Origin of the sequence: Streptomyces sp. PA03-5A, from assembly GCF_033792725.1 — a bacterium.
Lineage (GTDB): Bacteria > Actinomycetota > Actinomycetes > Streptomycetales > Streptomycetaceae > Actinacidiphila.
This window is the reverse complement of record NZ_JARAVL010000018.1, coordinates 113589-170172: the sequence shown is the minus strand read 5'-3', so window position 1 is coordinate 170172 and position 56584 is coordinate 113589. Positions and strand designations below refer to the sequence as shown.

Genomic DNA, 56584 nt, shown 5'->3' with positions numbered 1-56584 from the left:
TTCGCCTGGCCCGCCGAGCCGAGCAGCCCCACCACGGAGGAGATCAGCACGATGCGGCCCTTGCGGGCGCGCAGCATCTTCCTCGACGCGGCCTTGACCACGCGGAAGGTGCCGGTGAGGTTGGTGTCCACGACGGACGTGAAGTCGTCGTCGGACATCCGCAGCAGCAGCTGGTCGCGGGTGACGCCGGCGTTCGCCACCAGCACCTCCACCGCGCCCTGCTGGGCCTCGATCTCCTTGAACGCCTGCTCGACCTGCTCACCGTCGGTGATGTCGCACTTGACGGCGAAGAGCCCCTCCGGGGGCTCGCCCGAGCGGTAGGTGACGGCGACCTTGTCGCCCGCGTCGGCGAACGCCCTGGCGATGGCGAGGCCGATGCCCCGGTTTCCTCCGGTGACGAGAACCGAGCGGCTCAACGGATCACCCTTTCCCTAGAGGTCTGGTACTCCAGAAAACTATCTGCCTACCTCGCGGTACGGGGAATCGACCCCCGACAGGGGCGTGTGCGAGTCGCTGTCGAGTCTCTACAGAAAACCGCAGGCGGGCGGATTGTCGGAGCGGCATGATTCACTGCGGAGACCTTGACGATTGGACAGAATGGGAGGCCGTCGTGCCCCACGAGGTCGATCAGTCATTCCTGGCGCTGCCGCTGCGGGCGCTCGCGGACGCGGCGCTGGCACGCGCCCGCGCCCTGGGTGCCGAGCACGCGGACTTCCGCCTCGAGCGGGTGCGCAGCGCCTCGTGGCGGTTGCGCGACGGCAGGGCGTCCGGGTCGTCGGACACCACGGACGTCGGCTATGCGGTGCGCGTGGTGCACGGCGGGGCGTGGGGCTTCGCCTCCGGGGTCGACCTGACGATGGACGCCGCGGCGCGCGTGGCCGGGCAGGCGGTCGCGATGGCGAAGCTGTCGGCCAAGGTGATCGCCGCGGCGGGCTCCGACGAGCGGGTGGAGCTGGCGGCCGAGCCGGTCCACTCCGACAGGGTGTGGGTCTCCTCGTACGAGGTCGACCCCTTCGAGGTGCCCGATGCCGACAAGACGGGTCTGCTGTCCGAGTGGAGCGGGCGGCTGCTGGCCGCCGACGGCGTGTCGCACGTCGACGCCTCCCTGATGACCGTCCACGAGAACAAGTTCTACGCGGACACCGCGGGGACGACCACGACCCAGCAGCGGGTGCGGGTGCACCCGGAGCTGACCGCCGTCGCGGTGGACCCGGGTTCCGGGGAGTTCGACTCGATGCGCACCCTGGCGCCGCCGGCCGGCCGCGGCTGGGAGTACCTGACCGGCACCGGCTGGGACTGGGACGCGGAGCTCGCGCAGATCCCCGGGCTGCTCGCCGAGAAGATGGCGGCGCCCTCGGTGGAGGCGGGCTCGTACGACCTCGTGGTCGACCCCTCGAACCTGTGGCTGACCATCCACGAGTCGATCGGCCACGCCACCGAGCTGGACCGTGCGCTGGGCTACGAGGCCGCCTACGCGGGCACCTCCTTCGCGACCTTCGACCAGCTGGGCACGCTGCAGTACGGTTCCCCGCACATGAACGTCACCGGTGACCGCACCGCCGAGCACGGCCTGGCGACCATCGGCTACGACGACGAGGGCGTGGCCGGGCAGTCCTGGGACCTGGTCAAGGACGGAGTCCTGGTCGGCTACCAGCTCGACCGCAGGATCGCCCGGCTCACCGGCTTCGAGCGCTCCAACGGCTGCGCCTACGCGGACTCCCCCGGCCACGTCCCGGTGCAGCGGATGGCGAACGTGTCGCTGCAGCCCGCGCCGGACGGGCCGTCGACGCAGGAACTGATCGGCGGCGTCGAGCGCGGCATCTACGTCGTGGGCGACCGCTCCTGGTCGATCGACATGCAGCGCTACAACTTCCAGTTCACGGGCCAGCGCTTCTTCAGGATCGAGAACGGCCGGCTGGCCGGGCAGCTGCGCGACGTCGCCTACCAGGCCACCACCACGGACTTCTGGGGCTCCATGGAGGCCGTCGGCGGGCCGCAGACCTACGTCCTGGGCGGCGCCTTCAACTGCGGCAAGGCCCAGCCGGGTCAGGTCGCCGCCGTCTCGCACGGCTGCCCCTCCGCGCTCTTCCGCGGCGTCAACATCCTCAACACCACGCAGGAGGCCGGTCGATGAGCTCCGTTTCGAAGCCCCACGAGATCGTCGAGCGCGCCCTGGAACTGTCCCGGGCGGACGGCTGCGTCGTCATCGCCGACGAGGAGTCCTCGGCCAACCTGCGCTGGGCGGGCAACGCGCTGACCACCAACGGCGTGACGCGGGGCCGCACCCTCACGGTGATCGCGACGGTGAACGGCTCCCAGGGCACCGCCTCGGGCGTGGTGTCCCGCGCCGCGGTCACCGCGGACGAACTGGAGCCGCTGGTGCGGGCGGCCGAGGCGGCCGCGCGCGCCGCCGGCCCCGCTGAGGACGCCCAGCCGCTGGTCGAGGGGGTGCCGGCGAGCGCCTCCTTCACCGAGCCGCCGGCCGAGACCTCCTCCGAGGTGTTCGCCGCCTTCGCGCCCGCCCTCGGCGAGTCCTTCGCCGCGGCCCGGGCCGGCGGCCGGCGGCTGTACGGGTTCGCCTACCACTACGTCACCTCCACCTACCTGGGCACGTCCTCGGGGCTGCGGCTCCGGCACGACCAGCCCAGCGGGACCCTGGAGCTCAACGCCAAGTCGCAGGACATGTCGCGCTCGGCGTGGGCCGGGGCCGGCACCCGCGACTTCACCGACGTCGACCCGGCAGCCCTCGACGCCGACCTGGCGCAGCGCCTGGCCTGGGCCGAGCGCCGGATCGACCTGCCCGCCGGGCGGTACGAGACGCTGCTGCCGCCCTCCGCCGTGGCGGACCTGGTGATCTACCAGCAGTGGAGCGCGGCGGCCCGGGACGCCGCGGAGGGCCGTACGGTCTTCAGCCGGCCGGGCGGGGGCACCCGGGTCGGCGAGAAGCTCTCGGAACTGCCGCTGACGCTGCGCAGCGACCCGGCCGAACCGGGCCTGGAGTCGGCGCCGTTCGTCATCGCGCACGCCTCGGGTGACGCCGCGTCGGTCTTCGACAACGGGCTGCCCGTCGAGGCGACCGACTGGGTGCGCGAGGGCGTGCTCAACCGCCTGTCCACCACGCGGCACAGCGCCGGTCTGACCGGGCTGCCGTTCACGCCGTCCGGGGGCAACCTGATCCTGGACGGCGGCGGCAAGCGGTCGCTGGAGGAGATGGTGGCGGACACCGAGCGCGGCCTGCTGCTGACCTGCCTGTGGTACATCCGCGAGGTGGATCCGGCCACCTTGCTGCTGACCGGGCTGACCCGGGACGGGGTCTACCTGGTGGAGGGCGGCGAGGTGACCGGAGTGGTCAACAACTTCCGGTTCAACGAGTCGCCGGTGGACCTGCTGGGCCGGGCCACCGAGGTGGGCCGCACCGAGCGGACGCTGCCGCGCGAGTGGAGCGACTGGTTCACCCGGGCCGCGTTCCCGGCCATGCGGGTCCCGGACTTCAACATGAGCTCGGTCAGCCAGGGGGTCTGACCAGGACGATGGGTGGGGCGATGGACGAGAAGCAGACGGTCAAGGTCTCGAAGTTCCTGGCGCGGGTGCTACGGCACGACCCGGCCTCGATCGGGATCACCCTGGACGAGTCCGGCTGGGTGGACGTGGACGAGTTGATCGCCGCGTCCGGCCGGGCGGGCCGGCGCTTCTCGCGCACCGACCTCGACCACGTCGTGGCCACCAACAACAAGAAGCGGTACGCGTTCTCGGAGGACGGGCGGCGGATCCGGGCCAGTCAGGGGCACTCGGTGGAGGTCGACCTCGGGCTGTCGCCGGCGGAGCCGCCGGCCGTCCTCTTCCACGGCACGGCCAGCACCACCCTGCCGACCGTGCTGCGCGAGGGGCTCAAGCCGATGTCCCGGCAGGACGTCCACCTGTCCGCGGACGTGGAGACGGCCGTGCGCGTCGGTGCGCGGCACGGCCGTCCGGTGGTGCTGGCGGTGGACGCGGCCGGACTGGCGGCCGCGGGCCACGAGTTCCGGGTGAGCGCCAACGGCGTGTGGCTCACCGACCTGGTGCCCCCGACGCATCTGCGGCCGCACGTCCCGTGAGCCCTGAGCGGGGCGCCCCCGTCAGGTGGCCGTCCGCCGCCGCCTGCCGCGGATCGAGGCCCACAGCGGGGTGATCACGGCGACGACGAGGATCGCGCCGAGGATCTGGAGCACGTGACGGATCCAGTCGATGCCACCGGTGTGCCGGACGCCGATCCATCCGGCGACCGCGTTGCCCAGGAAGGCGCCGAGGATGCCGCAGATGATGGTGAGCCACCAGGGGATGTCCTGCCTCCCCGGCAGGAGCAGCTTCGCCAGGAACCCGAGCACGATGCCGACGATGATCGCCCAGAACCAGTTCATGCGGCCAGTCTCGGCGTGGCCCGGGTACGCCGCATGCCGAAGGCGGCCATACGCCGTACGGCGGGCGCTGTCACACGCAGACGGCCTCCCCGGTCTCCTCTGCGGCAAACCCACGGCGTACCGTGGACAGTGCCGGAACCGGGTGGCTTCCGGCGTTTCGAGCAGGTGGTGGAACGTGATGCGGAAGCGGAGCGGTACCGAGGTCTTCCGGATCACCGGGACCGCGGCAGGGCTCACCGACGACGTCCGCGGAAGGCAGCGGCGCTACATCATCTCGATGTCGGTCCGCACCCTGTCCTTCATCCTGGCGGTCGTCCTGTGGCACGTCTCGACGCCGCTGGCCTGGATCGCGCTGGTCCTCGGCCTGGTGCTGCCGTACATCGCGGTCGTCATCGCCAACGCGGGCCGGGAGAACGCCCCCGGACTGCCGTCGGCCCGGATCGCGCCGCCCGTACGGCCGGCGCTCGGCCCCGGCGAACCGCTGCTGCCGGCGGAGCGGACCCCGGAAGAGGACGGACGCTCCCCCTCCGGTCAGGTCTGAACCTTTCCACCGCTCCGGGCCTGCTCAGGGGCCGCTCCGAAGCTCAAGAAAACCTCAGATCAATCATGGGGATCCACTGCACTGCGGGCCTTTCCGCGTGACATACTGCGTACGCGCTCCGCATCCCCCGTCGGAGCGACGGACCGACGCCGGGCGGCTCCCCCCGTGGCTGCCCGGCGTCGCCATGTTTGGATGGGGTTCGTGAACGACGAATCCCCGATCTGCTCCGCCAAGGGTTGCCGCGCCCCCGCCGTGTGGGTGCTCGCCTGGAACAACCCGAAGATCCACACGCCCGAGCGCCGCAAGACCTGGCTGGCGTGCGAGGAGCACCGCGAGCACCTCTCGTCGTTCCTGGGCGTCCGCGGCTTCCTGAAGGACGTCGTGCCCTTCGAGGAGTGGGAGTCGAACTCAGCCGCCGATGGCTGACATGGGCCGCTCGGGCTGCAGGAACGTGGGGTCGTCCAGGCCGGAGCCGGCCTTCTTGCCCCACATCGCGGTCCGCCAGAGTTCGGCGACCTCCTCGTCGGAGCCACCGGAGCGGAGCGCCGCGCGCAGGTCGGTCTCCTCGCGCGCGAAGAGGCAGTTGCGCACCTGACCGTCGGCCGTGAGCCGGGTGCGGTCGCAGGCCCTGCAGAAGGGCCGGGTGACGGAGGCGATCACACCGACCCGGGCGGGCCCGCCGTCCACCAGCCAGCGCTCGGCGGGGGCGTGACCGCGGGCCGCGTCGGGCTCGGCGGTCAGCGTGAACCGGGTCCGCAGGCTCTCCAGGATCTCCTGGGCGGTGACCATGTCGCTGCGCTGCCAGCCGTGCTGGGCGTCGAGCGGCATCTGCTCGATGAAGCGCAGCTCGTAGTCGCGCTCCAGGGCCCAGGCCAGCAGCTCGGGGGCCTCGTCGTCGTTGATGCCGCGCATCAGCACGGTGTTGACCTTGACCGGGGTCAGTCCCGCGGCGTGGGCGGCCTCCAGGCCGCGGACGACGTCATCGTGCCGCTTGCGGCGGGTGAGGGTCTGGAAGACGTCGGGACGCAGGGTGTCCAGGGAGACGTTCACCCGGTCCAGACCGGCCCCCCTCAGCGCCTGCGCGGTACGGGCGAGGCCTATGCCGTTGGTGGTCAGGGAGAGCTTGGGGCGGGGCTCCAGCTCCGCGCAGCGCTCGACGATCCCGACCAGACCGGGGCGGAGCAGGGGCTCGCCGCCGGTGAAGCGGACGTCCTTGACGCCGAGCGTGGTGACGGCGATCCGCACCAGCCGGACGATCTCGTCGTCGGTGAGCAGTTCGGGCTTGCCGAGCCACTGCAGGCCCTCCTCGGGCATGCAGTAGGTGCACCGCAGATTGCACCGGTCGGTCAGCGAGACCCTCAGGTCGGTCGCGATCCGGCCGTAGGTGTCGATCAGCACGGCGCGCCTCCCTTTAAGGGTCCGGTCGGTGGGACGGCAGTGCCGTCCCGTTACTTCGCAGCCTACGGGACGGCACCGACGTTCAACAGTCTGTTTAATGCGCTCCGGCTCCGGTGAGGGAGCGGACCTCCAGCTCCGCGTACTTGCGGTCGGCGTCCTCTTCCGGCTTGGACAGGAGCGTGCCCACCACACCGAGCAGGAAACCGACGGGGATGGAGACGATCCCGGGGTTCTCCAGCGGGAACCAGTGGAAGTCCACGCCGGGGAACATCGCGGTCTCCTTGCCCGAGACCACGGGCGAGAAGACCACCAGGACCACGGAGGTGATCAGACCGCCGTAGATGCTCCACAGCGCCCCCGTGGTGTTGAAGCGCTTCCAGAACAGGCTGTACAGGAGCGTCGGCAGGTTCGCGGACGCCGCGACGGCGAAGGCCAGGGCGACCAGGAAGGCGATGTTGAGCTTGCCCGCGAAGATGCCGAGCAGGATCGCCACGGCCCCGATGGCGACCGCCGCGATCTTCGCCGCCGCGACCTCCTCCTTCTCGCTCGCCGTGCCCTTGCGGATGACGTTGGCGTACAGGTCGTGCGCGAAGGACGACGAGGAGGCGAGGGTGAGGCCCGCGACCACGGCCAGGATCGTGGCGAAGGCGACCGCGGAGATCACGGCGAGCAGGATCGCGCCGCCCGTGGAGTCCGCGCCGCCGCCGATCTCCTGGGCGAGCAGCGGGGCCGCGGTGTTGCCGGCCGCGTTGGAGGTGGTGATCGTCTCCGGGGTGAGCAGGGCGGCGGCCCCGAAGCCCAGCGCGATCGTCATCAGGTAGAAGCAGCCGATGATGCCGATCGCCCAGTTCACCGAGGTACGGGCGGCCCGGGCGGTGGGCACGGTGTAGAAGCGGATCAGGATGTGCGGCAGGCCCGCGGTGCCGAGCACGAGGGCCAGGCCCAGCGAGATGAAGTCGATCTTCGAGGTGGCCGTGACGCCGTACTTCAGGCCCGGCTCCAGGAAGGCCGCGCCCTTGCCGCTCTTCTCCGCGGCGGCGCCGAGCAGCGACGACAGGTTCCAGTGGAACTTGGCGAAGACCAGGAACGTGATCAGCAGGGTCCCGCCGATCAGCAGCACCGCCTTGACCATCTGCACCCAGGTGGTGCCCTTCATGCCGCCGATGGTCACGTACAGCACCATGACGACGCCGACGAGGATGACGATCAGGCGGCGCGGCCCCTCACCGGTGATGCCGAGCAGCAGGGCCACCAGGGCGCCCGCGCCGACCATCTGGGCCAGCAGGTAGAAGATGCTGACAACGATGGTCGAGATGCCCGCGGCCGTGCGCACCGGACGTTGCCGCAGCCGGAAGGCGAGGGCGTCGGCCATGGTGAACCGGCCGGAGTTGCGCAGGGGTTCGGCGACCAGCAGCAGCGCCACCAGCCAGGCGACGAGGAAGCCGATCGAGTAGAGGAAGCCGTCGTAGCCGACGAGGGCGATCGAACCCGCGATGCCCAGGAAGGACGCGGCCGACATGTAGTCGCCGGAGATCGCCAGGCCGTTCTGGAAGCCGCTGAAAGAACGGCCGCCGGCGTAGAAGTCGGTGGCGTCCTTGGTCTGGCGGCCGGCCCAGACGGTGATGCCGAGCGTCGCGACGACGAACACCGAGAACAGGGTGATGATGAGCGGTCGGTGTTCGCTCGCGCCGACCGCGACCACCTGGACTCCCGTGGTGTGCAGCGCGGTCATGCGGTGGCCTCCGTGCTCTCGGTGTCGTCGGTGCCCTGGGGGCCAGGGCCTTCCAGGCTCGCCTTGATGGCGTCCGCGCGGGCGTCGAGCTTGGCGTTCGCGTGCCGGGAGTACCACACGGCGATCCCGAAGGTGGTGGCGAACTGCGCGAGCCCGAAGACGAGGGCCACGTTGATGTGGCCCACGACCTTGGTGTCCATGAAGCCGCCGGCGTAGTTCGACAGCAGGACGTAGAGCAGGTACCAGGTGATGAAAGCGACCGTGAGCGGGAACGCGAACGAGCGGTATGAGCGGCGCAGTTGGGCGAACTCCGCGCTCGCCTGCACCTCGGCGTACGAGTCGGCAGACGGCGGACCGGAGCTTGCCGACGGTCGTGCGGGGTCCACGATGCCTCCTGTGGGGCGGAGCTTGAGAGGGCACGAACAGGCGACGCGACCCGCGTGGGCGCACGGGGGCGCCGACGTGAGCTACGTCACGTAAAGATCGGACCCGCGCATGGTAGATGCGCGACCACGGCCGCCGACAGGGGGCGGTAGTTGAAAACTGGTTGTTCCTCGGCAACCGGAACTTGAGCTTTCTTTACCAATCCATTGATAGCGCGCCGACGGCGGCGATAGCTTCCAGCGTCATGTACCCGTCCAAGGGCAACACGGCCGCCAGGACGGGCGTTTGGACGATTGGAGATCCCATGGCTCCACTGCCAAGACGGCGCCGCGCCTTCGCGATACCGATCGGTGTCGCGGTGGCGAGTGCTCTCGCCTTCCTGCCGAACGCCGCCTCGGCCGCCACCGCCGGATCCGCCTCGGGCGGCGGCAGTGCCGCGTACGACGGCCCGACGCTGTCGTACGTGGTCAACACCAAGACCGACCGGGGAACCATCAAGTCCGTGGAGCGGGCCGTGTCCCGCAGCGGTGGTGACGTCGTCACCACCTACGACCGGATCGGCGTGATCGTCGTCCACTCGGCGAACCCCGCGTTCGCCTCCGAGATGCGCAAGGTCCGCGGTGTGCAGACCGCCGGGGCGACCCGGACGGCCGCGCTGTCCACGGCGTCGACGACGGAGCTGGGCGCGGTGCAGGAGATCACGGCCGCCGACGCCGCCCGGGCGAAGTCCGCGGCCACCGCCGCGCAGGAGCCGATGGAGCCGGACCAGTGGGACCTGCCGGCCATCAGGGCCGACAAGGCCGCCCGGATCAACCCGGGCAGCCGCAAGGTCACCGTCGCCGTCATCGACACCGGCGTCGACGACACGCACCCGGACCTCACCGCCAACTTCTCCGCCTCGCAGTCCGCCAACTGCGTGGGCGGCAAGGCCGACACCAGCCCCGGCGCCTGGCGCCCGTACACCCCGGACGCCTACCACGGCACGCACGTCGCGGGTGAGATCGCCGCGGCGCGCAACGGGATCGGCGTGGCCGGAGTGGCCCCGGGCGTGAAGGTCGCCTCCATCAAGGTGGCCGACCCCGTCACGCAGCTGTTCTTCCCGGAGAGCGTGGTCTGCGCCTTCGTCTTCGCCGCCGACCACGGCGTCGAGATCACCAACAACAGCTACTACATCGACCCGTGGCTCTACAACTGCTTCGGCGACCCCGACCAGCGGGCCATCGTCGACGCCGTCAACCGGGCCGCGCAGTACTCCCACAAGAAGGGCGTGCTGAACGTCGCCTCCGCGGGCAACTCCAACCACGACCTCGACTCGGACGCGATCGTCGACGCGACGAGCCCCGACGACACCACCCCGGTCACCCGGACCATCGACCCGCACGTCTGCTGGGACATCCCGACCCAGCTGCCGGGCGTCGTCACCGTCTCCGCGACCGGTGTGCAGAAGCTGAAGTCGTACTACTCCAGCTACGGTCTCGGCGTCGTCGACGTCGCGGGCCCCGGCGGCGACCGCTACCAGATCCCCGCCACCCCCTCGGCCAACGGGCGGATCCTGTCCACCCTGCCCGGCAACACCTATGGCTACCTGCAGGGCACGTCGATGGCCAGCCCGCACGTGGCCGCCGTCGCCGCGCTCATCAAGAGCCGCCACCCGCACGCCTCCCCGGAGCAGCTGCAGTGGATGCTCAAGGCCCAGGCCGACGACCCGGGTTGCCCGACGGGTCTGTACGACCCGGACGGCAATGGCGTGCAGGACGCCACCTGCACCGCCGGCCGGCACGTGACCAGCTTCTACGGCCACGGCGTCGTCGACGCCCTGGACGCCGTCACGAAGTGACGCGCCCCGCGTGAGACGAGGAACGCCCGGCGGGATCCCCGCCGGGCGTTCCGCTGTCCGGGCGTTCCGCCGCCCGGGCAGCGGTCAGGCCTTGACGAGGACCTTCAGCGCGGTGCGCCCGTCCATCGCCTTGTAGCCGCCGGGGACGCCGTCCAGGCCGACGGTGAGGTCGAAGACCGGGGACGGGTCGATGGTGCCGTCGAGGACGTCCGGGAGCAGTTCGGGGATGTAGGTGCGGACCGGGGCGACGCCGCCGCGCAGGGAGACGTTGCGGTCGAACATGTCGCTCAGGTCGAGGCCGGTGCCGCTGCCGTGCGGGACGCCGACGTAGCCGACGGCGCCGCCGTCGCGGGTGATGGCGACGGCGGTGCGCATCGACTGCTCGGTGCCGACGGCCTCGATGACCGCGTGGGCGCCGTGGCCGCCGGTCAGTTCGCGGACCGCCGCGACGGCGGCCTCGCCGCGCTCGGCGACGACGTCGGTGGCGCCGAAGGTGCGGGCGATCGCGGTACGGGCCTCGTGCCGGCCGAGCGCGATGATCCGCTCCGCGCCGAGCCGCCGGGCGGCCAGCACACCGCACAGGCCGACCGCGCCGTCCCCGACGACCGCGACCGTGGCCCCGGGCCGCACACCGGCGCCGACGGCGGCGTGGTGGCCGGTGCCCAGCACGTCGGAGAGGGTGAGCAGACCGGCCAGCAGGCGGTCGTCGGAGAGCGCCTCGGCGGGCAGCCGTACGAGGGTGGCGTCCGCGAACGGCACGCGCACGGCCTCGCCCTGGCCGCCGTCGGAGCCGACCTGGCCCCAGAAGCCGCCGGCCGGGCAGGAGGTCGTCAGACCCTCCGCGCAGTAGGCGCACGTGCCGTCGGACCACACGAAGGGCGAGACGACCAGGTCGCCCGGCGTGAGCCCGGACACCTCGGAGCCGGTCTCCTCCACGACGCCGAGGAACTCGTGCCCGATGCGCTGTCCCGGCTGCCGGGCCGACTCGCCGCGGTACGCCCACAGGTCGCTGCCGCAGATGCAGGCCAGCACCACGCGCACCACCGCGTCGGTGGGCTGCCGGACCGCCGGGTCCGGCACCTCCTCCACCCGTATGTCGTGGGGGGCGTGGATCACGGTGGCGCGCATACGGTGGTCGTCCTCGCTGGTCGTACGAATGGGGTCGTACCACCGTACCGGCCGGTGGCGAGCAGGGACTGCGCCCCGAGATAGGTGAGCATGATCCAGAAGTCGGCCGCCGGGAGCTGCGCGAGGTCGGCGAGCCTGGTCGCGAGCAGGGTGTCGGAGAGCAGGAACAGCGCCCCGCCCACCGCCGTCGCCCGCGGGCCGAGCGCGGCCGCACCGGCCGCCATCGCCGTCAGCAGCAGGCCGTACGCGGCGACCGGGATCCGCAGCCCGGAGGGCAGGCCCGGCCACACCACGACGAGCGCGGCGACCACACGACCGTGTAGCCGGCCGCCGTCGCGGCGGCGCGCCGGCGGTCGGAGAACGCTCCGCGGGCGGCGAAAAGTGTGAGGTAACAGACGTGCCCGGCCGCGAAGGCGCCCATCCCGGCGAGGAAGGACGTGTCCCCGTCGAGCTGCAGCAGCACGTCCCCGGCCCAGCCGCACAGCAGCGCGGCGACCAGCAGCCGGGGGCCGCCCCGCAGTGCCGCGCAGACCGCGAGCAGCGGCACCAGGACGGGCTTGGTGAGGTGGTCGGCCGTCACCGACCCCGCGAGCTGGGCGGCCAGGTGGACCGCGGCCACCACCGCGAAGACGGCCAGTGCCGCGCGGGCGGCGCGCTCCCGGGTCACGCCGCCGGCTCCTCGCCCCGCGGCCGCCAGCCGGGACCGCGCAGGACGTGGCCCGCTCGGTCCCGCCAGGTGCGGGCGGCGGCCACGTCCCGGGCGATCGCGGCGTACTCGTGGGTGGCCACGCGCAACGGGTTGAACGTGGTGATGTTCTTGGTGAGTCCGAAGACCGGGCGCTGCACCTCCGCCGCGAAGGAACCGAACAGCCGGTCCCAGACGATCAGGATGCCGCCGAAGTTGCGGTCCAGGTAGCCGCCCTGCGAGGCGTGGTGCACGCGGTGGTGCGAGGGCGTGTTGAGGACGAACTCCACCGGGCGGGGGAGCTTGTCGACGCGCTCGGTGTGGATCCAGAACTGGTAGACGAGGTTGAGCGAGGAGCAGAAGGCCAGTGCCGCCGGGTGCACCCCGCAGACGATCATCGGCAGGTAGAACACCCACGACGTCATGCCGGTCCAGGGCTGGCGCAGCGCGGTGGAGAGGTTGAACTTCCGGCTGGAGTGGTGCACCACGTGGGACGCCCACAGGATGCGGACCACGTGGTGGCCGCGGTGCTGCCAGTAGTAGAGGAAGTCCTGCGCGAGCAGCATCAGCGGGATCGTCCACCACACCACGGGCACCCGCAACGGGGTGAACGCGTACACAGCGGTGTAGACCGCGACGATCGGGATCTTCCAGAGGAAGTCGAAGAACAGGCTGCCGAGTCCCATCGACAGGCTCGTCGCGGTGTCCTTGGCGGCGTAGCCGGCGGCGTCCTCGTCCGGATGGATCCGGTAGCTGATCAGCTCCAGGACGGTGAGCAGCACGAACGCGGGTATGGACCACATCACGGCATCGGGCAGTTGCGGCATGCGCGCACCTTAAGGGCGTGCGGCGGCCCGGGCTAGAGGTCGTTACCGATCGGTTCTACCCGGGGGTACCCGCGGGATCACGCCGGGCCGGCCGCCTCGGAGGGGCGACGGCCCAACCGGGTCCGCGCGATTGATGGTTGACCCACGGAGGCCGCGCGCGGCGGGCCCCGCGCGCCGCCGCGGCCGACCCGTCCCCGGCGGGATCCGACGGTGCGCCAGGGACGGGTGACGGCGGGCACTGTCGGTGGCCGCCCGTATTGTGTTCCTCCATGCACGCGCCCCAGCTTCCGCACCCGTCGTGGCCAGAGGCCTACCCCGACGGATACGCCGTCGTGGACGTCGAGACCACCGGCCTCGGCCGCGACGACCGGATAGTGTCCGCGGCCGTCTACCGGCTGGACGCGCGCGGCGAGGTGGAGGACCACTGGTACACCCCCGTCAACCCGCAGCGTGACCCGGGCCCGGTGTGGATCCACGGCCTCACCTCGGCCATGCTGGCCGACGCCCCGCTCTTCGGCGAGGTCGCCGCCGAGCTCGCGGACCGGCTGTCGGGCCGGGTGTTCGTCGCCCACAACGCGGTCTTCGACTGGTCCATGCTCGCCCGGGAGTTCGCGCGGGCGGGCACCGTGGCGCCGGTGGAGCACCGGCTGTGCACCATCGTGCTCTCCAAGGCGCTGGGGCTGCCGCTGGCCAACCACAAGCTGGAGTCCCTGGCCGCGCACTTCGGCGTCGTCCAGCAGCGCGCCCACCACGCCCTGGACGACGCGCGCGTGCTGGCGGAGGTGTTCCGCCCCAGCCTGCGGCAGGCCGCGGCGGGCGGACTGCAGTTGCCGCTGCACGCCTGCCGTCCCCTGACGGAGTGGATCGACACGGCCGTCCCCCGGCAGTCGGTCTCCGCGGGCTACCGCAGCACGTACCGGCCGATGAACTGGCGGACCTCGCGGAAGCGGCCGGCCTGCCCCTATCCCAACCCGGGGCGGCTGGAGTCCGGCGGACCGCTGGTCCAGGGGATGCGGGTCGCCTTTTCGGGCGACACGGGCATCGACCGCGAACTGCTGGAGGACCGCGCCACCGAGGCGGGTCTGCACGTGTCGTCCTCCGTGAGCCGGCTGACCAGCCTCCTGGTGACCAACGACCCCGACTCGCTCACCACGAAGGCCGTACGGGCCCGGCAGCTCGGTACCCCGGTCGTCGACGAGCGCCGCTTCGCCGAGTTGCTGCGGGACGTCGCCCCCGCGCCGGACGTGCACGGCTGACGCCTCCGTTCGAGTGGTGCGCCCGCGACGCACCCGGTCACCGATTGCCGCGCCAGGGCCCGGCCCGCACCCTGGGCCTCATGGCCCGATGCGAAGTATGCGGAAACGACTACGTGATGAGCTTCGAAGTGCACGCCCAGGGGGCTGTGCACGTCTTCGACAGCTTCGAGTGCGCGATCCACCGGATGGCGCCCATCTGCGAGCACTGCCGGGTACGGATCGTCGGCCACGGGGTCGAGGTCGACGGCCACTGGTACTGCGGCGGCCACTGCTCCAAGGCGGAGGGCCGCAGCGGCATCGTCGACCGGGTCGGCTCGCTGCCCGGCGGCGGCTGATCCCGGCGGCTGATCCCGGTGGCCGCGCCCGGGCACCGTCCGACCCCTCCGGAAGGCGCCCCGCGACCGAGTTGTACGGTCATGGGGTGTACCGCTTCCTGTTGTCCCGGCAGTGGGTGATCCTCACCCTCATCGCACTGCTCCTGATGCCCGCCATGGTCGAGCTGGGCTTCTGGCAGCTGCACCGGCACGAGCGCCGGGTGGCCAGCAACCACCTGATCGCGGACAACCTCGAGGCGGAGCCCGTCCCGGTGGAGTCCCTGACCGCCCCCGGCACGGCCGTGCCGAAGCGGCAGATCTACCGCACGGTCACCGCGACCGGGCACTACGACACCGCCCACGAGGTCGTCGCCCGCCAGCGCACCGCCGCCGACGGGGACAGCATCGGCTACCACGTGATCACCCCGCTGGTCCTGGCCGACGGCCGGTCGGTGCTGGTCAACCGGGGCTGGATTCCCGCCGGCACCGACCTGACCACGTTCCCCGAGGTCCCCGCGGCACCGTCCGGCGAGATCACCGTCACCGGCCGGCTGCGCCCGGACGAGACCACCGCGGCGACCGGCATCAGGAACAAGGGCGGGCTGCCCGACCGCATGATCATGCTGATCAACAGCGGGATGGTGGCCAAGGACCTGCCCGCGGCGGAGCGGCCGGTCGGCGGCTACATCGAGCTGGTGGCGACCTCCCCCAAGCCCTCCGGGCGGCAGCCCGAGCTGATCCCGGATCCCGACCACGGCAGCATCGGCATGCACATGGGGTATGCGATCCAGTGGTGGCTGTTCACCGCCATGGTGCCGGTCGGCTGGGTCATCCTCGTCCGCCGGGAGCGGCGGGAGCGGCTCGCCGCCCGCGACGCGGCGGCGCAGGAGAGCACCACGGCCGAGCCGGCCGCCGCTGCGGTCGCGTCGCCCTAGTGCCGGGGGCACCCTCGTAGAGCGGGGACCCTCGTAGCGGGAGAGACGGAGGCCGACCGTGGCGGCACTGATCGAGGACTACGCGGTCATCGGTGACCTGCAAACCGTCGCGCTGATCTCCAGGAGCGGCTCCATCGACTGGCTGTGCCTGCCCCGCTTCGACTCCGGCGCCTGCTTCGCCGCGCTGCTGGGCGACGAGGACAACGGTACCTGGCGGATCGCCCCGGCCTCCGCCTGGGACGAGGAGCCGTGCACGCGCCGCTCGTACCGCGAGGGCACCCTGGTGCTGGAGAGCGTGTGGGAGACCCGCGACGGCACCGCCAAGGTGATCGACTTCATGCCGCAGCGCGATCGCGCACCGGACGTCATGCGCATCGTCGAGGGCGTGCGCGGACACGTCGCCATGAGCAGCGAGCTGCGGCTGCGCTTCGACTACGGGCGGGTCGTCCCCTGGATGCGCCGCACCGACGGCCACCGCGTCGCGATCGCCGGGCCGGACTCGGTGTGGCTGCGCGCCGAGCCGCAGGTGCCCATGTACGGCCGGGGCTTCGCCACCCACGCCGACTTCACCGTCGCCGAGGGCGAGCGGATCGCCTTCGTCCTGACCTGGCACCCCTCCCACGAGAGCCGGCCGCGCCTGATCGACCCCTTCCGGGCACTGGAGCAGAGTTGCGCGGACTGGGAGTCCTGGTCGGCCAAGTGCCGCTACGACGGTCCCTGGCGGGACGCGGTGCTGCGCTCGCTGATCACCCTCAAGGCGCTCACGTACGCGCCCAGCGGCGGCATCGTCGCGGCGGCGACCTCCTCGCTGCCCGAGGAGATCCGCGGGGTTCGGAACTGGGACTACCGCTTCTGCTGGCTGCGCGACGCGACGCTCACCTTGAACGTGCTGGTGGAGACCGGCTACCTCAAGGAGGCCTACCACTGGCGCGACTGGCTGCTGCGCGCCGTCGCCGGCGACCCCGCCGACCTGCAGATCATGTACGGGCTGGCCGGTGAGCGCCGGCTGCCGGAGGAGGAGCTGGACTGGCTCGCCGGGTACGAGGCGTCCCTGCCGGTGCGGACCGGGAACGCCGCCGCCAAGCAGCTCCAGCTCGACGTCTACGGCGAGGTCCTGGACTCGCTCTTCCTGGCCCGCAGCTTCGGGCTGCGCGACGAGCCCCACGCCTGGGCGGTGCAGCGCACGCTGATGGACTTCCTGGAGTCCAAGTGGCACGAACCCGACGAGGGCCTGTGGGAGGTGCGCGGCGACCGGCGGCACTTCGTGCACTCCAAGGTGATGGCCTGGGCGGCCGCCGACCGGGCGGTGCGCACCCTGGAGGGGCAGCCGCACCTTTCCGGTGACGCGGACTCCTGGCGGGCGATGCGCAGCGAGGTGCACCGGGAGGTGTGCCGCAAGGGCTTCGACCGCGAGCGCAACACCTTCACGCAGTACTACGGCTCCAAGGAACTGGACGCGGCGACCCTGCTGATCCCGCAGGTGGGCTTCCTCCCCGTCAGCGACAGCCGGGTGGTCGGCACGGTGGAGGCGGTGCGCCGCGAGCTGGACCACGGCGGCTTCGTACGCCGCTACACCCTGGAGGACAGCAGCGTGGACGGGCTGCCCGGCGGCGAAGGCGCCTTCCTGGCCTGCTCGTTCTGGCTCGCCGACGCGCTGCACCGGATCGGCCGCACCGACGAGGCGCGCGAGCTGTTCGAGCGGCTGCTGGGCCTGCGCAACGACGTCGGCCTGCTGGCGGAGGAATGGGACCCGGTCGACCGGCGCCAGCTGGGCAACTTCCCGCAGGCGTTCAGCCACATCGGCCTGGTCAACACCGCGCTCACCCTCTCCGGCCGCGATGGGGCACGATGACGCCATGGACCTCGGGCTGAAGGACAGGGTGTACGTCGTCACGGGCGGGACCCGCGGGCTGGGCTTCGCCGCCGCACGGGAACTGGTGGCGGACGGCGCGCGGGTGGTCGTCAGCGGCCGGCACGAGGAGTCGGTGGCCGCCGCCGTGGCGGCGCTCGGCGGCGCGGAGCGGGCGACCGGCGTCGTCGCGGACAACGCCGGGCCCCAGGCGCCGGAGCGGCTGGTCGCCGCCGCCCGCCGGGCGTTCGGCAGGCTCGACGGCTTCCTCATCAGCGTCGGCGGGCCGCCGGCGGGCGGCGCCGACGTCATCGGCGACGACCAGTGGCGGGACGCGTTCGAGTCCGTCTTCCTCGGTGCCGTACGGCTGTCCCGGGCGGCCGCCGACGAGCTCGGCGAGGGCGGCGTCATCGGCTTCGTGCTCTCGGGCTCGGTGCACGAGCCGATCCCCGGGCTCGTGGTCTCCAACGGCCTGCGGCCGGGCCTGGCCGGCTACGCCAAGAGCCTGGCCAACGAACTGGGACCGCGCGGCATCCGCGTGGTGGGGCTGCTGCCCGCCCGGATCGACACCGACCGCGTCCGCGAGCTCGACGCCCTCACCGGGGACGCGGACGCCGCCCGCGCCCGGCTCAGCGAGCGCATCCCGCTGCGCCGCTACGGCACCCCGCAGGAGTTCGGACGAACCGCCGCCTTCCTGCTGTCGCCCGCGGCGTCCTACCTGACGGGGGTCATGCTCCCGGTGGACGGCGGGGCGCGCGGCGGCTTCTAGCGGCGCGCCCCGCCGCCCCGTCCGTCGCGCAGTCCGTCGCGCACCGGCGCGGTCAGCTGACGCGGGCGGCCCGGTGGCTGACGGCGCGCAGGCGCGCCTCGGCGGGGAGCCGGGGGAGGCCGGCGCTGACGCGGGCGCGGTCCAGGACGGCGGAGTCGAGCCCGGCGAGGACGTCGCCGGGGACGGCATGCGGGGACAGCGCGAGCTGCAGCCGGGCGCGGGGCGCGGTGGGCGTGCCCATGAGCGCGGTGGTGGCATGGTCGACGCCGTGGAGCTGCTCGGCGTCGGCGGCGATGATCTCCTCCAGTGCGCGGCCGCGCAGCAGGGCCACACCGTCGTCGTCGGCGTCCACCGCCAGCCGGCGCAGCCTGCGGTCGCGCACCTGGGCGAGCAGCCACCACAGGGCGCCCAGCACGAGCAGCGCCAGCACGCCGATCACGACGGGCCACCACCACGAGGAGTCCTCGTAGCGGCTCCGGTCGCCCCCGCTGAGCAGCACGTCGTCCCGCCCGGTGTACGGGCGGCGCAGCAGGCCCGTCGCGGAGCACAGCACGGCGGCGCCGGCGAGCACCAGGGCCAGCCCGACGAGGGCGAGGACGACACGATTGACGGTGGCGCGCACCGCGCCTCACCCCTCTTCCATGCGGCGGACGTGCAGCGCGAGGCCCAGCGGCCGGGCCAGGCCCAGCTGTTCCATGGCGTCGGCCAGGGAGGACGCCAGATCGGCGCGGACCGCCTCCGTCTCCCGGAAGGCGATCACGGCGCGCACGGTGGCGGTGCGGCGGGTCACCGTGACGCGCGCCGAACGCACCCCGGAGACCTCCACCGCGCGGTCGCGCAGGGTGAGTTCGGCGGCGTGGCGGTCGAGTCCGGCCCGTACGGGCGCCGTTCCGGCGCGCATGGCGAGCACGTCGCGCAGCCCCGGAGTGACGGCGAGGACGAGCAGCCACAGGCCGAGCAGGACCGCCACACAGGCCCCGGCCAGGATCCACGGGTCGTCCATGGGGCGGGTGGCCAGTTCGTCCGCGAGGATCCGGCGCCAGGCCATCCCGGGCCGTCCGGCGCGCACCGCGGCGACGTCGTACAGCAGCAGCCCGGCCGCGGCGGCCAGGAGGGCGGCGGTGATCGCGGCCGGGAGGCGGCGCGGGGACCAGAAGCGCCGCGGGCGGGAGCCGTACGGCGGCCGTCCGGTCGGCGGCAGGGGTGCCGGGCCGAGGTCGCTCACCGGACCCTCGCCTCCTCCACGATGTGGCTGGCCCGTGAGTGCAGCCGCTCGACCTCCACGGTCACCCCGAAGACCACGACGCCGGTCAACTCCTCGACCCGGACCGCGACATGACGGCGCACCGCGCGGCACACCGCGGCGATGTCCACCGGGTAGCCGAGTTCGACGGAGAGCCGTACGTACACCTGCTCGCGGTGGACGGAGACGCCGGCCTGGGGGCGCGCCCCGCGCGGCACGTACTCCCTGCCGGGGGCGTCGGCCAGCGCCTCGCGGGCCGCCTGGGAGGCGATCTTCGCCAGCACGCGGTCGGCGAGGCGGAGCGAACCGCGCTCGCCGGGGACGAGGGGCGGCGGAACGGAGGACGCCGGCGTCGGCACCGCGGTCGTCATCCGGGGGCTCACCGCCTCCGGTCACGGCTGCGGAAGAACTCCCCTGGTTCCAGGTCGCCGTCGAGGAACCGGCCGACGACGAACCCGACGGCGCCGAGCGCCGCCACGAGCAGGAAGGCCGCGAACCCACCGAAGTACCCGGCGAATCCGAGCGCCATCCCGACGATCAAGCCGAGCACGGCCATGCTCATCGTCCGCTCCCTGTTTCCCGCCCGGGGCCCGTCACTGGACCCGCTGCTCCTGGTCGTCGTCGTCCGTGTCCTCGGGCAGCTTGACGTCGCCCACCGCGATGTTGACCTCGATGACCTCGAGGCCGGTCATCCGCTCAACGGCCGCGATGACGTTCTCGCGCACCCCGTGCGCGACCGCCACGATCGAGACCCCGTAGTCCACGACGACGTCGAGGTCGAGGGCGGCCTGCACCTCGCCCACCTCGGCCCGGACGCCCCGGGTCACGGACTTGCCGCCGGGCACCCGGTCGCGGACCGCACCGAAACCGCGGGAGACCCCGGAACCGAGGGCGTGCACGCCCTCCACGTCACGCGCCGCAAGCCCGGCGATCTTCTCGACCACGCCGTCCGCGATGGTGGTCCGCCCGCGCGTCGCGGGATCGCCCAGGGGCGCCCGCCGCTGCCCTGACGTGGCGTTGCCGGCCGGGCTGGTCCCCTTCTCCAGGGTCCGGCCCCGCCCCTCCGGCTGCTGCGCGGTGTCGGTCATCGCACCTCTTCCCTTCGGGATTCCGATGGCGGGAGCGGTACGGGCTGCTCCGTGCACCACACTATGTGGGCATGCCCCGTCGCGCCGTGAGGATGCAGCGATCAGGGCCAGGATGGCGGTCCGCGCGGACGCGCGCGGTGGAGGGAGGCGACGGCCGATGACCGCGGACCGGCTGGCTCGTGCGGTACGCCGGCAGCTCGGGCACGGCCGGGTGCTCCCCCTCGGCGGGCCCGGGGACACGGTGTGGGTCACCGAGCGGGCGGCGGCCGGGGTGCTGCGCGCGGCCGCCGACGCGGTGCCCGGGATCCGCCTGGGCACCCTGCGCATCGGCACGGCGGACGGACCTGACGGACGGGACGCACCCGACGGACCACAGGACGGGGAGCCCGGAAACGCGACAACGGTGCTGCCGGAGTCGGCGCCGTCCGGGGCGCTGCCGAGGCGGCCGCTGCGGGTGGAGGCCGGCTTCGAGGCCACCCCGGAGCTTCCGCTGCCCGAGTCGGCCGGACGGCTGCGCGACGCGCTGTGGGAGGCGGCGACCGAGGGCGTCGGTCTGGAGCCGGAGGCGGTCGACCTGACCGTCACCGGACTGCTGGAGGAGGGCGGACCGTCGGCGGCGCACCCCGCGGACGCCGACGACCCGCCGGAGGGCGGGCGAACCGCCACCACCGCGGGCCGCGTCGCGGCGGCGGTGCCCGGGGTGGCCGGGCTGACCTCGCGACTGGGCGGCAGGCGGCATCCGTCACAGGTGCAGATCGCGGTGGACGCGGGTCACCGTGCCCTGGACGTCGGGCGGGCGGTGGCCACGGCGGTGACGGCCGTGACGCAGGAGATCACGACCGTCGTGGTCACCGACATCGCCGAGCGCTGAGCCACCGGGACCCGGCCCGCGACACCGCGGCCGCGGAGCGGCGCGCGGACGCCGTCGGCGCCGGGCGCCCGGTCCGGTGCGCGCGCCCGGTCGGGGCGTTACTCCCCCACGCCCGCCAGGTCCCGCAGCCGGCGGCCCTGCGCGGCGCGTTCGGCCACCCGCTGCGCGTCGTACGAACGGCCGGCGGCCTCGCGGAGCAGGGCCTTGGTCTCGATCACCGCGTCGCGTGGCGCGGCCAGCAGGGCGCCCACCAGGTCCTTGACCGTGGCGTCCAGTTCCGCGGCCGGGACGGCGACGTTGGCCAGGCCGCTGGCACAGGCCTCCTCGGCGCCGACGAAGCGGCCCGTGGCGCAGATCTCCAGCGCCCGGGCGTAGCCGACCAGTTCGGTCAGCGGCTTGGTGCCGGCGAGGTCGGGGACCAGGCCCAGGCTGGTCTCGCGCATGGCGAACTGCACGTCGTCGGCGACGACGCGCAGGTCGCAGGCGAGGGCCAACTGGAAACCCGCTCCGATGGCGTGCCCCTGCACGGCGGCGACGGTGACGACGTCGTTCCGCCGCCACCAGGTGAACGCCGCCTGGTACTCGGCGATCGTGGCGTCGAGTTCGCCCTCGGGAGCCCGTGCGAGGTCGATGAACGACGGCTCGCCGTCGAACCCTTCAGGCGTGAAGGCCTGACGGTCCAGCCCGGCGGAGAAGGACACGCCCTCCGCGCGGAGCACGACGACCCGTACGCCGCCCGGGAGCAGACGACCGGCCTCGACCAGCGCCCGCCACATGGCGGGCGACTGGGCGTTGCGCTTGGCCGCGTTGCACAGCGTGACGGTGGCGACGGAATCCTCCGTCACGAGTCGTACGCCGTCACGTTCCAGCAACACAATGGGGTCGGACATCGGGCACCTCCTGGCGATCCGCAGTCTGGATTACCGAAGAGTAACCACCCGGTCGGCCGTTTCCGCGACCGGGTGGCGCTGCCACGACTCCGAGCCGCCGCACGGGGCGCCCGGCTGTGTCAGGCCGTGGAAACCTTCTTGCCCCGTGTCGCCCCGCCGCGACCGCGCAGGGTCACGCCGGACTCACTGAGCATCCGGTGGACGAAGCCGTACGAGCGGCCGGTCTCCTCGGCCAGCGCCCGGATGCTTGCTCCACCGTCGTACTTCTTCTTGAGGTCTGCCGCGAGCTTCTCGCGCGCGGCGCCGGTCACCCGGCTGCCCTTCTTCAGAGTCTCGGCCACCCGTGCCTCCTCTAGGGAAGTGCGCTCTGTGACTCTCATGATCACCCCTAGGAGACTTCCTGGCCACCCATTCGGCAAGGTCCGTGCGACAACATTTGGCGCGCCGTTGACGCGGACACCCGGCGCCGGGCAAGTGGAATCCGGCATTCCGCCGGGCCGTCCCGGACTCCCTCCGGAGCGCGGCGGAGAAAAGGCAGGTCACCCGGGCCGGTAAGGAGTTTCCCCATGTGACGCGGCTGATCCATTCCTACGTCCGGTATTTCGCACGTTCCCGCGCCGGTGTACGAGCCGGTCTCACACAGATGAAGGATCACCCGTCGGCCGAATGATCCAGTGGAGTGATCCACACGGATGATCGGCAGCGGGCACCGGAAGGATCAGGCGAGCGTGACGAGGTCGGCGTAGTCCTGGCCCCACAGGTCCTCGACGCCGTCGGGCAGGAGGATGATCCGCTCCGGCTGCAGCGCCTCCACCGCGCCCTCGTCGTGGGTGACGAGGACGACCGCGCCCGTGAAGGTGCGCAGCGCGCCGAGGATCTCCTCGCGGCTGGCCGGGTCGAGGTTGTTGGTGGGCTCGTCGAGCAGCAGCACGTTGGCGCTGGAGACGACGAGGGTGGCGAGCGCCAGCCGGGTCTTCTCGCCGCCGGACAGCACGCCGGCGGGCTTGTCGACGTCGTCGCCGGAGAAGAGGAACGAGCCGAGGATCTTGCGGACGGCGACCAGGTCCATGTCGGGCGCCGACGAGCGCATGTTCTCCAGCACGGTCCGGTCGGGGTCGAGGGTCTCGTGCTCCTGGGCGTAGTAGCCGAGCTTGAGGCCGTGCCCGGGCACGACCTCCCCGGTGTCGGGCTGCTCGACGCCCGCCAGCAGCCGCAGCAGCGTCGTCTTACCGGCGCCGTTGAGGCCCAGGATGACGACCCGGGAGCCCTTGTCGATGGCCAGGTCGACGTCGGTGAAGATCTCCAGCGAGCCGTACGACTTGGACAGGCCCTCGGCGGTCAGGGGCGTCTTGCCGCACGGCGCGGGGTCGGGGAAGCGCAGCTTGGCGACCTTGTCGGACTGCCGCACCGCCTCCAGCCCCGACAGCAGCTTGTCGGCGCGGCGGGCCATGTTCTGGGCGGCGACGGTCTTGGTGGCCTTGGCGCGCATCTTGTCGGCCTGGGCGTTGAGGGTCGCGGCCTTCTTCTCGGCGTTGGCGCGCTCGCGCTTGCGGCGCTTCTCATCGGCCTCGCGCTGGGTCAGGTACTGCTTCCAGCCCATGTTGTAGACGTCGATCTGGGAGCGGTTGGCGTCCAGATAGAACACCTTGTTGACGACCGTCTCGACCAGGTTGATGTCGTGGGAGATGACGATGAACCCACCGCGGTAGGTCTTGAGGAAGTCCCGCAGCCAGACGATCGAGTCGGCGTCGAGGTGGTTGGTCGGCTCGTCGAGCAGCAGGGTGTCGGCGTCCGAGAAGAGGATGCGGGCCAGCTCCACGCGGCGGCGCTGACCACCGGAGAGCGTGTGCAGCGGCTGGGCGAGGACCCGGTCGGGCAGGCCCAGGGCGGCGGCGATGGTGGCGGCCTCGGCCTCGGCGGCGTAGCCGCCCTTGGTGAGGAACTCGGTCTCCAGGCGCGCGTACTTCTTCATCGCGTTGTCGCGGGTGGCGCCCTTGCCGTTGGCCATCCGGTCCTCGTTCTCGCGCATCTTGCGCAGGACGGTGTCCAGGCCGCGGGCGGACAGGATGCGGTCGCGGGCCAGGACGTCGAGGTCGCCGGTACGCGGATCCTGGGGCAGATAACCGACCTCACCGGAACGCGTCACGGTGCCGCCGGCGGGCAGGCCCTCGCCCGCGAGCACCTTGGTGAGGGTGGTCTTGCCGGCGCCGTTGCGGCCGACCAGGCCGACGCGGTCGCCGCGGGCGATGCGGAAGGAGGCGGACTCGATGAGGACGCGGGCTCCGGCGCGCAGCTCGATGCCGGTGGCAGTAATCACGGGAAGAAGCTCCAGAACGTGGCGGACGGCAGTCGGACGATGTGGTCGCGGTGGGTCGCGGTCGGACGCCGTCTAATGCGTGAGGATCACTGCCATGTCTCCAGTCTACCGGGGGCGGCACGGGTCCCCGGCAAACGGTTTTCGGCCGGGGCCCCGGGGCGGGCCCGGCCGGGGACCGTCCAGGGGGCCGTGACGGGGGCCGTGACGGGCCGGGAGGGACAAAGCGGCAGATAATCGTAGGTATGCAGTTCGACGACGACGCATCGCTCGACACGTCCCAGGTGGAGGACCGGCGAAGCGGCGGACGGTTCGGCGGCAGGCCTCGGGGCAAGATGGTGGGCGGCGGTCTCGCCGGACTGATCGTTCTGGTGATCGGGCTGATCTTCGGCATCAGTCCCGACCAGCTGGGGCTCTCCTCCGATCCGCCGGGCCAGGCCCCGGGCACCACCTCGGGCTCGGACCTCGCCGCCGGCTGCCGCACCGGCGCGGACGCCAACGCCCACCAGGAGTGCCGCATGGTCGGGGTGATCAACAACGTGCAGGCGTACTGGGCGTCGGAGTTCCGCAAGCGCGGCATGACCTACGAACCCGCGCCGACCGTCTTCTTCGACCAGCCCATCCGCACCGGGTGCGGGGTCGCGGACCCCGCGTCGGGCCCGTTCTACTGCCCCGTGGACCGCAAGGTCTACCTGGACCTGGACTTCTTCTCGACCCTGAGCAGCCGTTTCGGCGCGCAGGGCGGCCCGTTCGCCGAGAGCTACGTCGTCGCCCACGAGTACGGGCACCACGTGCAGGACCTGGTGGGGACGCTGGGCAAGGCGCAGGACCGGCTCACCGGTCCCAGCAGCAACTCGGTGCGCGTGGAGCTGCAGGCCGACTGCTACGCGGGGGTGTGGGCGCACAACGCCATGCGGACCCCGGACGAGGACACGGGCAGGCCGATGATCAGCGCTCTCGACGAGGAGGACATCCGGCGGGGGCTGGACGCCGCCGCGGCGGTAGGCGACGACGCGATCCAGTCCCGGGCCCAGGGCCGGGTGACCCCGGAATCCTGGACGCACGGCTCGTCCGCGCAGCGGCAGCAGTGGTTCACCACCGGACTGGACACCGGCGACCCCGGCGACTGCGACACCTTCCAGCGCTGACCGGCCGGAATGTCCGTGTGCGGGGCCATTGTCGGACCCCCCGGCCAGACTGGGATCCACGTCACACAGGACGTCAGGTCCCGGAAGGGGAGGGTGATCTTCATGGCCGGCAGGGGAACCGCGCCCACCGTCTACCCGACGCTGCACTACAAGGACGCGAAGGCCGCCATCGCCTTCCTCAAGCAGGCCTTCGGCTTCACCGAGGTCGCGGTGCACCAGGGCGAGGACGGCGTCGTGGAGCACGCGGAACTCGCCTACGGCAACGGCGTGGTGATGCTCGGCAACGAGCGTTCGGGGACGGCTTTCAGCCGGATCGCCGCGGACCTGGGCGCCGTGTCGGTGTACGTGGTCGTGGAGGACACCGACGCCCACCACGAGCGCGCCGTCGCGGCCGGGGCCGAGGTCGTGCTGCCGCTCACCGACCAGGACTACGGGTCGCGGGACTACACGGCCCGCGACCCCGAGGGCAACCTCTGGTCCTTCGGCACCTACGTGCCGCGGATACCGGACGAGTAGGCCCCGCCTCCGCGGGTCCGTCGCGGCCCTGTCGTCACTCTCCCCCGGTGTGCACCTGGAAGGCGGCCCGGCGGATCATCTTGGACAGGGCCGGGTCGGGGTGGGCGGCGGCGAGGGCGACCAGCACCTGGACGGTGCGGGGGTGGCCCGCGTGGCGCAGCTCCTCCAGCAGGCGGCTGACCGAGCCCTGGACGGCCGTCTCCAGATGGCTCACCAGCAGGTGGCTCTCGCCGTGGTCGGCGACGGCCGCGGCGGTGTCCACCCACAGCCAGGTGGACTCCTCGCGGGTGAGCAGCGCGGCGACGTCCTCCGGGTCCCCGCCCTCGTGCTCGGCGAGCCACAGCAGCGCGTAGGGCCGCAGGCCGGCTTCGTCCACCACGACGCGCACGGCCGGCTCCGCCGGGCCGCCGACGACGCGCAGCGCCTCGAAGGCCAGGGCGCGCAGCAGGGCGTCGTCGCCGCGTGCCACGTCCAGCAACTCGCCCACCGCCTGGGCCACCGGGCGGGCCGCCAGCCAGGCCTTGTACTCGTCGCGGGCGGCACCGGGCGGCATCCCGATGCAGGCCTTGAGCATCTCCTCGGCGGAGTGCTCGAAGTGCCCGGCGGGGCCCTGCGCGGCCACGCAGATCTGCTCCAGCTTCACCCACACCGCCCAGCTGCCGAGCGCGGTGACGGTGACCTCGCCGGGGCGGGCGGGGTCGCGGGGCCTGAGCGCGCCGACCCGGGCGAGCGCGTCCAGCGTCCAGTCCAGCAGCGCGGGCAGTTCGTCGCGGGCGGCACCGGCCGGGGGCTCGTGGCGCTCCGCGCGTAGCTCGGCCACACGCTGCCGCAACAGGTCCAACAGTACGGCCACGGCGACCGGACCGGAGGAGAGGTGGAGCAGGGAGAGCAGTTGCGGTGCGGCCTCGACGACCTCGGCGACGAGCGAGGGGTCGGCGTCGGCGCACTCCGGCTCGAGCGCCGCGGGGTGCGCGAGCGACCACGCGTCGAAGAGCGCGACCCAGCCGCGCAGCACGGCGGTGTCGTCGCGGTCCCAGGCGCGCAGTCGCCAGCCGGGCCGGGCGGCCCCCCCTTTGTGCAGCTCGATCAGGCCGGTCAGCCGCGCCCGGTCCCAGGCGGTGCGCACCTGCCGCTCCGTCAGGCCCAGAGCGGCGGCCGCCCGCAGCACGTCGGGGTCCCGTAGTATCCCGGCGGTCCCGGGGGCGGCGGCGCCGGTCTCCGCGTCGGCCCAGCGGGCCAGCCGTACGGCGTCCGCGAGTTCGGTGCGCGCCCTGCGGGCGAGCTCGGGCAGCGCCGGGATTCCCTCCGGAGGCCGCGGCGGACGGCTTCGCCGCACTGTGGCGGCACGGCGCGCGGTGGCGAGTGGCCTGCGCGGGACAAGACGCAGCGGAGTGTCTCGCGGGATACGGGACGTCACGGGAGCAGTCTTGCGGGTGAGCACCCGGAAACCCAAACGAGCGTCCCCGTAACGGGATTGATCCCGCCCGAATTGAAGGGAGAGATAGGTCTTTGTACGGATATAAAGACCACGTATGGTGGGCGTCAGAGGAGGGGGGTGAGGAAGCGCCGGAGGGCCTCCTCGTATGTTGAGGGGTTGGCGTTCCACATGGCCGCGTGCGAGGCGCCGCTGATGGCGTGCAGCGTGACCAGGTCCGGGCGCTGCCGGGCGAGTTGGCGGGACGGCCCCCATGGGGCGAGCGTGTCGTCGGGACCGTGGAAGACGAGTGCCGGGACGTCCAGCCGCTCGGGGTGGGCGGCCTCGGCGATCCGCTCCGCGTGCAGTCCGGTGCGGCCCTCGGTGGCGCGCACGCCGAGCGGCAGCAGCGCGCGGGGCGCACCCCGGGAGGCGGCGGCGGCACGGACCGTGCTCTGCCAGTCGAGCACCGGGGAGTCCAGGACCATCCCGGACACCAGGGAGCGCAGCGGGGAGTGGCAGGCGGCCCGGAGCGCCATCGTCGCGCCGGTGGACCAGCCGTGCAGCACCAGCCGGCGCGCGCCGTGCCGCACGGCGTAGCGCATCGCCGCGTCGAGGTCGCGCCACTCGGAGTCGCCGAGGTGGCCGATGCCGTCCCACGAGGGGGGCGCACCGGCGTCGTTGCGGTAGGAGAAGGCGAGCACGGGCAGCCGCAGTTTGGCCAGGAACGCCATGACGTTCATGCCGAGCTCGCGGGAGGTGCCGAGGCCGTGCGCGAGGACGACCCAGGTGTCACGGGCGCCGGGCACGAACCAGGCGGGCAGCAGGCCGAGTTCGGCGGGTATCTCGGCGTCCCGGTACTCCAGGCCGAGGGCCGATCCCGGGGTGCCGACGTGCGTCTGCGGGGTGAGCCGCACCTGGTCGCCCGGCGCGACGCCGCCGCGGTTGATCCGCACCAGACGGCGGGTGACCGAGTCCGGGGCCGTCGAGAGCACCTCGCCGACGGTGACGTGCACCCCGGCGGCGATCAGGCCGTGCACACCGCGCCGGGCGGTGCCCAGGGTCCGGCTGAGGGTGACGTCCTGCCCGGTCACGGCGTGGACGGTGAGCGGGTCCGGATCGACGCCGTTCGCGGTCGGCCTCAGGGCAAGCTCGGAGACGTGCCGCCCGGCCGCCACCGCGGCCGCACCGGCACCGAACGCTGTCGTGGCGGCGAGGGCCGCCGCCGTGGTGAGGCGCATCGCTTCCAGTCTCCGCGCGCTCACCCCGCGCGGCCAGTGGGCGGGGCCGTCCGGGCTCAGTCGTTCTCGGCGTCGTGGGCCGCGCGGGGCCGGGGGACGTCGGCACGTGCGGCCCGGTGCTCCCCGTGCTCGCCGTGCTCGCCGTGCTCCCCGTGGGCCTCGTGATCGCCGTGCGCCCCGTACCCTTCGTGCTCCTCCTCTGTCTCGTCCCCGGGCTGGCCGTACTGGCGCAGCCTCTCCGCGACACGGGCGAGTTCGCGCTTGGAGAGCAGGGAGGGCGAGAACCCGGCGACGGAGCGGGCGGCGAGCCAGACCTGGCACATCCACTCCAGCTGGGCGGTGCGGTCGTAGGCCTGCTCGAGGTCGTCGCCGTAGACGATGGTGCCGTGGTTGCGCAGCAGGCAGCCCGTGCGGTCGCGGAGCGCGCGCAGGACGTTGGCGGCCAGTTCCTCGCTGCCGTACGTCGCGTAGTCGGCGACGCGTATCCGGCCGCCCAGGGCCGCGGCCATGTAGTGGATGGCGGGCAGCTCGTACAGGAGCGTGGAGACGGCCGTGGCGTGCACGGCGTGGGTGTGCACGACGGCGCCCGCGTCGGTGTGCCGGTAGATCGCGAGGTGCATCGCCAGCTCGCTCGTCGGGCGCAGCTCGCCGAGCACCTGCTTGCCGTCCAGGCCGACGCCGACCGTGTCGTCCGGGCCCAGGCGGTGGTAGGGCACCCCGCTGGGGGTGACGAGCACGAGGTCGTCGCCCACCCGCACCGACACGTTGCCGGACGTACCGACCACGAGACCGTCGTCGACCGAGCGGCGGGCCGTGTCCACCAGCTCCGACCAGGCCCGTGCCACCGCGTTCCGCACCGACATCCGTGTCACCTCCGAGCGCTGATCCTGACAGGTTGACCGTTGCCGCACGTTCCCGGGGCACAGTAGCGTCCCGGCACAGTTTCCGGACCGACCACGTATACGAATTGCAGGGGCACCATGACCACCGTCAACGGCGGCATCTCCTTCTGGTACGCGAAGTCAGGGCTCCCGGTGCCGCGTGAGCCCCTGCCCGGGGACACCACCGCCGACGTGTGCATCGTCGGGGGCGGCTACACCGGACTGTGGACCGCCTACTACCTGAAGAAGGCCGTGCCCTTCCTGCGGATCGTCGTCCTGGAGCAGCGCTTCTGCGGCTACGGCGCCTCCGGCCGCAACGGCGGCTGGCTCTACAACGGCATCGCCGGCCGCGACCGCTACGCCGCGCTGCACGGCCGTGAGGCCGCCGTGGCGCTGCAGCGCGCGATGAACGCGACCGTGGACGAGGTGATCCGGGTCGCCGCCGAGGAGGGCATCGACGCGGACATCCACAAGGGCGGGGTGCTGGAGGTCGCGCACTCCCCCGCGCAGCTGGCGCGGCTCAGGGCGTTCCACGAGGCCGAGGTCGCCTTCGGCGAGAAGGACCGCCTGCTGCTGGGCGCCGCCGAGTCCGCCGCGCGGATCCGGGTCGCCGGGACGGCCGGGGGCACCTGGACGCCCCACGGGGCGCGCGTCCACCCGGCGAAGCTGGTGCAGGGGCTGGCCCGGGCGGTGGAGGCGCTCGGCGTCGTCGTCCACGAGTCGACCCCGGTGACCGAGATCCGGCCGAAGCACGCGCTCACCCCGTTCGGGAGCGTGCGCGCCCCCTACGTCCTGCGCTGCACCGAGGGCTTCACCGCCTCGCTCAAGGGCCAGAAGCGGTCGTGGCTGCCGATGAACTCCTCGATGATCGTGACGGAGCCGCTGCCGAAGGAGGTCTGGGACACCATCGGCTGGGAGGGCCGGGAGACGCTCGGCGACATGGCGCACGCGTACATGTACGCGCAGCGCACCGCCGACGACCGGATCGCCATCGGCGGCCGCGGGGTGCCGTACCGCTTCGGCTCCCGTACGGACAACGACGGCCGCACGCAGGCGGCGACGGTCGAGGCGCTGCGCGAGATCCTGGTGCGCTTCTTCCCGGCGGCGGGGCGGGTGGCGGTCGACCACGCGTGGTCCGGGGTGCTCGGCGTGCCGCGCGACTGGTGCGCGAGCGTGGAACTGGACCGCTCCACCGGCCTCGGCTGGGCGGGCGGCTACGTCGGCAGCGGGGTCGCGACGGCGAACCTCGCGGCGCGGACGCTGCGCGACCTCGTCCAGCTGGACTCCGGCCAGGCGCACGGCACGGAGCTGACGTCCCTGCCGTGGGTGCACCACCGCGTGCGCCGCTGGGAGCCCGAGCCCTTCCGGTGGATCGGGGTGCACGGGCTGTACGCGGCCTACCGCGCCGCCGACCGGCGCGAGCAGACCGGACGCAGCGCGGAGACCGACCGGGTGGCGCGCATCGCGGACCGCATCTCGGGCCGCCACTAGGCCCTCCCCCCCTGCCGGGCCACGACGGCCCCGGGCCGTGACCAGGATCTCTTCCGGAGGTGCCGGGAAGGGCGATCGAAGCACGTCAAAGGCCGGATTCCGGGGCGAAGTCCGCACGGGCCCACACCCCCCGCACGCACCGGCACCGCCGCGCCTCTCCTCGTTCACCTTCCGTTCATCCAGACTCCGTACGGTCGCCACGCCACTGTCCGATCGAACGAATGCCTGGGTCAATGGAACACATCACGCTCCTGATCGGAATCGTGATCATTACCGCACTCGTGTTCGACTTCACGAACGGTTTCCACGACACCGCCAATGCGATGGCGACCACCATCTCCACTGGCGCGCTCAAGCCCAAGACGGCGGTGGCCATGTCCGCCGTGCTCAACCTCGTCGGCGCCTTCCTCTCCGTCGAGGTGGCGAAGACGATCTCCGGCGGAATCCTCGACGAGAGCGCGGGCATCAAGCCCGAGGTGATCTTCGCGGGGCTCGTCGGCGCGATCGTCTGGAACCTGCTGACCTGGCTGGCGGGCCTCCCCTCCAGCTCCTCCCACGCCCTGTTCGGCGGCCTCATCGGCGCCTCCATCGCCTCCGCGGGCTTCAGCTCGATCAACGGTGACGCGGTCGTCATGAAGGTCCTGATCCCGGCCGTCTGCGCCCCCGTGGTCGCCGGTCTCGCCGCGATGCTGGCGACCCGCCTGACCTACCGCATCGGCCGCAACGCCGACCCGAAGGCGACCGCCAAGGGCTACCGGGCCGGGCAGATCGCCTCGGCCGGTCTGGTCTCCCTCGCGCACGGCACCAACGACGCACAGAAGACCATGGGTGTCATCACCCTCGCCCTGATCGCGGGCAACGTCGTCGCCCCCGACTCCGACCCGCCGCTGTGGGTCATCGTGTCGGCCGGCATGGCGATCGCGCTCGGCACCTTCATCGGTGGCTGGCGGATCATCCGCACCATGGGCAAGGGCATCACCGACATCCAGCCGCCGCAGGGCTTCGCCGCCCAGACCGGCGCCGCCACCGTCATCCTCGCCTCCTCCCACCTCGGCTTCTCGCTCTCCACCACGCAGGTCTGCTCCGGCTCCGTCATGGGCGCCGGTGTCGGTCGCAAGGGCGGCGTCGTCCGGTGGAGCACCGCGGGCCGCATGTTCGCCGCGTGGGGGCTCACCCTTCCGGCCGCGGGTCTGGTCGCGGCGGGCGCCGCGCTCCTGGCCGACCAGGGGGACCTGGGCGTCACCGCGGTCGCCGTCCTGGCACTCGCCGCTTGCGTCGCGATCTGGATCGCCTCGCGCCGCAAGCCCGTCGACCACACCAACGTCAACGAGGCCCACGGCGACGCCGAGGAGCCGGGCGTCATCACCACGGCGATCGCCGCCGTGATCCCGCCGCCCGCCGGACTCACGGCCGCCACCGTCGACGCCGACCCCGCCCAGGCCCCCGCCTGACGGCGGTGCCGCACCGGCCCCGGAAGGAACCAGCATCATGCACATCGACTGGGCTGCCCTCGGCTCCGTCTTCGGCGTCAGCCTCGCCGTGACCATCGGACTCGTCGGCCTGTTCACCCTCGGCATCGTGGGCCTGTCCAAGCAGGGCGCGGCCACCGGCGAGGCGGGCAGCGGCTCCGCCGCCGGCTCGACCGCGCTGGCCCGCAGCGGCGCGTACCTGTGCTTCGCGCTGTGCGCGGCAGCCGTCGCGTACGGGATCTTCCTGATCGTCGCCTGACCCGCGGGTCCCCGGGCCGCGTGCGCGCGGCCCGGTGTGAAGTTGACCTCAGCTCCCGGCTTTCCCGCCGTGAGCTGGGGTTTCTTCTTTTCCACAGACCGTCGCGGTGAGTTGACGGGCCGGAGCGGCGCGTGGTGGTATCGGAACCGCCAAACGGCGGCAGGAGAGGAAGTCCGGTGCGAATCCGGCGCGGTCCCGCCACTGTCACCGGGGAGCGGACCCCCGCCCATGGCCACGGCCCCGTGAGGGGCTGGAAGGCCGGGGGTGCCGCCGATCCGGGAGCCAGGAGACTCTCGTCGCCGGTCACGTCGAACCAGGGCGCGGACCCTGAGTGAGGACTCCTGTGATGCGCGGCCCCGGCCGTTCACCCGACACCGGCGTCGCGGCGCCGTGCGCGTTCGCCACCGGTGCCGCCCTCGGCTGGCTCGCCGACCTCGCCCTCGCCGACCCGCGCCGCGGTCACCCCGTGGCGGTGTTCGGCAGCGCCGCCGCCGGCCTGGAACGTGCCCTGTGGCGCGACCACCGCGGCCGGGGCGCCCTCCACACGGCGCTGTGCGCGGGCGGCGCGGTGGCGGCCGCGGCCGGGCTCCAGCGTGCGGCACGCCGTTCCGGCCCCGCCTCCGTCGCCCTGACGGCGGCGGCGACCTGGGCCGTGCTCGGCGGGACCTCCCTGGTACGGGAGGCGCGCGCCATCGGCGCCGCCCTGTCCGCCGGGGACACCGAGGCGGCGCGCGGGCGGCTGCCCCATCTGTGCGGCCGCGACCCGCAGGCGCTGGACGAGGCCCAGTTGGCCCGGGCGGTCGTGGAGTCCGTCGCCGAGAACACCTCGGACGCCGTCGTGGGCGCCCTGGTGTGGGGCGCGCTGGGCGGAGTGCCCGGGCTGGTGGGCTTCCGGGCGGTCAACACCCTCGACGCGATGGTGGGCCACAAGTCGCCGCGGCACCGGCGGTTCGGCTGGGCGGCGGCCCGGCTGGACGACGTGGCCGGCTACCCCGGCGCCCGGCTGACCGCCGCGCTCGCGGTGCTGTCCGGGCCCGACCCCCGGGGGGCCTGGCGGGCCTGGCGCAGGGACGGCTCCCGGCATCCCAGCCCGAACGCGGGGCCGGTGGAGGCCTCGTTCGCAGGGGCGTTGGGCGTGCGCCTCGGGGGGACGCTTGCCTATGGCGGGCGGGTCGAGCACCGGCCCGTCCTGGGGGCGGGGAACCGGCCGGTGGAGGTACGGGACATCGAACGGGCGGCACGGTTGTCGCGACGGGTCGGCGCGCTGGCGCTGGCGGTCGCGGTGGGCGGGCGCCTGGCGTCGGGCGCGGTCGCCCGGAGGAGGAACGCATGAGGGGCGGGGGCCTGCTGGTCGCCGGGACCACGTCGGACGCCGGCAAGAGCGTCGTCACGGCGGGGATCTGCCGGTGGCTGGCGCGGCAGGGTGTGTCCGTGGCGCCCTTCAAGGCGCAGAACATGTCGCTGAACTCGTACGTGACGCGCGAGGGCGCCGAGATCGGCCGCGCCCAGGCGATGCAGGCCCAGGCGGCGCGCGTGGAGCCCTCGGCCCTGATGAACCCGGTGCTGCTCAAGCCCGGCGGGGACCGCACCAGCCAGGTCGTCCTGATGGGGCGCCCGGTGGGCGAGATGAGCGCGCGCGGCTACCACAACGGGAGCCGCGCGCAGCTGCTGGAGACCGTCACCGGCTGCCTGGAGGAGCTGCGCGGCCGGTACGACGCGGTGATCTGCGAGGGTGCCGGCAGCCCCGCGGAGATCAATCTGCGGCGGGGCGACATCGTCAACATGGGCCTGGCGCGGGCCGCCAGGCTCCCGGTGGTCGTGGTCGGCGACATCGACCGGGGCGGGGTCTTCGCCTCGTTCTTCGGGACGACGGCGCTGCTGGCCCCCGAGGACCAGGAGCTGGTCTGCGGCTACCTGGTCAACAAGTTCCGCGGCGACGTGTCCTTGCTGGAGCCGGGTCTTGAGATGCTGCGCGGGCTGACCGGGCGCCGCTTCTACGGGGTGCTGCCGTACCGGCACGGCCTCGGCATCGACGAGGAGGACGGCCTGCGGATGTCGCTGCGCGGCACCGTCAGGGAGTCGGACACGGCGGCGCCACACGGTGAGGACGTCCTGCGGGTCGCCGTCGCGGCGGTCCCGCTGATGTCGAACTTCACCGACGTGGACGCGCTCGCCGCCGAGCCCGGTGTGCTCGTCCGCTTCGTCGACCGGCCCGAGGAACTGGCCGACGCCGACCTCGTCGTCCTGCCCGGCACCCGCGGCACGGTCAAGGCCCTGGAGTGGCTGCGGCAGCGGGGCCTGGCCGATGCCGTCACCCGCCGGGCCGCGCAGGGGCGCCCGGTGCTGGGGATCTGCGGCGGCTTCCAGATGCTCGCCGAGACGATCGAGGACGACGTCGAGTCCCGCGCCGGTACGGTCGCCGGGCTCGGCCTGCTGCCGGTGCGGGTCCGCTTCGCCGTGGCGAAGACCCTGGCCCGGCCCTCCGGGAAGGCGTACGGCGAACCGGTCGAGGGGTACGAGATCCACCACGGGGTCGCCGACGTCCGCGGCGGCGACGAGCCCTTCCTGGACGGCTGCCGCAGCGGCGCGGTCTGGGGCACCCACTGGCACGGCTCGCTGGAGAGCGACGGCTTCCGCCGCGCTTTCCTGCGCCGCGTCGCCCTGGCCGCGGGACGGCGCTTCGTCCCGGCCCCCGGCACCGCCTTCGGCGCGCTCCGCGAGGAGCAGCTGGACCGGCTGGGCGACCTGATCGAGGAGCACGCCGACACCGGCGCGCTGCTCCGCCTGATCGAGCAGGGCCCCCCTGCGGGGCTGCCCTTCGTCCCCCCGGGGGCGCCGTGAGCACCCCGTCGCGGCCCCGGAGCGGGGCCGTCCGTGAGCACCGCCGCAACGACCGTTCGACCCAGGAGGCCGCGTGAGCACCCCTTACCCCTTCACCGCGATCGTCGGGATGGCGGACCTGCGCCTGGCGTTGCTGCTGAACGCGGTCAGCCCGGCGGTGGGCGGTGTACTGGTGCGCGGCGAGAAGGGCACGGCCAAGTCGACCGCCGTACGGGCGCTGTCGGCGCTGCTGCCGCCCGTGGACGTCGTGCCCGGCTGCCGCTTCGGCTGCGACCCGGCGGCGCCCGACCCGGCCTGCCCGGACGGGCCGCACGGCCCGGACGCCGGCGCGGAGAGCCGGGCGGCGCGCATGGTGGAGCTGCCGGTCGGCGCGTCCGAGGACCGCCTCGTCGGCGCCCTGGACATCGAACGGGCCCTGGCGGAGGGCGTGAAGGCCTTCGAGCCCGGGCTGCTGGCCGACGCGCACCGCGGCGTGCTGTACGTGGACGAGGTCAACCTCCTCCACGACCACCTGGTGGACCTGCTGCTGGACGCGGCCGCCATGGGCGCCTCCTACGTCGAGCGGGAGGGCGTCTCCGTGCGCCACGCCGCGCGCTTCCTCCTCGTCGGCACGATGAACCCCGAAGAGGGCGAGCTGCGGCCGCAGTTGCTGGACCGCTTCGGTCTCACGGTGGAGGTCGCGGCGTCGCGGGAGACCGACGAGCGGGTGCAGGTCGTCCGGCGGCGCCTCGCCTACGACGCGGACCCGGCGGGCTTCGCCGCCGCCTGGCAGGCCGAGGAGCGGGAACTGCGCGAGCGGATCGCGGCGGCGCGGGCACTGTTGCCCGCGGTGTCGCTCGGCGACGGCGCGCTCCGCCAGATCGCGGCCACCTGCGCGGCCTTCGAGGTGGACGGGATGCGCGCGGACATCGTCATGGCGCGCACGGCGACCGCCCTGGCCGCCTGGGCCGGACGCACCGACGTGACCGACGCCGACGTACGGCAGGCCGCGCTGCTGGCGCTGCCGCACCGGCGCCGCCGCAATCCCTTCGACGCGCCGGGCCTGGACGAGGACAAGCTCGACGAGACCCTGGAGCGCAACCGCGCCGAGGACGACGACCCGGACCCGGACCCCGGACCCGGCCCCGACGGCGGCGGACCCGACGGCGGCGGCCGCCCGCCGCAGGGTGACGACGGCGCCCCCGACACCACCCCCGACATCGCCCCGCCCCGGGAGCCGGCGGACTCCGGTCCCCAGCCCGAGCCCTCGCAGGCGCCGCAGGGCGGCGTCGGGGAACGGGCCGCGGTGCCCGCGGCCGAGCCCTTCAAGGCCCGCACCCTGACCGTTCCCGGCCTCGGCGAGGGCGCCGCCGGCCGCCGCTCACGGGCCCGTACCGCGCACGGCAGGACGACCGGCGCCCGGCGGCCCCACGGCACCCTGTCCAAGCTGCACCTGGCCGCCACCGTGCTCGCCGCCGCCCCGCACCAGCGGGCGCGCGGGCGGGGCGGCCCGGGCCTGGTGATCCGCCGGGACGACCTGCGCGAAGCGGTGCGGGAGGGTCGCGAGGGCAACCTGGTGCTCTTCGTCGTCGACGCCTCGGGCTCGATGGCCGCCCGGCAGCGCATGAGCGCGGTCAAGGGCGCGGTGCTGTCGCTGCTGCTCGACGCCTACCAGCGGCGCGACAAGGTCGGCCTGGTCACCTTCCGCGGCGCGACGGCGGAGCTGGCGCTGCCGCCGACCTCGTCGGTCGACGCGGGCGCGGCACGCCTGGAGAAGCTGCCCACCGGCGGCCGCACCCCGCTGGCCGCCGGGCTGCTGAAGGCGCAGGACGTGCTGCGCGTGGAGCGGCTGCGGGACCCCTCGCGCCGCCCGCTGCTGGTCGTGGTCACCGACGGCCGGGCGACCGGCGGGCCCGAGCCGGTACGCACGGCCGCGCGGGCCGCACGGCTGCTGGCGGCCGAGGGCACCGCGTCGGTGGTCGTCGACTGCGAGTCCGGGCCGGTGCGCCTGGGGCTCGCGGGCGAGCTGGCCCGCGAACTGCACGGCACCGCCGTGACGTTGGACGAGCTGCGCGCGGACAGCGTCGCGGCACTGGTACGGGACGTACGGAGGGCCGCGTAATGCCGCAGGGACAGCCGAGTGTGGTGCCGCAGGACGGTCTGACCACGCGCCAGCGCCGCAACCGGCCGCTGGTGATGGTGCACACCGGCACCGGCAAGGGGAAGTCGACCGCCGCCTTCGGCCTGGCGCTGCGGGCCTGGAACCAGGGCTGGCCGGTCGGGGTCTTCCAGTTCGTCAAGTCCGCGAAGTGGAAGGTCGGCGAGGAACGGGCGCTGCGCGTGCTCGGCGCCTCCGGCGAGGGCGGCACCGTCGCCTGGCACAAGATGGGCGAGGGCTGGTCCTGGGTCCAGCGGGACATCTCGGAGAGCGAGGACGCCGCGCGCGAGGGCTGGGAGCAGGTCAAGCGCGACCTGGCCGCCGAGACCTACCGGCTGTACGTGCTGGACGAGTTCGCCTACCCGCTGCACTGGGGGTGGATCGACACCGACGAGGTGGTCTCCGTGCTCCGTGACCGGCCCGGCACCCAGCACGTCGTCATCACCGGGCGCAACGCCCCGCAGCCGCTGCTGGACTTCGCGGACCTGGTCACCGAGATGGGCAAGGTGAAGCACCCGATGGACGCCGGCCAGAAGGGCCAGAAGGGCATCGAGTGGTAGCCAGGATCGTCGTCGCGGCCCCGGCCTCGGGGAGCGGCAAGACCACCGTCGCCACGGGTCTGATGGCCGCCTTCGCGGAGGCCGGGCTCGCGGTCTCCCCGCACAAGGTGGGCCCCGACTACATCGACCCCGGCTACCACGCGCTGGCCACCGGCCGCCCGGGCCGCAACCTGGACGCCTACATGTGCGGCCCGGAGCGGATCGCGCCGCTGTTCCTGCACGGCGCGCGGGGGGCCGACCTGGCCGTCGTGGAAGGCGTGATGGGGCTCTTCGACGGCGCCTCCGGGATGGGCGAGCTGGCCTCCACCGCTCATGTGGCGAAGCTGCTGCGGGCACCGGTGGTGCTGGTGGTGGACGCCTCGTCGCAGTCCCGTTCGGTGGCGGCGCTGGTGCACGGCTTCGCCTCGTGGGACCCGCAGGTGCGGGTCGCCGGCGTCATCCTCAACAAGGTCGGATCCGACCGGCACGAGGAGCTGCTGCGCGACGCCCTCGACGGCGCCGGCGTGCCCGTGCTGGGCGCGCTGCGGCGCGACACGGCGGTCGGCACGCCCTCCCGGCACCTGGGTCTGGTCCCGGTCGCGGAGCGGCGCGCGGACGCCGTCGACGCCGTGCGGGCCCTGGCCGCCCGGGTGCGGGAGGGCTGCGACATGGAGGCGCTGCTGGCGCTGGCGCGCAGTGCTCCCCCGCTCACGGACGAGCCCTGGGACCCGCGGGAGGCGGCGGCCGGTCCGGCGGCGCCGGGCGGACGGCCGGTGGTCGCGGTGGCGGGCGGGGCGGCGTTCACCTTCTCGTACGCCGAGCACCTCGAACTGCTCGCCGCGGCGGGGGCGGAGGTCGTCACCTTCGACCCGCTGCGCGACGACCACCTGCCGCCCGGCGCCGCGGGGCTGGTCATAGGCGGCGGCTTCCCCGAGATGTACGCCCACGAACTGTCCGCCAACGAGCCGCTGCGCAAGGCCGTCGGCGCCTTCGCCGGGCCCGTGACGGCGGAGTGCGCGGGCCTGCTCTACCTCGGGCGGGAACTGGACGGACGTCCCATGTGCGGGGTGCTGGACACCACGGCCCGCATGTCGGACCGGCTCACCCTGGGCTACCGCGAGGCGGTCGCGATCGCCGACAACGCGCTGGCGGCCGCCGGGACGCGGGTGCGCGGCCACGAGTTCCACCGCACCGTCGTGGAGCCCGTCGCCGGGGCCACCCCCGCCTGGGGACTGATCCGGCCGGAGCGGCGCGTGGAGGGCTTCGTGCGGGGCGGCGTCCACGCGTCGTACCTGCACGTCCACTGGGCCGCCGAGCCGTCCCTGGCACGGCGGTTCGTCGCCTCCTGCGCGGGCGGCTCGGGCGCGGGCGCGGCCGCGTGAGCGTCGTCGTCGGCGTCGGGGCGGGCCGCGGGGTGGCGGCGGCCGAAGTGCTCGCGCTCGTGCGGTCCGTGCTCGCCGAGGCCGGGGTGCCGGAGCCGTCCGTCACGGCGCTGGCGACCGTGGACGGCAAGGCCGGTGAGCCGGGTCTCGTCGCGGCGGCGGCGCGGCTGGGCGTCCCCCTGGTGACGTACGACGCGCGTACGCTGGCCGCGGTCGACGTGCCGAGCCCCTCGGCCGCCCCGCTGGCCGCGGCCGGCACGCCCTCCGTCGCGGAGGCGGCCGCGCTCGCCGCGGCGCCCGGCGGCGAACTGCTGGTGCCGAAGAGGAAGTCCGCCCCCGGGAGCGGTACGGCGAGGGCGACCGCGGCCGTGGCGCGGCACCGTACGCCCGATCCCGGCACGGACAGCAGGCACGGCACGCACGGCACGACGGAGGAGAAGGCACCGTGAGCAACCCCCCGCCCGAGGACGTGCTGGAGCGGCGCGTCGACGCCGCGCTGGGCGGCGGCCGCCGTACGCCGCTGGATCTGGCGGCGACCATGGTGCTGCTGGTCGGCGCCGGTTCCCCCGAGGCCGCCGGCAACGCCGAAGTGGCCCGCACCGCGCGGCTGCTGTGGGAGGGCCGGGGCTACGCGGGCGTGGAGACCGCCTTCCTGACGACGGCGGCGCCGGACGTGCCCGCGGGCCTGGAGCGCTGCGCACGGCTCGGAGCCCGGCGGATCGTCGTGCTGACCTGCTTCCCGGCGGACGCGACCCTGGAGGAGCGGGTCCGGCAGCAGGCGGAGGGTTGGGCCGAGGCGCGTCCCGAGGCCGACGTACGGCACGCGCCGCCCGGCGACGCCGGGGCCGTGCGGCAGGAACCCGGCGAGTGCGACCACGACCTGCGGCACCACGGCGACGCCGAGGTCCGCGACGGCGGCGGGGACCTGACGGACCTGGCCGTGAACGTGCGCGCCGGAACACCGCCCCGGTGGCTCAAGGAACGCCTCGGCGCCACCCTCGACGGGCTGGCCGGCTACCCCGACGACCGCGCCGCGCACCGGGCGGTCGCCGCCCGCCACGGCCGACCCGTGGAGGAGGTGCTGCTCACGGCGGGTGCCGCGGAGGCGTTCGTCCTGCTGGCCCGCACCACCCGGGCCCGCCACGCGGTGGTCGTGCACCCGCAGTTCACGGAGCCGGAGGCGGCGCTGAGGGATGCCGGGCACCCCGTGCACCGCGTCGTGCTGCGCGCGGAGGACGGCTTCCGCCTCGACCCGCGCGCGGTGCCCGACGCCGCCGACCTGGTCGTCGTCGGCAACCCGACCAACCCCACCTCCGTGCTGCACCCCGCGGCGGACCTCGCCCGCCTGGCCCGGCCGGGCCGCACCCTCGTCGTGGACGAGGCGTTCATGGACGCGGTGCCCGGTGAGCCCGAGAGCCTCGCCGCCCGCCGCGACCTGCCCGGCCTGGTGGTGCTGCGCAGCCTCACCAAGACCTGGGGCCTCGCGGGCCTGCGGGTCGGCTACGTCCTCGGCGACCGCGAGCGCGTGGCGGCGCTGCGCCGCGCCCAGCCCCTGTGGGCGGTCTCCGCGCCCGGCCTCACCGCCGCCGAGGCGTGCAGCGCCCCCGCGGCCCTCGCGGAGGCCGAAGAGGCGGCCCGCCGGATCGCCGACGACCGCGCCCACCTGCTGCGCCGGCTCGCCGAGTTCGACGCCGTCGAAGTCGCCGGTCCGGCGCACGGCCCCTTCGTCCTGCTGCGCCTGCCCGGAGCGGCCTCCGTCCGTGAACGCCTGCGCGACCTCGGCTTCGCCGTCCGCCGCGCCGACACCTTCCCCGGCCTGTCCCCCGACTGGCTCCGCCTCGCCGTCCGCGACCCCGCCACGACCGACCGCTTCGCGGCCGCCCTGTCGAAGGCGCTCGACGGCTGAGGCCCTGGCGGGCGGACCCGTTCCGACCCCGACACCCCGCCGGGGGAACCCGGCCTCCGTCAGGGCGCAGGAGCCGGAGGTGACCTCCGCTCCGGACCGGTGTCCGATTCACCGATCCGGCCGGCCAGGGAACGCAACGCCTCGGCGGACGGTGAGCCGGGTGGGGCCATGCACACGTACAACCACTGGTCCGGGTCACCGGGGAACACGAGGGTCTCGTAGTCGAGGACGAATTCCCCGAGCAAAGGGTGCCGACAGCGCCTGGTGCCGTGGGAGAACACCTCCACGTCATGCGCCGACCACCACCGGCTGAAGTCGGCGTCCGCGGCCGACAAGTGGCCGATCAGCTCGGTCAGACGCGTGTCGTCCGGATTCTGGCCCGCGTACAGGTGCAACCCCGTCACCACCATGCGGGCGGCCATGTCCCAGTCGATGAACAGTTCACGTGCCGCAGGATCGAGAAATACGAACCGCGCCAAATTACGTTCACGGACGGGCATGGCGTCGAAATCGACGAATAGCGCCCGGGCCATCCGGTTGACGGCGAGGACGTCCATCCGGCCGTCCAGGATCATGGCAGGGCTGTCCGCGAGAACCTCGAGCAGGGCGTACGCGCCCGGACGCACTCTCCGCGGAACCTCCGGCTGGCTGGCCCTGACCACGGACTGCGGCCTGGCCAGGTTGAACAGGTGCGCACGCTCGGCGTCGTCGAGCTGCAGAGCCCGGGCCACGGCCTCCAGCACCGCCTCCGAGGCGTTGGCCACCCGTCCGCGTTCCAGACGGATGTAGTAGTCCACGCTCAATCCGGCCGAGAACGCGACCTCCTCGCGACGAAGTCCCGGAACACGCCGACTGGCCCCCGGCGTGACCCCGGCCTGCTCGGGAGCCACCCGGGCGCGCCGCGAACGCAGAAAATCGCTCAGTTCCTTGTTGTCACCCGAACCGGACGCCGCTTTGGCCATATGCCAAGGCTAACGCTCTGCGCACCACCCCGGCAAAATCACGGTTCCCACCACGCCAATTCCCTCTCACTTCAATGCATTGTTTCGAACAATAGCCGTCGAGGGCGTTTCCCGAAAAGGCCCCCGCCCCAGTGGTCACCCGGCGATCGGCAGGGGGCCTGCCAGTACCCGCACCAGCAGACCACCGTCCAGGAGAGCCTGCCTGACCGCCCTCAGGCACCTCTCCGGCTGGTTCGCTGGAATTGCACGAAGATCGGCTTTTCCCGCGCCGCACACCTGAACGGATGCCGTCCGCCACGGCGTCGGCCCCCTGCGTCTCAGGCTCATCAAGCACCAGGTCCTGACCTGCGAAGTCTTCGACAGCGGCAGTGGCCACCCGCGCCTGCGCCACGCTCGCGGCGTCGACGAGCACGGCCGGGGCCTCTTCATGATCGCTCAGCTGTGCCACAGGTGGGGCTTCCGGTCCGCGACCGGCGGCAAGCTCGTCTGGGTCGATCAGGACCTGCCCTGCGCACCCTCTCATCCGTATCCGCGGCGTCCCCCGCCGCACGCCCCGCTTGTCCTGACCCGGCGCCGCCCGGTCAGCCCTTGACCCCGAGGGCCTGGATGTCGAGGCCGCCCAGGGCCGGGTGGACGTAGGCGTTGGCCAGGCGGTCGGACCGGTAGTTGAGGCGGCGGTCGTAGAGGAAGGGCAGGAGCGTGCCGCGGTCCTGGGCGGTGGAGTCGACGGTGCGCCAGAGGTTGTCGGCGGCGTTGCGGTTGGTCTCGGAGTCGGCCTCGTCCATCAGGGAGTTGATCTCCCGGTCGTCCAGCCCCGCGTAGTTGCTGGGGCTGTCCGGCAGCAGCAGCGGGCGCAGGAAGCCGGCCGGGGAGGGCCAGTCGGACTGCCAGGTGGTCATGACGATGCCCCAGCCCTTGTCCTTGATCTGCTGCTGGTCGGTGAGGGCGGCGTAGAAGTCGGCGGCGTCGGGGGTCTGCACGGTCGCCGTGATGCCCACCTTGGCGAGCTGGCCGGCCAGCGACTGCGCGGCCTTGCGGGCTGCCTGATCGGTGGCGGAGACCGCGACGACCGTGCTGAACCCCTTGGCGTGGCCGCATTCGCCGAGGAAGCGGCGGGCCTGGTCGGGGTAGGAGCCGCCGGTCACGGTGCCGTAGGTGTCCAGGTGCCGGTCGTGGCCGCCGATGGTCGGCGGGAGCATGCCGCCGGCGACGTCGCCCGCGTCCTGGCCGCCCAGGGCGTCACGCAGCAGGCTGCGGTCGGTGGCGTACTGGACGGCCCAGCGGCAGCGGTAGTCGTCCAGGGGCGCGACGGCGGTCTGCAGGGAGAAGTAGCGGACCGCGCCGGTCTGCACGAGGTCCGCGCGGGACTTGAGCGCGTCGTCGGCGAGGATGCGGGTCCGGGTGGCCTCCTGGACGCCGGCCTGGGCGAGGTCGAGGTCGGCGGTGCCGTTCATCAGGGCGGTGTCCACGGCGGCCGCGTCCGCGGCGATGGTGAGCTCCACCTCGTCGGGCAGGGCGGTGCGTATCGCGTCGGTCGCCGGGTCCCACTTGTCGTTGCGCACCAGGCGCAGTCCCTTGGCGGCGTCGTAGGAGGCGATGCGGTAGGGGCCGCTGGCGACCGGCTGGTCCTGGTAGCTCTCCTTGGTGTCCTTCGCCTTCGGGACGGGCGAGGACATGGGCAGCGCGAGGACGTGGGGGAAGTCGGCGAAGGGCGCGTCGAGGTGGAAGACGATCGTGCCGTCGTCGGGGGTCTCGACGCTCTTCAGGCCGAGCCCGTCGGGGTCGGTGTCCTTGTAGGGGCCGGGGTAGTCCTGCCCCTGGTCGAGCAGGTCGCGCAGGTGGGTGGGGCCGCCGGGGTACAGGTCCCTGTCGAAGGTGCGCTCGATGCCGTACTTGACGTCCCGTGAGGTGATCGGCGTGCCGTCCTCGAAGGTGACGCCCTCCTTGAGGGTGTACGTGTAGGTGCGGCCGCCGTCGGAGATCGTGCCGGTGCTGGTGGCGAGGTCGGGGGCGAGCCGGGTCCCCGCGGCGCCGGGCTGCGGGGCGAAGTCCACGAGTTTGCGCAGGTAGAGGCGGCCGAGGTTCCACACGATCGGCGAGTAGGTGCGGGCCGGGTCGAGGGAGTCGGGGGTGTAGGCCGAGATGAGCCTGAGGGTGCCGCCCTTGGCGGTGGACGGGTTGACGGCGCCGGTGAGGGCGCCGTTGTAGCCGCCGGTGGGCCTGCGGGCGGCGATCAGGTCCTGGGCGGTGGGGGTGGACCGCCTCTTCGGGTCGTCTCCGAAGGGGTCGACGACGACCGTCACGGTGACCAGGACGGCCACGACCGCCGCGGTGACCGCGGACACCACGCCCCAGCGGCGGCGCCGGGGCCCCGGGACCGGGGTGTCCCAGGCGGGCCGGGTGGGGTAGGACGGCGGCCCGTACGAGGGCGGGTTGTACGCGGGGTGGGGCAGGGTGGACGGCCGTGCGGGCGGCGGGGGCAGGGCGGGCGGGCCCGTGGGCGGGGTCCGCGAGGCCAGCCAGGTGCTGAAGGCGCCCCTCATCTCCGCGGCGCTCCGCGGGCGCAGGGCGGGGTTCTTCGACAGGGCGGACAGCACGATCGCGTCGAGCTCGGGCGGCACCAGCGGGTTGCGCGCGGAGGGCGGCGCCGGTGCCTGGTGGACGTGGGCGTACATCACCGACAGCGGGGTGGCCCCGGCGAAGGGCACGGTGCCGGTGAGGAGTTCGGTGAGCATGCAGGCGACCGCGTACAGGTCGCTGCGGGCGTCCACGGCGTCGCCGGCGCACTGCTCGGGGGCCATGTAGCCGGGGGTGCCGATGGCGGAGCCGGTGCCCGTGATGCGGGACAGCGAGTGGACGACCCGGGCGATGCCGAAGTCGGCGACCTTGACCGTGCCCCCGGTGGCGATCAGGACGTTGGAGGGTTTCACGTCGCGGTGGACGAGTCCGCGGGCGTGGGCGTGGGCGAGGGCGTCCAGGATCTCGCAGGTGATGCGGACGGCCCGCTCGATCTCCATCGGGGCCTGTGCACGGGCGAGTTCGGCGAGGGTGCGGCCCTCGATGTGCTCCATCACCAGGTACGGCACGACCGCGTCGTCCGTCGTCACCTCGTCCTGGTCGTGGACGGTGACGATGCCGGGGTGGTTGAGCCCGGCCGCCGCGCGTGCCTCGCGGGCGAAGCGGCGGCGCGCCTCGGGGTCGCGGGCCAGCTCCGGCAGGAGCGTCTTGACGGCCACGGTCCGGCCGAGCCGGGTGTCGTACGCCAGATGGACCCGGGCCATGCCGCCGGAGCCGAGCAGCGCCCGCAACTCGTACCGTCCCCCGAACATGCGACCCCCCGGCCCCGTCCGCGACGGGCGCGCGGACACTCCCCAACAGGGTAGTGGAAAGTGCCCTTTTCAGACGCCCGTGAGCGAGCGGCCGGAGCGGGGAGCGGTGCGGGAAAGCGCGTGGAGGGCGGCTCCGGACACTCCGCCGCCCTCCACGTCCCCCCTCACCCCTGGTCCGCCCCCCGGGGTCGACCCGGGTTCGTCAGTCCCGGGCGCTCTCGGCCGCCGGCCTGCGGCGGGTCTTGCGGATCACGAGGAATCCGGCGGCGAACAGCAGCACCGAACCGCCCGCGAGGTACGGGGTCATGGAGCTGCTGCCGGTCTCGGCGAGGTCGCCGGCGGCCGCGGGCGCGGCTTGCGGGGACTGGTCGGCGCGCGCGGACTCCGACGGCCCGGCCGACGCCGAGGGCTCCGCGGACTGCGAGGGCTGCTCGGACTCGCCGCCGGTCTGCGGCTCCTCGCCGCTGCCGGAGTCGTCGCCCCCGTTGTCCCCGTCGCCGTTGCCGCCGCCGTGGTGCCCGCCGCCGCCGTGCCCGCCGCGGCGGGGCGTCTCACAGGTGGCCCCGGCGAGGGTGACGGTGCCGTTCACCTCGGCGACGCCGAGCTTGAGCGGGTTGACCTCCACCGACAGTTCCAGGGCGGTGGCGGCGGCGCTGCGCGAGGTGACGGTCCTCTTGGCGAGGTCGAGGCGGACCTCGCCCACGCCGGGCACCTTCACCAGGGTCGCGCCGCCGGCCGACACCTTGACGCGCTTGCCGAGGACGACGACGTGGCCGGGCAGCTCGACGTCGGCGACCGGCTTGCGGCCGGCCACGCACGTGGCGCGGGCGGAGATCGCGTCGGCCTTGATGAGCCCGAGCAACGGCAGTCCGGGCAGGCTGACGCGCGCCTTGACGAGGTTGGCGTAGCCCTCCGTCTTGTGGCGGTCGGCGGTGGCCCTGGCGGTGGCGACGTCGGCGCGCAGGACGCTGAACGGCCTGCCGTGGTCGACCCCGTCGAGGGTGGCGGTGAGCGCGGTCTCGTCGGCGCTCGCCGGTGCGTGGACCTCGTTGAGCGTCAGGTTCAGCGGGACGTCCACGGACTTGCGGAGCAGTGAGACCTCCAGGCCGGTCCGCAGGACGACCGCACCGGCCTTGCCGGAGGAGCCGTGGGTCCCCCCGGTCGCGGCGGCCGGGGTCGCCGGCCCGAGGGCGAGGGCACCCGCCGCCAGCGCGACGGCGGCCCCCAGCGCGGCGGCGGGACGGCGCGCGGGCATGCTGAAGGGAGAGCTGGACAAAGTGGAAAACCCCCAAGTGGTCATGGAGTCGCCACGGCGCCGCTGAAGGGGACAGCGCGCTCGCCGGGCGACCTCGACCCCGTAATGATTTACGTACGGAGAGTGAACCGGCGCCCGCCTGGGCCCGGTTCACTCCAAAGGGTGGTTTTCGCCTCCGTATTCGAAACCTGCGGCACATGCGTTCCCGCGCGTCACACCTGCGATCGCGCGTATTCGAGCACCTTGGCGAAGTCCACCGCGCCGGGGTCCCCGTGGGAGTTGTGGCACAGCAGGCCGCCGGCCACATAGGTGCGCGTCGAGGTCGACAGCGAGGCGATCGGCTGCTCCCCCAGGTGCTCGACCGCGAGCACCTCCGCCTCGGCGGTGACCCCGGCGACGGCGGCGCCCTCCCACGCCCCCGCGGGGGTGCCCTGCCGGTCGGCGACCGCGACGATCCGGTGCTTGAACGGGGTGAGTTCACGGCTGGTCACCCATGCGTCGCCGTGCGGCAGCCGCACCAGCCACGGATGGTCGGCCGTCGCGACGACCTCGCCCCGCGCCGTGGTCACCCGGAACGCGTCCTTGCGCGCCGGGTCGTTACGGGTCACCACCCCGCGGCGGAGCCGGCGTCGCCCCTGCCCGCCCGCGGTGTCCGCGGTGTCCGCAGCGCCCTGCGCCTCCTCCTCGTCGAAGCACGCGACCTCGTCACCGACGGCCAGTTCGGCCGCCCGGGCCCAGCTCAGGTCGGCGCGGAGCACGGGGGTGTCCGGGTGCACGCAGTTCTCCGGCACGTGCTGGTGGCCGCAGACGCCGCGGAAGACGTTCCACTCCCGTCCGGTCATCCGCTGGCCGCCCGCGTTCCCGTACGAGCGGGGGTAGGGCAGCCAGAGCTTCGGCCCCTTCAGCGGCACACCGTGGTGGGTGTGCATCCAGGCGAGGAACTCGGCGAGTTCGCGCAGCGCCCACTGCGGCGCCTTGGGCCAGTAGACGTGCCGGTTGGCGGCGCCCCAGTCCTCGTGCCGCTCGGGATCGCAGGTGCCCACCAGCTCCACCTGGCACACGTTGAGGGTGTTGGTCTCCACCCCGCCGGGCCGGTTGACCAGGGCGCGCGAGGAGATGTCGATGTCGAAGTGCTGGTACCAGACCAGCTTCTCGTCCTCGAAGTCCGGTTTCGCCGTCAGGTTGGGCGCGCTGCCGCCGCCCCCGTACGTCGGCACGCTGCGGCCCTCGGTGGTGTGCAGCACGACGGCGTTGACCTCCATCGCGTCGCCGCCGTAGTCGTCCTGGTACCAGTACCTGCGCGAGGCCCCCGGGTACTTCTGCGGTCCCTGCCTGGTCATCGTGCTCCCCGTCCCGTTGCGGTGTCGGCCGGTACGACCGATCGCAGCACGACAGAAGAGGACGGATCGACTTTTCCCGTACAGGATCACCCGAATCGGTGCTCCGGGATCATTCCGGGCGCATCGGTGGCCACGCTCCGCTTCCGTGGCGCCGCCGCGCCCGCCGGGTCACCCCACCACGCGACCGCGCAGCACGATGCGCCGGGGCGCGGCCAGGACGCGGACGTCGGCGCGCGGGTCGTCCGGGTAGACGACCAGGTCGGCGGAGGCGCCCTCGGTGAGGCCGTCGCGGCCGAGCCACTCGCGGGCGGACCAGGTGGCGGCCGAGAGCGCGTCGAGGGCGGGCAGACCGGCGGTGACGAGCTCCGCGACCTCGTCGGCGACGAGCCCGTGGGCCAGGGAGCCGCCGGCGTCGGTGCCGGCGAAGATCCGGATGCCCGCGTCGTGGGCGGCGCGGACGGTGTCGTAGCGGCGCTCGTGCAGCCGGCGCATGTGGTCGGCCCAGCGCGGGAACTTGGCCTGGCCGCCGTCCGCGAGACCGGGGAAGGTCGCGATGTTGACCAGGGTGGGGACGATGGCCACCTGGTGCTCGGCGAAGAGCGGGATGGTGTCCTGCGTGAGCCCGGTGGCGTGCTCGACGCAGTCGATCCCCGCCTCGACCAGGTCCCGCAGGGAGTCCTCGGCGAAGCAGTGGGCGGTGACGCGGGCGCCCTCCTCGTGGGCGGCGGCGATGGCGGCCTCGACGGCGCCGCGCGGCCAGCAGGCGGACAGGTCGCCGGTGTCCCGGTCGATCCAGTCGCCGACCAGCTTGACCCAGCCGTCGCCGCGCCGGGCCTCCCCGCGGACGTAGGAGACCAGGTCCTCGGGCTCGATCTCCCACGCGTAGTTGCGGATGTAGCGGCGGGTGCGGGCGATGTGCCGGCCGGCCCGGATGATCCGCGGCAGGTCCTCGCGGTCGTCGATCCAGCGCGTGTCGGAGGGCGAACCGGCGTCGCGGAGCAGCAGGGTGCCCGTGTCGCGGTCGGTGAGCGCCTGCTTCTCGGAGGTGCCCGGGTCGACCGGGCCGTGCTGGTCGAGGCCGACGTGGCAGTGGGCGTCGACCAGGCCGGGCAGGACCCAGCCCTGCACGGTGGTGAGGTCGCGGAGGCCGCCGGGGCGCTCGTAGGTGACGCGCCCGCCGACCACCCACAACTCGTCCCGTACGTCCTGCGGCCCGGCCAGGATGCGGCCCTTGACGTGCAGTGCGTGCGTCCCCTCGCGATCAGCCATGTCTGCACTCTACGAGCCGCCGGATACCCTCGGGCCGTACACCCCCCGACGAAGGAAGCAGCGCTGCCGTGTCCCACCCCCTCCTCGACCTGCCCCCGCTGACCGCCGCGCGCTTCGCCGCGATCGAGCGGAGGGTCGCCGCGCTCCTGCACACCGGGCAGGACGTCGTGATCACGCAGGGCGAGGCCCTGCTGCCGCTGGAGGGCTGCATCCGCGGCGGGGCGCGGCCGGGCTCGACGGCGCTGAACGTGGTGACCGGACCGTACGGCCAGACCTTCGGCAACTGGCTGCGGGACGCGGGCGCCACCGTGGTCGACCTGGAGGTGCCCTTCCACGCCGCCGTGAGCGCGCGGGACGTCGCGCGGGCGCTGTCCGAGCACCCGGAGGTCGACTTCGTGTCGCTGGTGCACGCGGAGGCGGCCACCGGCAACACCAACCCGGTGGCGGAGATCGGCGAGGTGGTCCGGGCGCACGGCGCCCTGTTCATGGTCGACGCGGTCGCCTCGGTGGCGGCCGAGCCGCTGATGGTGGACGCGTGGGGCGTGGACCTGTGCGTGATCGGCGCCCAGAAAGCCATGGGAGGGCCCGCCGGGGTGTCGGCGGTGTCGGTGAGCGAGCGCGCGTGGCGGCGCCTGGCGGACAACCCGGCGGCGCCGCGCCGCTCGTACCTGTCCCTGCTGGACTGGAAGGAGCGCTGGATCGACGCCGGGCGCAGGGCGCTGCCGCACGCGCCCGCGCAGTTGGAGATGCTGGCGCTGGAGGCCTGCCTGGAGCGGATCGAGGAGGCCGGGCTCGACGCGGTGGTCGCCCGGCACCGCGCCGCCGCCGCGGCGACCCGGGCCGGTGCGGCGGCGCTGGCCGCCGCCGTCGAGCCGTACGTGTACCGGGACCAGGACGCCGCGCCGGTCGCGACGACGCTGCGGACCCTGGACGGCGTCGCCGCCGACGCCCTGGTCACCGGCGCCCTCGCGCTGGATCCGGGGCTTCCGCTGGTCACCGGGGGCGGCGCGCTGGCCAAGGAGATGATCCGGGTCAACCACTACGGCCGGGACGCCGACCCGGCCGTGGTCGTCCGCACGCTGCGCGCGCTGGCCGGCGCGCTGGAGGCGGACCCCGGGCCGGCCGTGGCGGCTGCCGAGACCGCCTGGCGGGCCTGACCCCACCCCCACCCCCGAGGGGCCGCCCGGGCCGTTCGCGCCGGCCCGGGCGGCCCCTCGCCGTCGGCACCCGGAATTCCACGCGGCTTGCCCCAGGGAAATTCCGGGGAATTATCCAGGGAATCCGAAAGGATATTCAGCATTCAACTCCTGCCCCGGGATCACGACTTCAAACGCCAAGATTTCATCAACGCGACGTGATGATTTTGAGGATGTGACCGAGCCCACAAGCTCACCTTTCCGCCCCGATATATCCGGGCAAAGCATTGCATACCGACGGCCTTCACGCGCCTGATATCAGCAGCACCAGCCCGCCACAAGGGCCGCGCGGAATGCAATTCCGAATTCCGCGCGCTACGTTCTTTCCGCATGACCGCCGCAAGGGAATTGCTGCTCGACACCCCGCGAATAGAGGACGGCGCCGCACTGTGGCGCATTGCCCGTGACTCCCGGACCCTGGACCTGAACTCCCCGTACAGCTACCTCCTGTGGTGCCGGGACTTCGCCGGCACCTCCGTGGTGGCGCGAGCGGAGCACGGCGAACCGATCGGCTTCGTGACCGGCTACGTCCGTCCGGAGCGCCCCCGCGCCCTCGTCGTCTGGCAGGTCGCCGTGGACGAGGCGCACCGCGGTCAGGGGCTCGCCGCCACCATGCTCGACGACCTCGCGCAGCGGGCCGCCGCGTCCGGTGTGCGCGAGGTCGAGACCACGATCACCCCGGACAACGAGGCCTCGCACCGCCTGTTCACGTCATTCGGCGCCCGCCACGGAGCCCGCACCGAACGCGAGGTGCTCTTCGACGCTGCGCTGTTCCCCGACGGCCACCAGCCCGAAGTCCTGTACCGCATCGGGCCCCTCGTCTGACCCGGCCGTCCTCGCACGACTCCTCTCTCCCCCACAGAAGGAATGCACGGTGACCCTCACCCCGCCCGCCCTGTCCGTCTTCGAGACCCTCGAGTCCGAGGTCCGCAGCTACTGCCGCGGCTGGCCCGCCGTCTTCGACCGCGCGCAGGGCAGCCGGCTCTTCGACGAGGACGGCCACGACTACCTCGACTTCTTCTCCGGCGCCGGGGCCCTCAACTACGGCCACAACAACCCCGTGCTCAAGCGCGCCCTGCTGGACTACCTGGAGCGCGACGGCATCACGCACGGCCTCGACATGAGCACCACCGCCAAGCGCGCCTTCCTGGAACGCTTCCAGGACGTCGTGCTGCGCCCCCGCGGCATGGACCACAAGGTGATGTTCCCCGGCCCGACCGGCACCAACGCCGTGGAGGCGGCGCTGAAACTGGCCCGCAAGGTCAAGGGCCGGGAGTCGGTGGTGTCCTTCACCAACGCCTTCCACGGCATGTCGCTGGGCTCGCTCGCCGTCACCGGCAACTCGATGAAGCGGGCCGGCGCCGGCGTCCCCCTGGTGCACGGCACCCCGATGCCCTTCGACAACTACCTCGACGGCCGCGTCCCGGACTTCCTGTGGTTCGAACGGCTGCTGGAGGACCAGGGCTCCGGCCTCAACCAGCCCGCCGCCGTGATCGTCGAGACGATCCAGGGCGAGGGCGGCATCAACGTCGCCCGCCCCGAGTGGCTGCGCGGCCTGGCCGACCTGTGCGGGCGCCGCGACATGCTGCTGATCGTCGACGACATCCAGATGGGCTGCGGCCGCACCGGCCCGTTCTTCTCCTTCGAGGAGGCGGGCATCGTGTCGGACATCGTCACCCTCTCCAAGTCGATCGGCGGCTACGGCATGCCGATGTCGCTGACCCTCTTCCGCCCCGAGCTCGACATCTGGGAGCCGGGCGAGCACAACGGCACCTTCCGCGGCCACAACCCCGCCTTCGTCACCGCCACCGCCGCCCTCGACACCTACTGGGCGGACGGCGGGAGCATGGAGAAGCAGACGCTGGGGCGCGGTGAGCAGGCCGAGGCCGTCCTGCGGGAGATCTGCACCGAACATCCGCGCTCCGGCGCCCGGTACCGGGGCCGTGGCCTGGTGTGGGGCCTGGAGTTCACCGATCCCGGCCGGGCCTCGCGGGTGTGCGCCCGCGCCTTCGAACTGGGCCTGCTGCTGGAGACCTCCGGCCCCCGCGGCGAGGTCGTCAAGCTGCTGCCCGCCCTGACCATCACCCCCGAGGAGCTCGACGAGGGGCTGCGCACCCTCGCCCGCTCCGTCCGTGAGACCGCCTGACGAAAGGAACCGTCCGACCGTGATCGTGCGATCCCTGAAGGACATCGAGGGCACCGACCGCGATGTCACCGCCGAGACCGGGACCTGGCGCAGCAAGCGCATCGTCCTCGCCGACGACCGCGTGGGCTTCTCGCTGCACGAGACCGTGATGTACGCCGGGACCGAGACCTCCATGTGGTACGCCAACCACGTCGAGGCGGTGCTGTGCGTCGAGGGCGAGGGCGAGCTGACCGACGACGAGACCGGCGAGCGTCACGCGATCTCCCCCGGCACGCTCTACCTGCTCGACGGCCACGAACGGCACACCATGCGCCCCAGGACCGACCTGCGCTTCGTCTGCGTCTTCAACCCGCCCGTCACCGGGCGCGAGGTGCACGACGAGAACGGCGTCTACCCCCTGCTCACCGAGGGAGCGTGACCAGCGATGACCACCGTGACGACGACCGACCTCTACCCCACCCGTGGCACGGCCGAGGTGCTGACCCCGCGTCAGGACCCGGTCGTCTGGGGCGGACCCGGCACGTCCGGCCCGATCCAGCCGTCCGCGCTGCGTGACTTCGACCGCGACGGCTTCCTGCCCGTGGACGCGATCATCGGGCCCGAGGACGTGGCCCGTTACCGCGCCGAGCTGGAGCGGCTGTGCGCCGACCCGGCGGTGCGCGCGGACGAGCGGTCCATCGTCGAGGCGAAGTCCCAGGACATCCGCTCGGTCTTCGAGGTCCACAAGATCAGCCCGGTCTTCGCCGAACTGGTCCGCGACCCCCGCGTCGTCGGCCGCGCCCGGCAGATCCTCGGCTCGGACGTCTACGTCCACCAGAGCCGGATCAACGTCAAGCCGGGCTTCGGCGCCTCCGGCTTCTACTGGCACTCGGACTTCGAGACCTGGCACGCCGAGGACGGGCTGCCCCGCATGCGCACGGTCTCGGTCTCCATCGCGCTGACCGAGAACCACGCCACCAACGGCGGCCTGATGATCATGCCGGGCTCGCATCGGACGTTCCTGGGCTGCGCGGGCGCGACACCGGAGGACAACTACAAGAAGTCCCTCCAGATGCAGGATGCGGGCACGCCCTCCGACGCGGCCCTCACGGAACTGGCGGGCCGCCACGGGATCCGGCTCTTCACCGGGCCGCCCGGGTCCGCGGTGTGGTTCGACTGCAACGCCATGCACGGCTCGGGGGACAACATCACGCCGTACCCGCGCAGCAACGTCTTCATCGTCTTCAACAGCGTCGACAACGCGGCCGTCGACCCCTTCGCGGCGCCGGTCCGCCGCCCCGAGTTCATCGGAGCGCGCGACTTCACGCCTGTGCGGTAGCCCTCCGCGGGTGCGGGTTCTGCGTGCGGCGCCGCGTTTGTTGCTGTTGGGGTTTCTCCCCCGCCCGCCCTCCCCCAGCTCGGCGCTCGCGGCGCTGCCCCACATCATCCGGCACCGCACGCACCGCTCGTCTCCCCCAGCCTTCGGCCCGGGGGGGACCCCCATGGGGGCACCCCGCCACACCCCCTCCGGTCGTGTGGACGGCTGACGGCCGGGCGGGGTTCGAGGGCGGTCCGGGGTTGCCGCAGGTGCCTTACTCGCCCCCACCGGACGTCGTGCGCCCGCACTACGGGAGGGGGTGTGGCGGGGTGCGCCCGGAAGCGACGAGCGGCGGACCCGGGCGCCGAATGACGTAGGGCCAAACCGCGAACGCTGAGGACGTGCGCCGGCGCGGCACCGACCCAGGCACACGATGCGCAGGCCCGCACTGACCGCGCCGGGCAATCGGGAGGGCGGGCGGGGAAACCGCCCGCCGCAGGCGCACACAACCCGCACCCGCACACAACCACCGGGCAGCCCGGCGCAGCCGCCCGCAGACGGGAACCCCGTCAGGCCTCGCGGCGCCCGTTGAAGCGGCGCGGCAACCCCAGGGGGTTGCCGTCGCGCAGCTCTGCCGGAAGCAGCCCCTGCGGCGCGTCCTGGTAGACGACGGGCCGCAGCCACCGCTCGATCGCCGTGCCGCCGACCGACGTGGACGTCGAGGTCGTGGCCGGGTACGGCCCCCCGTGGTGCATGGCCGGGGCCACGGCGACCCCCGTGGGCCAGCCGTTCACCACGACGCGCCCCGCCAGCGGGGTGAGGCGGCGCAGCAGGTCCGCGCCGGAGCCGTCGGCGTCGGCGTCGGTGCCGGACGCCTCGGCCTCGCTCAGGTGCGCCGTCGCCGTGAGGTTGCCGGGGAGCCGTCCGAGGACCCCCTCGACCTCCTCCGCGCCGCCGTAGCGCGCGACGACCGTGACCGGTCCGAAGTGCTCCTCCAGCAGCGCGTCGTGCACGCCGCCCTCCGCAAGCCGCGCCGCCGGGACGGAGACGAAGCCGGCGCGCACCAGGTGCTCGCCGCCGTCGCCGGGCTCGACCGGCGCCTCCACCTCGGGCAGCGTGGTCAGTTCGCGCACGCCCGCGATGAAGTTGTCCCGCATGCGGGCGTCGAGCAGGGTGCCGGGGGCGACGTCGCCGACCGCGGCCGCCAGGGACTTCAGGAGGCGGTCGCCGGCTTCGCCCGCCGGGGCCAGTACGAGGCCGGGCTTGACGCAGAACTGGCCGACGCCGAGGGTCACGGACCCGGCGAGTCCCGCGCCGATCTGCTCGGCGCGCTCCTCGGCCGCGGCCTCCGTGATCACCACGGGGTTGAGGCTGCCGAGTTCGCCGTGGAACGGGATCGGCACCGGTCGTGCCGCGGCGGCGTCGAACAGGGCGCGCCCGCCCCGTACGGAGCCGGTGAACCCCGCGGCGGAAACCAGCGGGTGCTTGATCAGGTCGATGCCGGCCTGGAAGCCGTGGAGCACCGAGACGACGTCGGCGGGCAGGCCGACGGCGACGGCGGCACGGCGCAGCGCGTCCGCGCACAGCTCGCTCGTCGCCGGGTGGTCGGGGTGGGCCTTGACGACGACGGGGCAGCCGGCCGCCAGCGCGCTGGCGGTGTCGCCGCCCGGCACGGAGAAGGCGAGGGGGAAGTTGCTGGCGGAGTACACGGCCACGACGCCGAGCGGGATCTTGTAGCGCCGCAGGTCGGGCCGGGGCGGGGCGAGCGTGGCGTCGGCGTGGTCGATGATGACGTCGAGGAAGGCGCCCTCCTCGACGATCTCGGCGAAGGCCCTCAGCTGGTAGGTGGTGCGCCCAAGTTCGCCGGTGAGGCGGGCAGGACCGAGGGCGGTCTCCGCGTCGGCGGCCTCCAGGATGCGGGGGCCGGCCTCCTCCAGGAAGTCGGCCGCGGTGCGCAACAGCCGGGCGCGCACCTCGCGGTCGGCCAGCGCCGGGAAGGCCGCGGCGGCGGCGCGCACCGCGGCGTCGACCTCCTCGGCGGTGGCTTCCACGGCGACCTGCTCCCGCTGCTTCCCGGTTCGGGGATCGACGCTCCACACTGGTACGGC

51 protein-coding genes, 4 pseudogenes and 1 riboswitch (2 of these 56 only partly in view) are annotated in these 56584 nt (G+C 73.4%); of the genes and pseudogenes, 30 read left to right on the top strand and 25 right to left on the bottom strand.

All coding sequences use genetic code 11. The features are described from left to right. Positions 1-416, bottom strand: the 5' portion of a protein-coding gene (fabG, locus tag PV410_RS23425) for a beta-ketoacyl-ACP reductase (RefSeq protein WP_499511121.1). It extends 289 nt beyond the left edge of the window; only the first 416 of its 705 coding nucleotides appear in the window; its start codon is at positions 414-416; the stop codon falls past the left edge of the window. A gap of 194 nt (positions 417-610) precedes the next feature. Here fabG and PV410_RS23420 point away from each other — a divergent pair, with 194 nt between their 5' ends. From PV410_RS23420 to PV410_RS23410, 3 genes are read left to right on the top strand one after another with little or no spacing between them, the layout of a single operon-like run. Next, positions 611-2134 (top strand): TldD/PmbA family protein, encoded by a 1524-nt coding sequence (locus tag PV410_RS23420; protein ID WP_500327374.1) that lies wholly within the window; start codon positions 611-613, stop codon positions 2132-2134. Further along, positions 2131-3522, top strand: a complete 1392-nt coding sequence (locus PV410_RS23415) for a metallopeptidase TldD-related protein (RefSeq protein ID WP_500327372.1) — start codon at positions 2131-2133, stop codon at positions 3520-3522. The genes PV410_RS23420 and PV410_RS23415 overlap by 4 nt, the downstream gene beginning before the upstream one ends. Before the next feature lie 20 nt (positions 3523-3542). Continuing rightward, positions 3543-4094: an RNA 2'-phosphotransferase gene (locus tag PV410_RS23410; protein ID WP_500327370.1), complete on the top strand. Its 552-nt coding sequence runs from the start codon at positions 3543-3545 to the stop codon at positions 4092-4094. A gap of 21 nt (positions 4095-4115) precedes the next feature. Here the strand turns inward: PV410_RS23410 and PV410_RS23405 are convergent, their stop codons facing one another. Then, positions 4116-4397, bottom strand: coding sequence for a GlsB/YeaQ/YmgE family stress response membrane protein (locus PV410_RS23405; protein WP_499511125.1), 282 nt, complete (start codon positions 4395-4397; stop codon positions 4116-4118). A gap of 178 nt (positions 4398-4575) precedes the next feature. On the opposite strand from PV410_RS23405, the gene PV410_RS23400 reads away from it, so the two are divergent. Then, positions 4576-4938, top strand: a complete 363-nt coding sequence (locus tag PV410_RS23400; protein WP_500327368.1) for a DUF3099 domain-containing protein — start codon at positions 4576-4578, stop codon at positions 4936-4938. Between the two features lie 192 nt (positions 4939-5130). Beyond that, positions 5131-5364 (top strand): hypothetical protein, encoded by a 234-nt coding sequence (locus PV410_RS23395; RefSeq protein ID WP_500327367.1) that lies wholly within the window; start codon positions 5131-5133, stop codon positions 5362-5364. Here PV410_RS23395 and moaA read toward each other — a convergent pair. The 3 genes from moaA to PV410_RS23380 all read right to left on the bottom strand — a co-directional run bounded on the left by moaA (position 5347) and on the right by PV410_RS23380 (position 8454). Next, a complete protein-coding gene (moaA, locus tag PV410_RS23390) occupies positions 5347-6336 on the bottom strand; it encodes a GTP 3',8-cyclase MoaA (RefSeq protein WP_500327366.1) in 990 nt (329 codons plus the stop codon). The genes PV410_RS23395 and moaA overlap by 18 nt on opposite strands. A 94-nt stretch (positions 6337-6430) precedes the next feature. Then, positions 6431-8068 (bottom strand): monocarboxylic acid transporter, encoded by a 1638-nt coding sequence (locus PV410_RS23385; RefSeq protein WP_499511129.1) that lies wholly within the window; start codon positions 8066-8068, stop codon positions 6431-6433. Then, entirely contained in the window at positions 8065-8454 is a 390-nt protein-coding gene (locus PV410_RS23380) for a DUF485 domain-containing protein (protein ID WP_499511130.1), read from the bottom strand. Before PV410_RS23380 ends, PV410_RS23385 begins: the two co-directional genes overlap by 4 nt. A 302-nt stretch (positions 8455-8756) precedes the next feature. Between PV410_RS23380 and PV410_RS23375 the strand changes: the two genes are divergently transcribed. Then, complete coding sequence (locus PV410_RS23375; RefSeq protein ID WP_499511131.1) at positions 8757-10289, top strand: S8 family peptidase; 1533 nt, start codon at positions 8757-8759, stop codon at positions 10287-10289. Positions 10290-10373: 84 nt separating this feature from the next. Here PV410_RS23375 and PV410_RS23370 read toward each other — a convergent pair whose 3' ends face one another. From PV410_RS23370 to PV410_RS23360, 3 genes and pseudogenes are all read right to left on the bottom strand, one after another. Next, complete coding sequence (locus PV410_RS23370) at positions 10374-11417, bottom strand: zinc-dependent alcohol dehydrogenase family protein (protein ID WP_500327364.1); 1044 nt, start codon at positions 11415-11417, stop codon at positions 10374-10376. Next, positions 11402-12114 (bottom strand): annotated as a pseudogene (locus PV410_RS23365) (lysoplasmalogenase). Before PV410_RS23365 ends, PV410_RS23370 begins: the two are co-directional and overlap by 16 nt. Next, on the bottom strand, positions 12081-12929 hold the full coding sequence (locus PV410_RS23360; RefSeq protein ID WP_500327362.1) for a sterol desaturase family protein: 849 nt from the start codon (positions 12927-12929) through the stop codon (positions 12081-12083). The pseudogene PV410_RS23365 and the gene PV410_RS23360 overlap by 34 nt, the downstream one beginning before the upstream one ends. Positions 12930-13198: 269 nt before the next feature. Between PV410_RS23360 and PV410_RS23355 the strand changes: the two genes are divergently transcribed. The 5 genes from PV410_RS23355 to PV410_RS23335 all read left to right on the top strand — a co-directional run bounded on the left by PV410_RS23355 (position 13199) and on the right by PV410_RS23335 (position 18052). Further along, positions 13199-14185 carry a DEDDh family exonuclease gene (locus PV410_RS23355; protein ID WP_500327360.1) on the top strand — a complete coding sequence of 329 codons (987 nt, stop codon included), beginning with the start codon at positions 13199-13201 and terminating at the stop codon, positions 14183-14185. A gap of 80 nt (positions 14186-14265) precedes the next feature. Continuing rightward, a complete protein-coding gene (locus tag PV410_RS23350; protein ID WP_431963558.1) occupies positions 14266-14520 on the top strand; it encodes a metallothionein in 255 nt (84 codons plus the stop codon). Between the two features lie 86 nt (positions 14521-14606). After that, complete coding sequence (locus PV410_RS23345; protein WP_500327357.1) at positions 14607-15434, top strand: SURF1 family cytochrome oxidase biogenesis protein; 828 nt, start codon at positions 14607-14609, stop codon at positions 15432-15434. 58 nt (positions 15435-15492) lie between these two features. Next, complete coding sequence (locus tag PV410_RS23340; RefSeq protein WP_500327355.1) at positions 15493-17286, top strand: glycoside hydrolase family 15 protein; 1794 nt, start codon at positions 15493-15495, stop codon at positions 17284-17286. 4 nt (positions 17287-17290) lie between these two features. Beyond that, the gene (locus tag PV410_RS23335) at positions 17291-18052 is read left to right on the top strand and encodes an SDR family oxidoreductase (RefSeq protein ID WP_500327353.1); all 762 of its coding nucleotides are present in this window, start codon (positions 17291-17293) and stop codon (positions 18050-18052) included. 52 nt (positions 18053-18104) lie between these two features. On the opposite strand, the gene PV410_RS23330 is transcribed toward PV410_RS23335, so the two are convergent. Genes PV410_RS23330 through PV410_RS23310 form a run of 5 tightly spaced genes read right to left on the bottom strand, consistent with a single transcriptional unit; the run spans position 18105 to position 20383 of the window. Beyond that, on the bottom strand, positions 18105-18674 hold the full coding sequence (locus tag PV410_RS23330; RefSeq protein ID WP_500327351.1) for an alkaline shock response membrane anchor protein AmaP: 570 nt from the start codon (positions 18672-18674) through the stop codon (positions 18105-18107). 6 nt (positions 18675-18680) lie between these two features. After that, positions 18681-19277 carry a DUF6286 domain-containing protein gene (locus tag PV410_RS23325; RefSeq protein WP_500327349.1) on the bottom strand — a complete coding sequence of 199 codons (597 nt, stop codon included), beginning with the start codon at positions 19275-19277 and terminating at the stop codon, positions 18681-18683. Continuing rightward, complete coding sequence (locus PV410_RS23320) at positions 19274-19666, bottom strand: Asp23/Gls24 family envelope stress response protein (protein ID WP_500327348.1); 393 nt, start codon at positions 19664-19666, stop codon at positions 19274-19276. The genes PV410_RS23325 and PV410_RS23320 overlap by 4 nt, the downstream gene beginning before the upstream one ends. Before the next feature lie 8 nt (positions 19667-19674). Next, positions 19675-19857 carry a hypothetical protein gene (locus PV410_RS23315; RefSeq protein WP_018560608.1) on the bottom strand — a complete coding sequence of 61 codons (183 nt, stop codon included), beginning with the start codon at positions 19855-19857 and terminating at the stop codon, positions 19675-19677. A gap of 31 nt (positions 19858-19888) precedes the next feature. Next, positions 19889-20383: an Asp23/Gls24 family envelope stress response protein gene (locus PV410_RS23310; RefSeq protein WP_500327347.1), complete on the bottom strand. Its 495-nt coding sequence runs from the start codon at positions 20381-20383 to the stop codon at positions 19889-19891. Positions 20384-20540: 157 nt separating this feature from the next. On the opposite strand from PV410_RS23310, the gene PV410_RS23305 reads away from it, so the two are divergent. Continuing rightward, entirely contained in the window at positions 20541-21254 is a 714-nt protein-coding gene (locus PV410_RS23305; RefSeq protein ID WP_500327345.1) for a hypothetical protein, read from the top strand. A 98-nt stretch (positions 21255-21352) separates the two neighbouring features. Here the strand turns inward: PV410_RS23305 and PV410_RS23300 are convergent, their stop codons facing one another. The 3 genes from PV410_RS23300 to PV410_RS23290 all read right to left on the bottom strand — a co-directional run bounded on the left by PV410_RS23300 (position 21353) and on the right by PV410_RS23290 (position 24461). Then, entirely contained in the window at positions 21353-22144 is a 792-nt protein-coding gene (locus PV410_RS23300) for an enoyl-CoA hydratase/isomerase family protein (RefSeq protein WP_500327343.1), read from the bottom strand. A gap of 119 nt (positions 22145-22263) precedes the next feature. Next, positions 22264-22485, bottom strand: a complete 222-nt coding sequence (locus PV410_RS23295) for a helix-turn-helix domain-containing protein (protein ID WP_018560612.1) — start codon at positions 22483-22485, stop codon at positions 22264-22266. 377 nt (positions 22486-22862) lie between these two features. Beyond that, a complete protein-coding gene (locus PV410_RS23290; protein WP_499511146.1) occupies positions 22863-24461 on the bottom strand; it encodes an ABC-F family ATP-binding cassette domain-containing protein in 1599 nt (532 codons plus the stop codon). A gap of 242 nt (positions 24462-24703) precedes the next feature. Between PV410_RS23290 and ypfJ the strand changes: the two genes are divergently transcribed. Beyond that, positions 24704-25606 (top strand): KPN_02809 family neutral zinc metallopeptidase, encoded by a 903-nt coding sequence (ypfJ, locus tag PV410_RS23285; protein ID WP_500327342.1) that lies wholly within the window; start codon positions 24704-24706, stop codon positions 25604-25606. A gap of 102 nt (positions 25607-25708) precedes the next feature. Further along, positions 25709-26122 carry a VOC family protein gene (locus PV410_RS23280; protein ID WP_500327340.1) on the top strand — a complete coding sequence of 138 codons (414 nt, stop codon included), beginning with the start codon at positions 25709-25711 and terminating at the stop codon, positions 26120-26122. 34 nt (positions 26123-26156) lie between these two features. On the opposite strand, the gene PV410_RS23275 is transcribed toward PV410_RS23280, so the two are convergent. The 3 genes and pseudogenes from PV410_RS23275 to PV410_RS23265 all read right to left on the bottom strand — a co-directional run. Then, positions 26157-27539: a hypothetical protein gene (locus PV410_RS23275; protein WP_500327338.1), complete on the bottom strand. Its 1383-nt coding sequence runs from the start codon at positions 27537-27539 to the stop codon at positions 26157-26159. A gap of 125 nt (positions 27540-27664) precedes the next feature. Beyond that, positions 27665-28777: an alpha/beta hydrolase family protein gene (locus PV410_RS23270; RefSeq protein ID WP_500327337.1), complete on the bottom strand. Its 1113-nt coding sequence runs from the start codon at positions 28775-28777 to the stop codon at positions 27665-27667. 209 nt (positions 28778-28986) lie between these two features. Continuing rightward, a pseudogene (locus tag PV410_RS23265) lies at positions 28987-29640 on the bottom strand (class II aldolase/adducin family protein); the annotation flags it as partial. A 117-nt stretch (positions 29641-29757) separates the two neighbouring features. On the opposite strand from PV410_RS23265, the gene PV410_RS23260 reads away from it, so the two are divergent. The 11 genes and pseudogenes from PV410_RS23260 to cobC all read left to right on the top strand — a co-directional run bounded on the left by PV410_RS23260 (position 29758) and on the right by cobC (position 41682). Then, positions 29758-31149, top strand: coding sequence for an NAD(P)/FAD-dependent oxidoreductase (locus PV410_RS23260; protein WP_500327335.1), 1392 nt, complete (start codon positions 29758-29760; stop codon positions 31147-31149). A gap of 233 nt (positions 31150-31382) precedes the next feature. Continuing rightward, complete coding sequence (locus PV410_RS23255) at positions 31383-32600, top strand: inorganic phosphate transporter (protein WP_500327333.1); 1218 nt, start codon at positions 31383-31385, stop codon at positions 32598-32600. 37 nt (positions 32601-32637) lie between these two features. Further along, complete coding sequence (locus PV410_RS23250) at positions 32638-32877, top strand: hypothetical protein (protein ID WP_500327331.1); 240 nt, start codon at positions 32638-32640, stop codon at positions 32875-32877. 166 nt (positions 32878-33043) lie between these two features. After that, positions 33044-33169, top strand: a riboswitch (cobalamin riboswitch). 54 nt (positions 33170-33223) lie between these two features. Further along, positions 33224-34210: a cobalamin biosynthesis protein gene (locus PV410_RS23245; protein WP_500327329.1), complete on the top strand. Its 987-nt coding sequence runs from the start codon at positions 33224-33226 to the stop codon at positions 34208-34210. Further along, entirely contained in the window at positions 34207-35718 is a 1512-nt protein-coding gene (locus PV410_RS23240) for a cobyric acid synthase (protein ID WP_500327328.1), read from the top strand. Before PV410_RS23245 ends, PV410_RS23240 begins: the two co-directional genes overlap by 4 nt. Before the next feature lie 73 nt (positions 35719-35791). After that, the gene (locus tag PV410_RS23235; RefSeq protein WP_500327326.1) at positions 35792-37819 is read left to right on the top strand and encodes a putative cobaltochelatase; all 2028 of its coding nucleotides are present in this window, start codon (positions 35792-35794) and stop codon (positions 37817-37819) included. Then, a complete protein-coding gene (gene cobO, locus PV410_RS23230) occupies positions 37819-38415 on the top strand; it encodes a cob(I)yrinic acid a,c-diamide adenosyltransferase (RefSeq protein WP_499511157.1) in 597 nt (198 codons plus the stop codon). Before PV410_RS23235 ends, cobO begins: the two co-directional genes overlap by 1 nt. Further along, positions 38409-39776 (top strand): cobyrinic acid a,c-diamide synthase CobB, encoded by a 1368-nt coding sequence (locus PV410_RS23225; RefSeq protein ID WP_500327324.1) that lies wholly within the window; start codon positions 38409-38411, stop codon positions 39774-39776. The genes cobO and PV410_RS23225 overlap by 7 nt, the downstream gene beginning before the upstream one ends. Beyond that, positions 39776-40153 (top strand): annotated as a pseudogene (locus PV410_RS23220) (cobalamin biosynthesis protein); the annotation flags it as partial. The gene PV410_RS23225 and the pseudogene PV410_RS23220, both read left to right, overlap by 1 nt. Before the next feature lie 161 nt (positions 40154-40314). Continuing rightward, positions 40315-40548, top strand: a pseudogene (locus tag PV410_RS23215) (CbiX/SirB N-terminal domain-containing protein); the annotation flags it as partial. Between the two features lie 75 nt (positions 40549-40623). Further along, positions 40624-41682: an Rv2231c family histidinol phosphate aminotransferase CobC gene (cobC, locus tag PV410_RS23210; RefSeq protein WP_500327427.1), complete on the top strand. Its 1059-nt coding sequence runs from the start codon at positions 40624-40626 to the stop codon at positions 41680-41682. A 59-nt stretch (positions 41683-41741) separates the two neighbouring features. On the opposite strand, the gene PV410_RS23205 is transcribed toward cobC, so the two are convergent. The 5 genes from PV410_RS23205 to PV410_RS23185 form a co-directional block, all read right to left on the bottom strand. Further along, complete coding sequence (locus tag PV410_RS23205) at positions 41742-42644, bottom strand: helix-turn-helix transcriptional regulator (RefSeq protein WP_500327322.1); 903 nt, start codon at positions 42642-42644, stop codon at positions 41742-41744. A 581-nt stretch (positions 42645-43225) separates the two neighbouring features. Next, positions 43226-45973 carry an ABC transporter substrate-binding protein gene (locus PV410_RS23200; RefSeq protein WP_500327321.1) on the bottom strand — a complete coding sequence of 916 codons (2748 nt, stop codon included), beginning with the start codon at positions 45971-45973 and terminating at the stop codon, positions 43226-43228. A 202-nt stretch (positions 45974-46175) separates the two neighbouring features. Next, entirely contained in the window at positions 46176-47228 is a 1053-nt protein-coding gene (locus tag PV410_RS23195; RefSeq protein WP_500327425.1) for an SCO1860 family LAETG-anchored protein, read from the bottom strand. A 212-nt stretch (positions 47229-47440) separates the two neighbouring features. Beyond that, positions 47441-48568, bottom strand: coding sequence for a Hint domain-containing protein (locus PV410_RS23190; protein ID WP_500327319.1), 1128 nt, complete (start codon positions 48566-48568; stop codon positions 47441-47443). Positions 48569-48736: 168 nt separating this feature from the next. After that, positions 48737-49837: an amidohydrolase family protein gene (locus PV410_RS23185; RefSeq protein WP_500327317.1), complete on the bottom strand. Its 1101-nt coding sequence runs from the start codon at positions 49835-49837 to the stop codon at positions 48737-48739. Between the two features lie 68 nt (positions 49838-49905). Between PV410_RS23185 and PV410_RS23180 the strand changes: the two genes are divergently transcribed. From PV410_RS23180 to thpD, 5 genes are all read left to right on the top strand, one after another. Then, the gene (locus tag PV410_RS23180) at positions 49906-50994 is read left to right on the top strand and encodes a pyridoxal-phosphate-dependent aminotransferase family protein (RefSeq protein WP_500327315.1); all 1089 of its coding nucleotides are present in this window, start codon (positions 49906-49908) and stop codon (positions 50992-50994) included. 369 nt (positions 50995-51363) lie between these two features. Continuing rightward, positions 51364-51858: a diaminobutyrate acetyltransferase gene (ectA, locus tag PV410_RS23175; protein ID WP_500327314.1), complete on the top strand. Its 495-nt coding sequence runs from the start codon at positions 51364-51366 to the stop codon at positions 51856-51858. Positions 51859-51907: 49 nt separating this feature from the next. Then, positions 51908-53179, top strand: coding sequence for a diaminobutyrate--2-oxoglutarate transaminase (gene ectB / locus PV410_RS23170; RefSeq protein WP_500327313.1), 1272 nt, complete (start codon positions 51908-51910; stop codon positions 53177-53179). A gap of 19 nt (positions 53180-53198) precedes the next feature. Next, positions 53199-53597, top strand: a complete 399-nt coding sequence (locus PV410_RS23165; RefSeq protein WP_499511170.1) for an ectoine synthase — start codon at positions 53199-53201, stop codon at positions 53595-53597. 6 nt (positions 53598-53603) lie between these two features. After that, complete coding sequence (thpD, locus tag PV410_RS23160) at positions 53604-54497, top strand: ectoine hydroxylase (protein WP_500327311.1); 894 nt, start codon at positions 53604-53606, stop codon at positions 54495-54497. A gap of 548 nt (positions 54498-55045) precedes the next feature. Here the strand turns inward: thpD and PV410_RS23155 are convergent. Then, positions 55046-56584, bottom strand: the 3' portion of a protein-coding gene (locus PV410_RS23155; RefSeq protein WP_500327310.1) for an aldehyde dehydrogenase (NADP(+)). Its footprint extends 3 nt past the window's final position; 1539 of the gene's 1542 nt are visible here — the last part of the coding sequence; its start codon lies off the right edge, out of view — the gene reads right to left on this strand; it ends in the stop codon at positions 55046-55048.

Bases quoted from the DNA above. Each gene is read 5' to 3' on its own strand.
- PV410_RS23250 (WP_500327331.1), top strand. From the start codon at position 32,638: ATGCACATCGACTGGGCTGCCCTCGGCTCCGTCTTCGGCGTCAGCCTC.
- PV410_RS23300 (WP_500327343.1), bottom strand. From the start codon at position 22,144: ATGTCCGACCCCATTGTGTTGCTGGAACGTGACGGCGTACGACTCGTG.
- PV410_RS23315 (WP_018560608.1), bottom strand. From the start codon at position 19,857: ATGAGCATGGCCGTGCTCGGCTTGATCGTCGGGATGGCGCTCGGATTC.
- ypfJ (WP_500327342.1), top strand. From the start codon at position 24,704: ATGCAGTTCGACGACGACGCATCGCTCGACACGTCCCAGGTGGAGGAC.
- PV410_RS23355 (WP_500327360.1), top strand. From the start codon at position 13,199: ATGCACGCGCCCCAGCTTCCGCACCCGTCGTGGCCAGAGGCCTACCCC.
- PV410_RS23305 (WP_500327345.1), top strand. From the start codon at position 20,541: ATGACCGCGGACCGGCTGGCTCGTGCGGTACGCCGGCAGCTCGGGCAC.
- PV410_RS23395 (WP_500327367.1), top strand. From the start codon at position 5,131: ATGGGGTTCGTGAACGACGAATCCCCGATCTGCTCCGCCAAGGGTTGC.
- PV410_RS23200 (WP_500327321.1), bottom strand. From the start codon at position 45,973: ATGTTCGGGGGACGGTACGAGTTGCGGGCGCTGCTCGGCTCCGGCGGC.
- PV410_RS23415 (WP_500327372.1), top strand. From the start codon at position 2,131: ATGAGCTCCGTTTCGAAGCCCCACGAGATCGTCGAGCGCGCCCTGGAA.
- PV410_RS23410 (WP_500327370.1), top strand. From the start codon at position 3,543: ATGGACGAGAAGCAGACGGTCAAGGTCTCGAAGTTCCTGGCGCGGGTG.
- ectA (WP_500327314.1), top strand. From the start codon at position 51,364: ATGACCGCCGCAAGGGAATTGCTGCTCGACACCCCGCGAATAGAGGAC.
- PV410_RS23240 (WP_500327328.1), top strand. From the start codon at position 34,207: ATGAGGGGCGGGGGCCTGCTGGTCGCCGGGACCACGTCGGACGCCGGC.
- PV410_RS23205 (WP_500327322.1), bottom strand. From the start codon at position 42,644: ATGGCCAAAGCGGCGTCCGGTTCGGGTGACAACAAGGAACTGAGCGAT.
- PV410_RS23280 (WP_500327340.1), top strand. From the start codon at position 25,709: ATGGCCGGCAGGGGAACCGCGCCCACCGTCTACCCGACGCTGCACTAC.
- PV410_RS23310 (WP_500327347.1), bottom strand. From the start codon at position 20,383: ATGACCGACACCGCGCAGCAGCCGGAGGGGCGGGGCCGGACCCTGGAG.
- PV410_RS23245 (WP_500327329.1), top strand. From the start codon at position 33,224: ATGCGCGGCCCCGGCCGTTCACCCGACACCGGCGTCGCGGCGCCGTGC.
- PV410_RS23385 (WP_499511129.1), bottom strand. From the start codon at position 8,068: ATGACCGCGCTGCACACCACGGGAGTCCAGGTGGTCGCGGTCGGCGCG.
- PV410_RS23360 (WP_500327362.1), bottom strand. From the start codon at position 12,929: ATGCCGCAACTGCCCGATGCCGTGATGTGGTCCATACCCGCGTTCGTG.
- PV410_RS23260 (WP_500327335.1), top strand. From the start codon at position 29,758: ATGACCACCGTCAACGGCGGCATCTCCTTCTGGTACGCGAAGTCAGGG.
- cobO (WP_499511157.1), top strand. From the start codon at position 37,819: ATGCCGCAGGGACAGCCGAGTGTGGTGCCGCAGGACGGTCTGACCACG.
- PV410_RS23370 (WP_500327364.1), bottom strand. From the start codon at position 11,417: ATGCGCGCCACCGTGATCCACGCCCCCCACGACATACGGGTGGAGGAG.
- PV410_RS23350 (WP_431963558.1), top strand. From the start codon at position 14,266: ATGGCCCGATGCGAAGTATGCGGAAACGACTACGTGATGAGCTTCGAA.
- PV410_RS23195 (WP_500327425.1), bottom strand. From the start codon at position 47,228: ATGCCCGCGCGCCGTCCCGCCGCCGCGCTGGGGGCCGCCGTCGCGCTG.
- PV410_RS23185 (WP_500327317.1), bottom strand. From the start codon at position 49,837: ATGGCTGATCGCGAGGGGACGCACGCACTGCACGTCAAGGGCCGCATC.
- PV410_RS23190 (WP_500327319.1), bottom strand. From the start codon at position 48,568: ATGACCAGGCAGGGACCGCAGAAGTACCCGGGGGCCTCGCGCAGGTAC.
- PV410_RS23405 (WP_499511125.1), bottom strand. From the start codon at position 4,397: ATGAACTGGTTCTGGGCGATCATCGTCGGCATCGTGCTCGGGTTCCTG.
- PV410_RS23335 (WP_500327353.1), top strand. From the start codon at position 17,291: ATGGACCTCGGGCTGAAGGACAGGGTGTACGTCGTCACGGGCGGGACC.
- thpD (WP_500327311.1), top strand. From the start codon at position 53,604: ATGACCACCGTGACGACGACCGACCTCTACCCCACCCGTGGCACGGCC.
- PV410_RS23375 (WP_499511131.1), top strand. From the start codon at position 8,757: ATGGCTCCACTGCCAAGACGGCGCCGCGCCTTCGCGATACCGATCGGT.
- PV410_RS23270 (WP_500327337.1), bottom strand. From the start codon at position 28,777: ATGCGCCTCACCACGGCGGCGGCCCTCGCCGCCACGACAGCGTTCGGT.
- PV410_RS23320 (WP_500327348.1), bottom strand. From the start codon at position 19,666: ATGACGACCGCGGTGCCGACGCCGGCGTCCTCCGTTCCGCCGCCCCTC.
- PV410_RS23400 (WP_500327368.1), top strand. From the start codon at position 4,576: ATGCGGAAGCGGAGCGGTACCGAGGTCTTCCGGATCACCGGGACCGCG.
- PV410_RS23255 (WP_500327333.1), top strand. From the start codon at position 31,383: ATGGAACACATCACGCTCCTGATCGGAATCGTGATCATTACCGCACTC.